The 57,671-nt window shown below is 47.9% G+C and carries 53 protein-coding genes (1 of these 53 only partly in view); 7 read left to right on the forward strand and 46 right to left on the reverse strand.

Annotated elements, in window-relative coordinates; genetic code table 11:
- From ACEN86_RS20430 to ACEN86_RS20475, 10 genes are all read right to left on the reverse strand, one after another.
- A protein-coding gene (locus ACEN86_RS20430; RefSeq protein WP_495632311.1) for a hypothetical protein crosses the window boundary here: on the reverse strand, positions 1–182 show its 5' end (the start). It extends 199 nt beyond the left edge of the window; the window shows 182 of its 381 coding nt (coding positions 1–182); the start codon lies at positions 180–182; its stop codon lies beyond the left edge, outside the window.
- 282 nt (positions 183–464) lie between these two features.
- On the reverse strand, positions 465–1,328 hold the full coding sequence (locus tag ACEN86_RS20435) for an alpha/beta fold hydrolase (RefSeq protein ID WP_495632312.1): 864 nt from the start codon (positions 1,326–1,328) through the stop codon (positions 465–467).
- Between the two features lie 188 nt (positions 1,329–1,516).
- The gene (locus tag ACEN86_RS20440) at positions 1,517–2,506 is read right to left on the reverse strand and encodes a serine hydrolase domain-containing protein (protein ID WP_495632313.1); all 990 of its coding nucleotides are present in this window, start codon (positions 2,504–2,506) and stop codon (positions 1,517–1,519) included.
- Between the two features lie 201 nt (positions 2,507–2,707).
- Positions 2,708–3,034 (reverse strand): heme oxygenase, encoded by a 327-nt coding sequence (locus ACEN86_RS20445; RefSeq protein ID WP_495632314.1) that lies wholly within the window; start codon positions 3,032–3,034, stop codon positions 2,708–2,710.
- Between the two features lie 67 nt (positions 3,035–3,101).
- Positions 3,102–3,797 (reverse strand): ABC transporter ATP-binding protein, encoded by a 696-nt coding sequence (locus ACEN86_RS20450; protein WP_495632315.1) that lies wholly within the window; start codon positions 3,795–3,797, stop codon positions 3,102–3,104.
- Positions 3,797–4,918 carry an ABC transporter permease gene (locus ACEN86_RS20455; protein WP_495632316.1) on the reverse strand — a complete coding sequence of 374 codons (1,122 nt, stop codon included), beginning with the start codon at positions 4,916–4,918 and terminating at the stop codon, positions 3,797–3,799. Before ACEN86_RS20455 ends, ACEN86_RS20450 begins: the two co-directional genes overlap by 1 nt.
- Before the next feature lie 119 nt (positions 4,919–5,037).
- The gene (locus tag ACEN86_RS20460; protein WP_495632317.1) at positions 5,038–5,607 is read right to left on the reverse strand and encodes a TetR/AcrR family transcriptional regulator; all 570 of its coding nucleotides are present in this window, start codon (positions 5,605–5,607) and stop codon (positions 5,038–5,040) included.
- 148 nt (positions 5,608–5,755) lie between these two features.
- On the reverse strand, positions 5,756–6,007 hold the full coding sequence (locus ACEN86_RS20465; RefSeq protein ID WP_495634364.1) for a TetR-like C-terminal domain-containing protein: 252 nt from the start codon (positions 6,005–6,007) through the stop codon (positions 5,756–5,758).
- A complete protein-coding gene (locus ACEN86_RS20470) occupies positions 5,997–7,745 on the reverse strand; it encodes an ABC-F family ATP-binding cassette domain-containing protein (protein WP_495632318.1) in 1,749 nt (582 codons plus the stop codon). Before ACEN86_RS20470 ends, ACEN86_RS20465 begins: the two co-directional genes overlap by 11 nt.
- Before the next feature lie 399 nt (positions 7,746–8,144).
- Positions 8,145–8,573: an Lrp/AsnC family transcriptional regulator gene (locus ACEN86_RS20475; protein ID WP_495632319.1), complete on the reverse strand. Its 429-nt coding sequence runs from the start codon at positions 8,571–8,573 to the stop codon at positions 8,145–8,147.
- A 127-nt stretch (positions 8,574–8,700) separates the two neighbouring features.
- Between ACEN86_RS20475 and ACEN86_RS20480 the strand changes: the two genes are divergently transcribed.
- A complete protein-coding gene (locus ACEN86_RS20480) occupies positions 8,701–9,075 on the forward strand; it encodes a hypothetical protein (RefSeq protein ID WP_495632320.1) in 375 nt (124 codons plus the stop codon).
- Positions 9,072–9,515, forward strand: a complete 444-nt coding sequence (locus ACEN86_RS20485) for a GNAT family N-acetyltransferase (RefSeq protein WP_495632321.1) — start codon at positions 9,072–9,074, stop codon at positions 9,513–9,515. Before ACEN86_RS20480 ends, ACEN86_RS20485 begins: the two co-directional genes overlap by 4 nt.
- A 398-nt stretch (positions 9,516–9,913) precedes the next feature.
- Here ACEN86_RS20485 and ACEN86_RS20490 read toward each other — a convergent pair whose 3' ends face one another.
- Positions 9,914–10,582 carry a TetR/AcrR family transcriptional regulator gene (locus tag ACEN86_RS20490; protein ID WP_495632322.1) on the reverse strand — a complete coding sequence of 223 codons (669 nt, stop codon included), beginning with the start codon at positions 10,580–10,582 and terminating at the stop codon, positions 9,914–9,916.
- Between ACEN86_RS20490 and ACEN86_RS20495 the strand changes: the two genes are divergently transcribed.
- Positions 10,545–11,525 (forward strand): SDR family NAD(P)-dependent oxidoreductase, encoded by a 981-nt coding sequence (locus ACEN86_RS20495; protein ID WP_495632323.1) that lies wholly within the window; start codon positions 10,545–10,547, stop codon positions 11,523–11,525. The two genes, ACEN86_RS20490 and ACEN86_RS20495, sit on opposite strands and share 38 nt — an antisense overlap.
- Positions 11,526–11,648: 123 nt before the next feature.
- Here the strand turns inward: ACEN86_RS20495 and ACEN86_RS20500 are convergent, their stop codons facing one another.
- Both ACEN86_RS20500 and ACEN86_RS20505 read right to left on the reverse strand, forming a co-directional pair.
- A complete protein-coding gene (locus tag ACEN86_RS20500; protein ID WP_495632324.1) occupies positions 11,649–11,945 on the reverse strand; it encodes a hypothetical protein in 297 nt (98 codons plus the stop codon).
- Positions 11,946–12,040: 95 nt separating this feature from the next.
- Entirely contained in the window at positions 12,041–13,015 is a 975-nt protein-coding gene (locus ACEN86_RS20505) for a helix-turn-helix transcriptional regulator (protein WP_495632325.1), read from the reverse strand.
- Between the two features lie 209 nt (positions 13,016–13,224).
- Between ACEN86_RS20505 and ACEN86_RS20510 the strand changes: the two genes are divergently transcribed.
- Positions 13,225–14,019 carry an alpha/beta hydrolase gene (locus ACEN86_RS20510; RefSeq protein WP_495632326.1) on the forward strand — a complete coding sequence of 265 codons (795 nt, stop codon included), beginning with the start codon at positions 13,225–13,227 and terminating at the stop codon, positions 14,017–14,019.
- 152 nt (positions 14,020–14,171) lie between these two features.
- Here ACEN86_RS20510 and ACEN86_RS20515 read toward each other — a convergent pair whose 3' ends face one another.
- Entirely contained in the window at positions 14,172–14,717 is a 546-nt protein-coding gene (locus tag ACEN86_RS20515) for a TetR/AcrR family transcriptional regulator (protein WP_495632327.1), read from the reverse strand.
- Between the two features lie 148 nt (positions 14,718–14,865).
- On the opposite strand from ACEN86_RS20515, the gene ACEN86_RS20520 reads away from it, so the two are divergent.
- The gene (locus ACEN86_RS20520) at positions 14,866–15,753 is read left to right on the forward strand and encodes an NAD(P)H-binding protein (protein ID WP_495632328.1); all 888 of its coding nucleotides are present in this window, start codon (positions 14,866–14,868) and stop codon (positions 15,751–15,753) included.
- A gap of 210 nt (positions 15,754–15,963) precedes the next feature.
- Here the strand turns inward: ACEN86_RS20520 and ACEN86_RS20525 are convergent, their stop codons facing one another.
- Positions 15,964–16,377 (reverse strand): hypothetical protein, encoded by a 414-nt coding sequence (locus ACEN86_RS20525; RefSeq protein WP_495632329.1) that lies wholly within the window; start codon positions 16,375–16,377, stop codon positions 15,964–15,966.
- Positions 16,378–17,165: 788 nt separating this feature from the next.
- Between ACEN86_RS20525 and ACEN86_RS20530 the strand changes: the two genes are divergently transcribed.
- The gene (locus ACEN86_RS20530) at positions 17,166–19,004 is read left to right on the forward strand and encodes a helix-turn-helix transcriptional regulator (RefSeq protein ID WP_495632330.1); all 1,839 of its coding nucleotides are present in this window, start codon (positions 17,166–17,168) and stop codon (positions 19,002–19,004) included.
- Between the two features lie 210 nt (positions 19,005–19,214).
- On the opposite strand, the gene ACEN86_RS20535 is transcribed toward ACEN86_RS20530, so the two are convergent.
- From ACEN86_RS20535 to ACEN86_RS20585, 11 genes are all read right to left on the reverse strand, one after another.
- Entirely contained in the window at positions 19,215–20,840 is a 1,626-nt protein-coding gene (locus ACEN86_RS20535) for a S8 family peptidase (RefSeq protein ID WP_495632331.1), read from the reverse strand.
- Between the two features lie 135 nt (positions 20,841–20,975).
- Positions 20,976–21,776 carry a hypothetical protein gene (locus tag ACEN86_RS20540; RefSeq protein ID WP_495632332.1) on the reverse strand — a complete coding sequence of 267 codons (801 nt, stop codon included), beginning with the start codon at positions 21,774–21,776 and terminating at the stop codon, positions 20,976–20,978.
- A gap of 7 nt (positions 21,777–21,783) precedes the next feature.
- Positions 21,784–22,806 carry an AAA family ATPase gene (locus tag ACEN86_RS20545; RefSeq protein ID WP_495632333.1) on the reverse strand — a complete coding sequence of 341 codons (1,023 nt, stop codon included), beginning with the start codon at positions 22,804–22,806 and terminating at the stop codon, positions 21,784–21,786.
- A gap of 139 nt (positions 22,807–22,945) precedes the next feature.
- Positions 22,946–23,425, reverse strand: coding sequence for a 23S rRNA (pseudouridine(1915)-N(3))-methyltransferase RlmH (gene rlmH, locus ACEN86_RS20550; protein WP_495632334.1), 480 nt, complete (start codon positions 23,423–23,425; stop codon positions 22,946–22,948).
- A gap of 601 nt (positions 23,426–24,026) precedes the next feature.
- Positions 24,027–25,910: a GGDEF domain-containing protein gene (locus tag ACEN86_RS20555; RefSeq protein WP_495632335.1), complete on the reverse strand. Its 1,884-nt coding sequence runs from the start codon at positions 25,908–25,910 to the stop codon at positions 24,027–24,029.
- Between the two features lie 236 nt (positions 25,911–26,146).
- The gene (locus tag ACEN86_RS20560) at positions 26,147–26,314 is read right to left on the reverse strand and encodes a CxxH/CxxC protein (RefSeq protein ID WP_068621573.1); all 168 of its coding nucleotides are present in this window, start codon (positions 26,312–26,314) and stop codon (positions 26,147–26,149) included.
- Between the two features lie 143 nt (positions 26,315–26,457).
- Positions 26,458–28,164 carry a glycerol-3-phosphate dehydrogenase/oxidase gene (locus ACEN86_RS20565; RefSeq protein WP_495632336.1) on the reverse strand — a complete coding sequence of 569 codons (1,707 nt, stop codon included), beginning with the start codon at positions 28,162–28,164 and terminating at the stop codon, positions 26,458–26,460.
- Positions 28,165–28,332: 168 nt separating this feature from the next.
- A complete protein-coding gene (gene glpK / locus ACEN86_RS20570; protein WP_495632337.1) occupies positions 28,333–29,823 on the reverse strand; it encodes a glycerol kinase GlpK in 1,491 nt (496 codons plus the stop codon).
- 245 nt (positions 29,824–30,068) lie between these two features.
- A complete protein-coding gene (locus ACEN86_RS20575) occupies positions 30,069–30,893 on the reverse strand; it encodes an MIP/aquaporin family protein (RefSeq protein WP_495632338.1) in 825 nt (274 codons plus the stop codon).
- A gap of 223 nt (positions 30,894–31,116) precedes the next feature.
- Entirely contained in the window at positions 31,117–31,677 is a 561-nt protein-coding gene (locus ACEN86_RS20580) for a glycerol-3-phosphate responsive antiterminator (RefSeq protein WP_495632339.1), read from the reverse strand.
- 281 nt (positions 31,678–31,958) lie between these two features.
- The gene (locus tag ACEN86_RS20585; protein WP_495632340.1) at positions 31,959–33,212 is read right to left on the reverse strand and encodes a S1C family serine protease; all 1,254 of its coding nucleotides are present in this window, start codon (positions 33,210–33,212) and stop codon (positions 31,959–31,961) included.
- 595 nt (positions 33,213–33,807) lie between these two features.
- On the opposite strand from ACEN86_RS20585, the gene ACEN86_RS20590 reads away from it, so the two are divergent.
- Entirely contained in the window at positions 33,808–34,014 is a 207-nt protein-coding gene (locus ACEN86_RS20590) for a hypothetical protein (protein ID WP_495632341.1), read from the forward strand.
- Here the strand turns inward: ACEN86_RS20590 and ACEN86_RS20595 are convergent.
- The 20 genes from ACEN86_RS20595 to ACEN86_RS20690 form a co-directional block, all read right to left on the reverse strand.
- Entirely contained in the window at positions 33,983–34,789 is an 807-nt protein-coding gene (locus ACEN86_RS20595) for an MBL fold metallo-hydrolase (RefSeq protein WP_495632342.1), read from the reverse strand. The two genes, ACEN86_RS20590 and ACEN86_RS20595, sit on opposite strands and share 32 nt — an antisense overlap.
- An 8-nt stretch (positions 34,790–34,797) precedes the next feature.
- Entirely contained in the window at positions 34,798–35,538 is a 741-nt protein-coding gene (yycI, locus tag ACEN86_RS20600; protein ID WP_495632343.1) for a two-component system regulatory protein YycI, read from the reverse strand.
- 23 nt (positions 35,539–35,561) lie between these two features.
- Positions 35,562–36,878, reverse strand: coding sequence for a YycH family regulatory protein (locus ACEN86_RS20605; RefSeq protein ID WP_495632344.1), 1,317 nt, complete (start codon positions 36,876–36,878; stop codon positions 35,562–35,564).
- A complete protein-coding gene (gene walK / locus ACEN86_RS20610; RefSeq protein ID WP_495632345.1) occupies positions 36,875–38,713 on the reverse strand; it encodes a cell wall metabolism sensor histidine kinase WalK in 1,839 nt (612 codons plus the stop codon). The genes ACEN86_RS20605 and walK overlap by 4 nt, the downstream gene beginning before the upstream one ends.
- A gap of 1 nt (position 38,714) precedes the next feature.
- Positions 38,715–39,440, reverse strand: coding sequence for a response regulator YycF (gene yycF, locus ACEN86_RS20615; RefSeq protein WP_495632346.1), 726 nt, complete (start codon positions 39,438–39,440; stop codon positions 38,715–38,717).
- A 440-nt stretch (positions 39,441–39,880) separates the two neighbouring features.
- Positions 39,881–41,323, reverse strand: a complete 1,443-nt coding sequence (locus tag ACEN86_RS20620) for a peptidoglycan DD-metalloendopeptidase family protein (protein WP_495632347.1) — start codon at positions 41,321–41,323, stop codon at positions 39,881–39,883.
- 206 nt (positions 41,324–41,529) lie between these two features.
- A complete protein-coding gene (locus ACEN86_RS20625; protein WP_495632348.1) occupies positions 41,530–42,264 on the reverse strand; it encodes a hypothetical protein in 735 nt (244 codons plus the stop codon).
- Positions 42,265–42,485: 221 nt separating this feature from the next.
- Positions 42,486–43,772 (reverse strand): adenylosuccinate synthase, encoded by a 1,287-nt coding sequence (locus tag ACEN86_RS20630; RefSeq protein ID WP_495632349.1) that lies wholly within the window; start codon positions 43,770–43,772, stop codon positions 42,486–42,488.
- 283 nt (positions 43,773–44,055) lie between these two features.
- On the reverse strand, positions 44,056–45,417 hold the full coding sequence (dnaB, locus tag ACEN86_RS20635; protein ID WP_495634365.1) for a replicative DNA helicase: 1,362 nt from the start codon (positions 45,415–45,417) through the stop codon (positions 44,056–44,058).
- Positions 45,418–45,424: 7 nt separating this feature from the next.
- Positions 45,425–45,868, reverse strand: a complete 444-nt coding sequence (rplI, locus tag ACEN86_RS20640; RefSeq protein WP_495632350.1) for a 50S ribosomal protein L9 — start codon at positions 45,866–45,868, stop codon at positions 45,425–45,427.
- On the reverse strand, positions 45,865–47,847 hold the full coding sequence (locus ACEN86_RS20645; protein ID WP_495632351.1) for a DHH family phosphoesterase: 1,983 nt from the start codon (positions 47,845–47,847) through the stop codon (positions 45,865–45,867). The genes rplI and ACEN86_RS20645 overlap by 4 nt, the downstream gene beginning before the upstream one ends.
- Positions 47,848–47,858: 11 nt before the next feature.
- Positions 47,859–48,776, reverse strand: coding sequence for a DUF2232 domain-containing protein (locus tag ACEN86_RS20650; protein WP_495632352.1), 918 nt, complete (start codon positions 48,774–48,776; stop codon positions 47,859–47,861).
- Between the two features lie 5 nt (positions 48,777–48,781).
- Positions 48,782–49,084: a MazG-like family protein gene (locus tag ACEN86_RS20655; RefSeq protein ID WP_433944805.1), complete on the reverse strand. Its 303-nt coding sequence runs from the start codon at positions 49,082–49,084 to the stop codon at positions 48,782–48,784.
- Positions 49,085–49,195: 111 nt separating this feature from the next.
- Positions 49,196–49,624, reverse strand: coding sequence for a CBS domain-containing protein (locus ACEN86_RS20660; protein ID WP_495632353.1), 429 nt, complete (start codon positions 49,622–49,624; stop codon positions 49,196–49,198).
- Positions 49,625–49,835: 211 nt separating this feature from the next.
- Entirely contained in the window at positions 49,836–50,855 is a 1,020-nt protein-coding gene (locus ACEN86_RS20665; protein ID WP_495632354.1) for an LCP family protein, read from the reverse strand.
- Between the two features lie 538 nt (positions 50,856–51,393).
- Positions 51,394–52,419 (reverse strand): ABC transporter ATP-binding protein, encoded by a 1,026-nt coding sequence (locus tag ACEN86_RS20670; protein ID WP_495632355.1) that lies wholly within the window; start codon positions 52,417–52,419, stop codon positions 51,394–51,396.
- The gene (locus ACEN86_RS20675) at positions 52,416–53,432 is read right to left on the reverse strand and encodes an ABC transporter ATP-binding protein (RefSeq protein WP_495632356.1); all 1,017 of its coding nucleotides are present in this window, start codon (positions 53,430–53,432) and stop codon (positions 52,416–52,418) included. The genes ACEN86_RS20670 and ACEN86_RS20675 overlap by 4 nt, the downstream gene beginning before the upstream one ends.
- Positions 53,408–54,397, reverse strand: a complete 990-nt coding sequence (locus tag ACEN86_RS20680) for an ABC transporter permease (RefSeq protein ID WP_495632357.1) — start codon at positions 54,395–54,397, stop codon at positions 53,408–53,410. Before ACEN86_RS20680 ends, ACEN86_RS20675 begins: the two co-directional genes overlap by 25 nt.
- Positions 54,394–55,362: an ABC transporter permease gene (locus ACEN86_RS20685; RefSeq protein WP_495632358.1), complete on the reverse strand. Its 969-nt coding sequence runs from the start codon at positions 55,360–55,362 to the stop codon at positions 54,394–54,396. Before ACEN86_RS20685 ends, ACEN86_RS20680 begins: the two co-directional genes overlap by 4 nt.
- 103 nt (positions 55,363–55,465) lie before the next feature.
- Positions 55,466–57,178 (reverse strand): ABC transporter substrate-binding protein, encoded by a 1,713-nt coding sequence (locus ACEN86_RS20690; RefSeq protein ID WP_495632359.1) that lies wholly within the window; start codon positions 57,176–57,178, stop codon positions 55,466–55,468.
- Between the last annotated feature and the right edge of the window lie 493 nt (positions 57,179–57,671).

The following is a 57,671-nucleotide window of genomic DNA, read 5'->3' on the forward strand; positions in this document are numbered from 1 at the left end:
ACAAGCTTTTTGCCATTATTTAGACTAACTTTCTTCTCTTCCGTACCTGTAAACAACCTGTATGAAGCCTCAATCCTAGTGCCCGTGTTGGAACCCACAAACATTAGCTTCTTGTCGCAAGCAACCAGCAACATTCCAATCATCAACACCAATACTCCCAGAAAGATTCCTTTCTTCTTCATCTGTTTAACACCCCTTAAAATTGGATTGGCTTACGGCAGTGAGGACATTGTATCGGCTTACTCCCCATTGCAGTTTCCGAAAGAGAGTCATGCTGTCTTCGAACGAACAAATATAGGAGAATTCCGATGTAATTCGGAATATAAATGACGGATAGATTAACATTGTTCGAATTTTCACAAATGAAATTAAGAAAGAATGGCTTTTGTTTACTCCATATTTTGCGTCATTTGTGATACGGCTCTCCGCCCCGTCTGTAACGACAAGTTCTAGTGTTGTGGAATTCATTTCTGTAGAAAATGATTCGTTAATTCGTTTACAATTTTCGCATGTTCCATAGTCAGTGCATGGCTTGCACCAGCGATTAAATGGGATTCAAGATTGGGAATCAAGCTTTTCGCGTTTGCTATCGCCTTATTAGCTGGATATATTACCTCCTTGTCTCCTATAAGGAGCAACGTTGGAGTGTTGAAACCATGAAATTCCTCTTTAGAAAATACGGAGGGCATTACCTGTAGAAGCGGTTTCGCATGACGATAACCCGCGATGATTTGAGAGCGAAATACAGGGTCTAATGGCTCTCCTTTTCCTGAAAACCATCTAAAGGCATTATCGATTGACTTCTCCGAATGAAACAATAATGCAGGATACATCTTTGTAAAGAACTTATAACTTATTTTATGGAAAGACCCGGCTGGGGCATACAGCATCAGTTTTGACACGCGGTCCGGGTGGGCAAGTGAAAAACTTAATGACAAGAGTCCCCCCATCGAATGACCTGCCATATCTACTTTGTTGAACTGCAGAGCGTTCAAAACTTCAAGGATCCACTGCTGCGCGGACTTCCTAGTTTTTATACTAACCACAGGTTTGCTTTTTCCGAAGTCACCCATGACATCCATAGCGTAAATGCACCGTTCTTGAACCAACTGCTTCACATTGGGGAACCACATCGTACTGCTCATTGTCATTCCATGCAGAAGAAACAATGGCTTCTTCTTCGTATCGCCGAAGCGTAATATATGCGTTTCTCCAAACGTAGTCGGGATATAATGTGATGTATAGTCCATTTCAAACTTTTCTAAACTTTTCTCGTAACAAAAGGAGTATTCTTTCTCGGCTAATTTGTTTTTGAAGATAGACTTCATTACAATGCCTCCCCATTCCCAATTCATGGAATTATACCATAAAAACTTGCCATTACTTATGATACGGTTCACCACAATGTGTCTAGCACAAAGTACAGTATGATCACAAGGTTACATATCAATATAAACAATAACCTACCCTGTTGACGGAAGTGGGTTTTTGAACAGAGCTTCCTAAGCGTCCGAACTCATTGGGACAAGATACATTTCAGTACTAAATTCCCGAACATTTGAATGTCTTCGATATAATCATATCCTGGTGGATTAGGTTCAAGTTGGTTTAACATTCTGACTGCTACTACGTTATACTCGGGAATAACTAATACAGCATTTCCATAGAAACCAAGTGATTGATATGAACCCTCTGGGAGATCATTTCCTAACTCAGATGAAGGTCGGCTCTTGTCTTTTACCCACCAAAAGAACCCATTTCGAGGTAAAGTTTCGTCGAGTTGGCTTGGAGTGACTACTGTAACAGCTTGTTCAAATATCCGACTAGGTAGTATTTGTTGCCCTTTATATTTCCCCTTATTTAGATGCAAGTTTCCCCAAATGGCTAAATCTCGCGTACTTACAAATAAATTTGCCTCGCTGCCGTGATTGCTTATGTAATCTTCATCAACCCACACCAATCTATCATTTCTCTCTTTTATCCAGTCTGTATTCATAAATCCATAAGGTACAAACACTCGATCTTTCAACACTTGTGCAAGAGACTGGTCAAATACCTTTTCTGTGATTCTAACAAGCAAATTAACTCCAGCATTATTGTATTTCCAGTCTGTTCCTGACGGGAATAGTCTTACGTTTGGATCTTGTATGCCGTGTGTATGTGTCAAAAGATGCCGTATTGTTGTATTACTTAATACGTCTTCGTTCAGATCGTCTAAATAATCAACTACATAATCATTAATACTTCTAATTTTCCCCTCATAGAGCGCAAGGCTAATAGCAAGACCAAGATATGTTTTGCGAGTTGATGCCACATTGAATTGCGAATCTTCATCAATCAATCGACTATTAAGAGATTTATCATGATTTCCAGAATAAAACTCATTTACTATTTGATTATTTTGCATGACTAAAACTGATGATGCCGATGCAGAAATTTGATTCCTAATATTCTCAATAAAATGATTAAGTTCACCAAAAGCGTTATGTGATCTAATTAAAGTCATGGTATCCGCCCTCTGTTAAAGGAATTTCCAAACAAATATTCGACAGTTTTATTATGTTAACCTGCCTGTTAGCTTATTTTGCATGCTATTTCTACGCAAAAGTACCCACAGCCCAAACACCTTTTATCAAAGTGTCCAGTCTATGGGTACCGGTTTACACAGTACTTGGATTTAGTATATAACCTGTCTGCCGTATGGGGCCTATCGGCTTCTTACTGATTCCACTTCATAAGTGATGATCTCACTTCCGAGAATTGGAGATTCTTTCTTTTCTGCCTTTGATCCTGGTTCTGGACGCTGGTGCGCCGATTTAAAGGCATCGCTATTCCTCCAAGCAGTAAAGGAATCCATGCTCTCCCAATACATATTTACATTTAACTCATCGTACTCAGTTAAGTTCTGTGTCAACAATACTTCTACTTTTACAAAGCCTTCGAAAGTGTCTAGCGGGCCTGGTGCTGTAAAACTCGGTGCCATTACCGCTCCCATTCCTTTTTGCACTTTAATTCTGTTCGTGACGACGATCATCCTTACCCTCTCCCTAACTATTCAAAATTTTAATTACTCACAAAATTAAGAGGATTCCAATGACACCTTAATGGGTCGACTCCAGCTCCGTTAAAAATAACTTGCCATCTTCCATCCGATATACCTTGTCGCAATAGGTAAGCAGCCGTTCATCGTGTGTGACCATAATTGCCGCTTTGCGGCGTGTTCTCACCTCATGGGCAATCAAGGAGACAACTTCATGAGCGCGCTTGGTATCCAGGCTTGCTGTAGGCTCATCCGCCAATATGACATTGGGATCGTTAATTAGCGAGCGGGCAATAGCGGTACGCTGCTTCTCTCCCCCGGACAGCTCCTCCGGGTAGCTCTTCAGCTTACTGCCTAGACCAAGCTCTTCAAGTAATTTTATAGCCATAGCTTTATCTGCTGCACTAACCTTTCCCGACATCCGCTTCACGAGAAGCAATTGATCAATAACGTTCAGGTATGGAACCAAATTCGAGGCCTGCATGATAAAACCAATCTCATGCAATCGGATATCGGATAGCTCATTGCCTGACAGCTTCGATATGTCCTTCCCATTTAGTATGACCTCTCCTTCGGATGCCTTAAGCAGTGCACCTGCAATAGATAGAAAGGTGCTTTTGCCCGAACCGGACGGACCTACCACTGCGACGAACTCACCTGGCTCCACTTTTATGGACACTCGGTCTAATGCCGCAATGCGATTCAATCCTTCGTTATAATATTTGGAAGCTGCTGTTATTTGCAACCCTTCAGTCATTATTCAACCCTCCCAAGTGCCTTAAGCGGATCAATTCTCGAAATCGTACGAACGGATACCAACGAACTAAGCAGTGAAATCACCAGCAATACAATGGAATACGTGAACACCATCTTCGTATCCAGCATGAACGGCATGCCTTTGGGCATGATTGCCGCTGCCCCATATGTCAATAAGATGCCAACGATAATGCTTGAAAGCGACAAGACGAACACCTGTGAGACTACAGCTTTACCTAAGAATCCATTCTTGGCTCCGATCGCTTTCATAATCCCGAACTGGTTGGACTTCTGCATCGTGAATACATAGAAAAACACGCCAATAATGAATGCCGAGATCGCAAGCAGGAACGCAAGCATCATCATGATGGTGCCATTCTCTTCTTTGTAACCAGGCATTCCTTGTACAGCTGCCGCACGAGTAACCGTATCGGTCCCCGAAAGCTGTTCATTTATAGTATTCGGGTCAATATCTTTACCTTGAAGCATGATCGCATTGACGGGACTCTTGACTCCCTTGTCCGAGCCAGGTGCGGCAAACGCGAGCTTTCGCCACTCTTCAATAGGTGTAAATACAGCTGCTACGTGGTTATACGTCTGATTCTTGACAAAGCCGGCAATCGTCAACGATTCCGTTGAACCATCCAATTGGAAGGTGTCCCCCAGCTTAAATCCTTCGTCTTTCATCGTCTCATTGACGATAACCTTCGTCATTTGGTCGGATGTCAGCCCCGTCCCTTCCATAATCGCCGGCTCAAGAAAACTCCCCGGGTCAATTCCAATAATCGCTATATCTACTTTATCCTCATTCAACTTGCTATTCCCTTTAATTGCCGATGCCATGGTGGTTCCCATAGGTGAAACAGCCCTTACATTCGGCATCTCTACTAATTTAGCTGACAAATCATTAGACAATAAAGACTTACTCATTGAGGCCTTTGATCCTTGTTGGAAAACCACATAATCAGCCTTCATCGTCTTAACCGTTGAAGCCGCAAGCGTAGATAGCCCATTCCCCAATCCTGATAATATAAACACCAACCAAGAAATAAGCACAAAAATGATCGCAATCATCAAAAACCTTGTCTTGCTGTGTCTCAATTCCTTCAATGCCAAAAACATATGCTGCTCCTCTCCTCTACACAAATAAATGACACGCGTGTCAAATTAATCACCTATCGTCCGCCTCATATTTCATTATAGGTTTTAACTGACACGAGTGTCAAATATATTTGCACTCCTTATCGGCTTCCTGCCCCTCCTAGCCACATCTGGAACAATAGCTTACTCCACTGAGGTGTAGGAATATTCATCATATTGGGCGTATCGATCAGGTTAAAAAATACACCTATAATTGCAGGAAGGGGGATGCTTGTATTCAAATGTCCCTCTTCCTGAGCACGAGCAAACAATCGCTCTAGCTGACTTTTTAAAGTCACATGCGCCTGCTCCACAAATTCAAGGTCATCGGTCGCAGCCGCAGAATTGGCTTTATTTATTTTATGTGCATATCCAAGCAATTGATGGAAGCTAGCTTCCTCCAGATATACATCTAGCAGACTTTGAAGGGCATTCATGCAATCCGTTTCATCAATAGCCGACGCCTTTTGTAATATATTCTCCATGGATCGTTTCATACAGGCCGCTACGATCTCTTCTTTGTTGGCATAATACTGGTAAATCGTGCTTCTTGCTCCAACCAGGCTCTTGGATAACAACTTAAGTTGAAACCCCTCATAACCGTATTCGAGAAGCACTCTCTTGGTTTGGTCAAGCAACTCTGATTTTGTAAAAGCCTGCTTTCTTCCCATGTTAATCACCGTCCCTATTAACTAGCCGTAGTCTACATTGTAACAAAAATTTCGCCCCATTTGTGATGCGGTTCTGTGTAACGGGGCTGTCGGCGGAATGGCGGACTTGGGGCCACAGTTGTTTGTGGTAGGGTTCCCCTCACAGTCCTTATTCCGTTTCATTTGGAGACGTTAACGGATTTTTGAGGGCAGGGAGCAGGACGCCGTCGATTAGTGAAGTGTAGAAGTGCTTGTCGAAGGTTTTGCCCTGTACGAGTCCGCGATAAGAAGCCATTGAAGTAATAACCTGGCAAGCCATCTCAATGTCCGCATGGGTGGAGATTTCACCGCGGCCTATGGCCCGCTGCATGAGCTCACGATTCCCGAAACGTCTAAGCCTGTGTCGCAGGCTAGAGCGCAGACAGCTGCTTGATCAATCCTTCCAGCTCGTCGACCAATCCTTTTGCAAGTTCGAAATCCGTATCTTTTAAGGCCGATTCGATTTGCATTTCGACTGACTTTTTCTTTTGCTCAGTTTCTAAGTAGTCTTTATCGAAATGACTGGCGTAGATCATCTGTCTGAATTTTCGCATACTCATTTTTCGAATGGTCTTATTGTCAACGATCAGCACATAATCCATCCCGTTAACGACGGAATAGAAATCGTGCGACACCATAACGATCGCACCTTTATAGTCGATGATGGCTTTTTCTAGCGCGATCTGTGTATAGATGTCCAAATGGCTCGTCGGTTCGTCAAGCAGCAGCAGGTTGGCTTGACTGGCCGCGACTTTTGCCAATTGCAGCATGTTTTTTTCTCCGCCGGACAACGATTCTATTTTTTGCTCAAGGATCTCTCCTTCGAAGCCGTAGTTCGCCAGATACGCTCTGACCTCGTCATAAGTCTTGAATCCGGCGTCGATGAATTCATGCAGGATCGTATTCGAATCTTGCAGCGTTTCGCCTTGAAGCTGAGATAAGTAAGCCACTTTCGCATCCCTATGCACTTCGATCGACTCATGATTGTTTCGGAAGATGTCCCGCAGTAAAGTCGTTTTCCCCGTGCCGTTCGGACCGATGATAGCGACTTTATCCATGGATTTGATCTCGAAGTTTACGTTTTGGAGCAGCAGCTCGTCGAAGGCCACGCTATAATTATCGACTTTTACGACAACAGCATCTTCCATTTCATGCTCAATCCCGAAGCTGATATCCGGCTGCTTGATCTCGACGAACGGCGCTTTGATTCTGCGCGCTTCCAGTCTTTCTTGGAACTTCACTCTGGCTTTTAACGCTCGGCCTCTGGATGCTTCTGAATTATAAGTCGCGATCGCTCTGAGGTTGTCGATGATGTGATCGTATCGCTCGATCTCTTCTGCTTCTGCGACGGCAATCTCCTGCAGCTCGATTTTGGTCTGAAGCAGCGAGAAATGATATTCGATATAGCTTCCGTCAAACTCTTGAATTTCCGTATTTTCCAGGTGAATGATTTTGTTGAAGCAATGGTTTAGAAGATAGCGGTTGTGCGTAACAACCAGCAGCATGCCTTTGTGGGAGTTGATTAATTTTTTGAGCGCGTTCAGATTTTCGAAGTCCAAAAATACATCGGGCTCGTCCATGATCATCAAGTCCGGATTGGTCAGCATTTCCTTCATGACTTGAATGAGTTTGAATTCCCCGCCGCTTAAGGAGGTTACGCTAACGTCTTTTAACTTCGCGAGATTGGCCAGATTCAGCTTCTTATGAATGCGGCTCTCGAAATCGTCCCCGCCCATCGATTCCAACGCGTCCAGAGCGAGTTGATATTTCTCCATCAGCGAATCCATATCCGATGTCGTCGCCATTTCGGCATAAATCACGCCCAGCTTCTCTTGGATCTTGGTAAATTCTTCACTAATATATTCAAAAACGGTCATTTCTTTCTCCGGATCCACCTGCGAGAACTGACTGACGTACCCGATTCGGCAGTTCGGATCGATCTCCAGCTTGCCGTCGAATAAATGCTTTTCCGGGTCCATCAGGATCTCGATCAGGGTGCTTTTCCCGCTGCCGCTTGTTCCGATAAAGGCGCAGTGCTGCCCTTCTTCGAGTGTGAACGAAATGTCGGTATACAGTTCTTTTTGCGGGAACGAGAAGGATAAGTGTTCAACTTTGATCATTTGTGTTACCTTTCTTGGTAGCTGAAATGGGGTTAATTAGAGGTACTGCAGAACATGAATACGGAGTCTGCCGCACCTCAGATTAACACTGATTACGGCCAAATTCAATGCCTAGACCAGGACCCGCTTACGAAGATATTCGCTCAGCTAGCACTTACTCATCTTAGGTTTTCCGTCGTTATTTGGCCGCCCAACTTGTCCGCATGAAGCCAAAGTTCAAGAACTACGCGTCCTTTGTGCTTGTTGATGCCATTTGAGAAAGTATGCTTATCCAATTGGAGAATGATCTCCTTCGCTTTTTATCATATGCTCTTCTCTATAGTTAGTGCTTACTTATGATACGGTTCCCGCGCTGTCTGTAACCGCAAGCCTCGCACAAGCCTCTACTCTGTGCAAAGGCTACTTGATCTGCTCGATCGATAGACTCAGCTTATAGTTCCCATACTTTAGTATCTCCTCTAATAGCTTGTTCAACTCCGTACCGTTGCTGATCCGAACACGCAGCCAATAACAGCCTTCTCCGCCTACGCGATGCACCTCCGCCACTGGTTCGGTCGACCGGACGAAGTTTCGAAAGGCTTGATGTGCTTGATTCGAGTTCATGAAGACAATAAGAAAGGCATGAACATTTAATCCGATCTTCTCAGGATTCCAACGCAGCGTATAACCATCAATAACGCCGCTGTCTTCCAGCTTTCGCACCCGCGCGCCAACGGCCTGCCCTGTAAGATGGACGATCTCTCCGATCTCCTTGTAGGTAAGGAGCGCATTATTTAGCAGAACTTCCAGAATCCTCAGATCTATATCGTCAATAGCTTGGTTGGCCATTTGGCATCCACTTCCTTTCACAACGTAAGCAAACCCGCCTGAAATCGTTCATCAAGCTATGTAGTGAGTCCTGAGACTACTGCTAAAATTAATATTATCACAGCTCAATTTTTCGGGAGGAATTCAGATGAACATTCAACTCATTCGACATGCAACTTTATGGATTAAATATACGGGGGTGACCTTCCGAAAAGTAACCATTCAGCGGACGATCGGTCAACATGGGACAGGCGAAGTCGGTCAGAAAATGGGGCATGTGTCCGGGCCCGATATGACAATCGTCAATGCAGGCGGGGCGAGGTTTGCCGGCGGTGGCGTGATAACGATGAATGAAAATAATGTAATCGAGCTAATCCGATACGCGCCATACACCCAGGTCGTTGCCGTTCATATGGATTCCATCAACCATTGCCATGTCACAAGGGCCGCGCTACGGACGAAGCTCTCCGGGAAACAGTTGCTCGATCGTGTCTACATCCCGAAGGATGGTGATTGGTTATGAACCGGACGAAAACAGATACCTCCAATTTGATGTTATCGACGGATAGGAGCTTGCTCGACCTACCCTTTGCCTACCACTATCTACATGAGCATATGTACTGGGCGAAAAATCTAACGTTTGACGCTTTCGAGAGAGCCGTCGCCCATTCAGCAATCGTGGTCGGTGCGTACGATTCCTCGGTGAATGGACAACTGGTTGGATTCGCTCGGGTCGTCTCGGACTGCGCAACTTTCGCCTACCTGACCGATGTCTTCGTGATATCTAAGTTTCGTGGACAAGGCTTGTCCAAGAGGATGATGGAGATCATTGTAAATCATCCGGATCTGCAAGGACTGAGACGATTCTTACTTGTGACCGAAGATGCGCAGGAGCTGTACGCCAAGTTCGGATTTGAACTACTGAAGGACACAGCAAACTGGATGCAAATATACAAAGGATAACCTTACACGGATAAGCAAAGTATGCGCCGCAAGGAATTCTCTCTAAAAACTTGCCGTTACTTGTGGTAAGGTTGAATTTGATATTTGCTCGCAAAATCATTGATTTTCATATCTGCCTCCTTCCATCAAAATCATAACATTGGAGTAAAGTCCAGGGTCAACTATTTATTCGGCGGCAGGAGTCTCTTTGGAGTCTAATGATTTCCCTTTCCATCTCCGCAAAAACCGCGCTAGACTGTGAATCTGCAGATTAGCAATGAACAAAAAGCTCCGAATCGACTTGATGGGAATCCACATTTGTCGATTGGGAGCTTTTCTTATTGAATTCTTTTTCCCGTTATTAAGGACAGGGGCGCCGAGCTGCGGCATTTCTTTCTGCAAGCAAAAGGCCGCCTTCCCTATTCCGTTTCATTTGGAGATGTTAACGGATTTTTGAGGGCAGGGAGTAGGACGCCGTCGATTAGTGAAGTGTAGAAGTGCTTGTCGAATGTTTTGCGCTGTACGAGTCCGCGATAAGAAGCCATTGAAGTAATAACCTGGCAAGCCATCTCAATGTCCGCATGGGTGGAGATTTCACCGCGGCCGACAGCCCGGTGCATGAGCTTACGATTCACCACAGCCCACGGTTCGAAAATTATTCCGTTAATGGATTCCGAATTCTGCGAAAAAAAGGAGCCGAGGCCTGCCAGTACTCGAAGTTTGCGTTCACCTTCTTCGAGCGATTGCGGCTTCAATAGCGCAAGCAGATCATTGCGCAAGGTTCCCGTATCGGGCAAGTGGTCAAGCTCTAGATGATTTCGATTCATCCAAGTCAAGGCATCTCGGACTAACTCTGCCTTGGAGGACCAGCGGCGATACATTGTCGCCTTCCCGGCCTTCGCTCTAGCTGCGACCATGTCCATGGTCATTCCATCAAAACCGGCTTCAGCCAGGATGTCGATTGTCGCTTCCAGAATTTTAGCATCACGCGTGTGATCTCGTTTACGGCCTAATGTTTTTGCTGGTTTTTCCGCTACTTCGTCAGCTAATTTGGATCCGACTGTCTCTTCATTATTATTCTTATCCATAAAATTTAACCCTCTTTTTCGATACTTTATAGTTCCGGAACTTGACAGTTCCGTATTTGGATGCTTTAATCTAAGTATCCCACACAGAACAGGGAATTTAAAGGAGGAGTATACCATGGACAAAAAAGTTTGGTTCATCACGGGAGCCTCTCGCGGTCTAGGACGCATATGGGCAGAAGCCGCACTCACGCGTGGCGATAAAGTTGCAGCTACCGCCCGCAAATTGGAGGACGTTGCCGATTTGAAGGAACGTTTCGGAGATCTCGTTCTTCCCATGGCGCTCGACGTAACGGATGCTGAGCAGGTTCGCCAGGTCGTTCAGCAGGCTCATTCCCATTTCGGCAAGCTGGACGTCGTCCTCAACAATGCCGGTTATACTTTGATGGGAATGATCGAAGAGGCAAGCGAAGACGATGTCCGGGCGCTGTTCGACGCGAACTACTTCGGTTATCTTCGCGTCATCCAAGCCGCCTTGCCACTCCTGAGGAATCAGGGCAGCGGGCATTTGATCGGCGTATCAAGCGCCCTTGGGATCGAGGCCAGACCGCTCATCGGCTTCTATTGCTCCTCCAAATGGGCGGTCGAAGGACTCCACGAGAGCCTGGCACAAGAGGTCAAGGACTTCGGGATTAAGGTGACGCTGCTCGAACCCGGCGCCTATGCGACCGAGTTTGGCGCTTCAGGTAAGCGAGTACCGGAAATGGACGTCTATGCCGATGTACGGAAGCAGTTGTTCGCGCGTCTATCAAGCGAAAAACGCGGCAACCCTCAAGCGACGGCAGAAGCCGTTCTCAAGATCGTGGACGCAGCGCAGCCCCCACTACGATTTGCGCTCGGCTCGGAAGTCTTGCCTACGGCACGCGGCGTCTATGCTGACCGTCTAGCTACCTGGGAAGCCTGGGAGACGGTCTCGAATGCAGCGCAAGGCAGCTCTGTGCAATAAGCCGTTGCAATATATATCAGATAACCAACCGGCTTTCTATTTTAGCAAAGGAACCTCTCGACTTATTCGAAGAGGTTCCTTGTTATAACCATAAATTTCGCATTACTTTTTTAAGACTTACACCTAGACAATGGTCACTGTTGCAATATCCCTTCCTGCCCAGAGATTAAATCTATAGCCTGTTTCGAGCAATTGCCAAGGTGCTTCATCAACTATAAAAGCAACATCAGCATAGGTATCCCACGTACCATCAATATGTCTAGTTATCCTAACTAGTACAGTCCATGTATCACCATAAAATATCTTATCCTTGATTTCACCATAGTTCACAACAATATCACGCATCCACTCGTTCACTGGAAACCTACTGGGGTCCTTTTTCCAACTTACAAGGGCTTTAATATACCTTCTGTTGTCCACGATAATCCACCTTCTAATAACTCGTTGAAATGTTCTACATGCTGGCAACCATCCAGCCAAAAGAAGCGCCAGGACACTGAATCAAAATCGAGAGACTAGGAGCTTGAGACATTGTACTCCTTAAGAGTACGAACCAACCGCTTTTTGATAGCTTCTCTCAGCTCTTCCGGTTGGAGCACGACCGCCTCAGCACCGAATGAAAAGAAATATTCGGAGAAAAACGGTATCTCTGACCTGGAAATACCGGCTTCTAATATCCCCGTTCCATCATGGGAAACATCAACCTTTCCCCAGGGGAAAATCCAACTTCTATCCCGAAATAATTGAATACCCTTTGCCGTTAGCTTCACTTTAACATCAACACTTTCTTGTTTGCCGTAGAAATGTAGTCCCCAGTTCGTTAAATTCACCTCCGAAATATCCACTGAAGGTGATATGGCCCCGGCATCCGCCCAAGCGGCTGACCCTATCCGATCTACCCGAAACAATCGGAAGCCTTTTCGCAAATCGCAGTAAGCCGGGCAAAACCAATATCCCTCATGGGCATATATCCCGATGGGTTGAATCGTTCTCTGTTGGGTCTCATCCGCCCGCGTTCCATAATGGATTGTCACGGGCAACCTTTTAATGGACGCTTGGAGCAATATCTCAAGGTGGTCCGCTCGTTCTTGACGTGTATGTGTAAAAAAGTCAACTCGGTGTCGCATCTCATCGATCTGGCTTTTCACATCGTCCGATAAATATCTGAGAAATTTGCGAAGTGCAGATTCTGCAGATGCCTCGAAGGGCAATGAACTGAAGTGTCGGAGAGCATGGGAAGCAAAGAATATGGAGAATGCCTCATTCTCGGTAAATGAAATAGGTAGAAGGGTCCGCTCCGTAAGAACATGGTATCCACCTCCTGCACCAACTTGAGAATATAAAGGTACCCCCATACCACTTAGCTCTTGCAAATCACGTAGCATGGTTCGGGTAGATACACCAAATTCTTCAGCAAGCTCTTTGACGGTGAATTTACGTTTACGATTTACGGCCATCATCAACTCAATTAAGCGTCTCGATTTTCCCATAAAATAATCCACCGCCCAAAATAATAGTGACAAGTTTTGTCGCATTTAGATTATACACTACGAATAGGCAGGACCGCAGGAAATAACGAACAAGAAAAGGAGTCGATTTTATGAGTAAAGAACAGCGTAGGATGGTGGATGCATTGATCCGGCGACCCCAACCCACCCAGCCTCAAAGCGTCGAACAAATGCGCAGAAGTTTCGCTGCTATGATGGCGACTATGAAAGTACCTATGGGCATACGGATCACACAGACTACTCTGGGGGGTCGCCCCTGTGTGGTCGTTGACCCGGAAAAGAATGCGCATCCTGGGATCATTCTCTATATCCATGGAGGATCGTATATTATGGGTTCACCCGACACTGCCATGTCACTAACCGCAAATCTAGTCAGCAGAACCAACATTCGGTCTGTCTCACTCGATTGCCGTTTGGCTCCGGAACACCCATTTCCTACAGCTCTTGAAGATGCTCTAGCAGCCTATCGTGAACTATTGGACGAGGGAGTAGAGGCGAATTCTATTGTATTCGCCGGCGACTCGGCCGGTGGCGGTATCGCTGTTTCGACTTGCCTAATGGCACGGGATGCAGATCTGCCAATGCCTGCAGCGGTAGTGACATTCTCGGCGGGTTTGGATAAGACGCACTCCGGTGCAAGTATGGATAGCAAAACCGGGCTCGATCCGTTCTTCACCCGTGAGAGCTTTGAATACACGGATGCGATGTACCTCGCGGGACAAGATGCGCGCCATGAACTCGTGAGCCCGGCAAGATTCGCTGACCTTACCGGATTTCCACCATTGCTGCTACAAGTCGGAACCAACGAGGTACTCCTTGACGACTCTACCCAGTTAGCCGAACGTGCTTGGGCAGCGGGCGTGGATGTAATTCTTGACGTTACCGCTGACGTGCCGCATGTTTTTCAGGCGTTCTCTGGTATTCTCGATGAAGCCGACCAAGCCCTAGACCGTGCTTCACTCTTTATCACACAGCATCTCAGATGAGGCCCTGTACTTATCCAACATTTCGCCGTACTTGTGACACGGTTCTCAGCACTGTCTGTAACGGCAAGTTTTTTGTCTCTCTTATTCCTCGGGGTCATCGAGCTGGTGTTCTTGTCACCCGACTTTCGGCGCTGGAATAATCAAGAACTCTGTCAGTACTGACAGAGTTCTTGATACACCTCATAAACTGCGAGCACCTGCTCTACAAAGCCTTTCTCGGCACTTTCAATCCATTTGTTAAAAGCCATGTGAAAAATTTCAACCGCAAATCGTGCGGCAAGCTCTGACAGCTCACTATCATATTTGACAGACAAAACGTTTGTGACAGACTCAATCAGCGCCTGGCTTTTCAGCAGCTCACGCTCCTGCAAATCAGGGTTACTTTGAATAATTTGATTCCGTGCCAGCACCCTCTCCCGCTCGCCATCAAAAAAACTAAAAACCGAGGCAAAGCCATCAACCGCAAGCTTCAGCGGCTTTTGCTCGACGTCAAAATGGCCCGTGATATAAGCCGCGACCCGCTCCCCCATCTCATTTCTTGTGTCAAAAAGCACGTCAGACTTGTCCTTGAATTGCCGGAAAAAGGTTCTCTCCGTCACACCTACAAGGCTTGCAATCTCTTGCACCGTCGTATTTTCATAGCCTTTTTCCATAAATAATTTTGTGGCCGCCGCCTGCAGTTTCTCTTTACTATTCATTTTACCATTCCTATATTTGTAATTTTATACAGTTTCGCAAAAAGGTCAGTAACTGACATTTTTTCTTGACAACAGTATCCAGCAAGCGCATAATGATCTCAAATGTCAGTCACTGACATTACTTTATCAAAAAGAAGGAGAGAACACAATGAAAATCACAGTTCTCGGCTCACTCGGCAATATCAATCGTGACTACCTTCCACGCCTCATCGCAGACGGTCACGATGTCACCGTCATCACAAGCTCCAAAGATCGGATCGCCGACATCGAAGCGCTTGGCGCCAAGGCTGCTGTCGGCTCAAACCGTGACGTTGACTTCCTCACCAAGGCTTTCACAGGCAGCGACGTCGTTTACCTCATGATTTCTGGCATCAATTTTGCCACTGGCACGGATATGTGGCAGACCGCCATCGAGCTTTCTGAAAATTACAAGGCCGCCGTTCTAAACTCAGGCGTGAAAAACGTCATCAACCTCAGCTCCGTCGGCGCTGACAACCCCAACGCCGGCATCCTTTATAGCTATCATTTTGCAGAAGACGCGCTCAACTCGCTCGAAGGCGTGAACGTTGTTCATATACGCCCTGTCGGCTTTTACAGCAATCTTTTTGCCGACATGCAAAGCCTCAAAGCCCAGCAAACCCTCTTCAGTCCAATCTCAGCCGACGTCCCGCAAGGGTGGGTCAGCCCCGTTGATATCGCGGACGTCGCTTACGCTCTGATTTCTCACACCCCAGCGGGAAAAAGCACGAAATTCGTAGTAAGCGATTGGGCCACAAGCAACGACTGGCTAAGTGCTCTTGCTGAGAATGATGTCGAAGCCAAATTCCAGCAAATTCCCGTCGAAGCTTTCTCTGAAAATATGAAGAACATCGGCTTCCATGAAAACACCGCCAACGGCTTCGCCCAATTGTACCGCGCGGGTGAAAACGCCGACGAGTTCTACGCCAGCCTCCGTGCCACCGACTACCACCTCGGCAAGATCAAGATTGGAGACTTTGCAAAGGTTTTTGCAGATGTATATAAAAAGTCAGTTTAAACCGTTTTGGAGACGGATTAAGTAAGAAAACGCGCCATAGCGCGTTTTTTCTTTCGTTAACAGCTAATTTTTATTTTGGGTACACAAAAACTTGCCCTACCTGCTTTCGTCCTGAACGTCGCGACGCTTCTTGCAATAGATGAAAAAACCCGGCCTTTGTCGGACGGGTTGATTCATTTCGTATATTTGGGGATGTTACGTTCCAAATGATTAGTTCGTCACTCCTAAAGAAGCAGCATAGCCACCATACAACACTTCTATATGGTAAGTCTGACCATTCGCCATGGTTACCTTAATCGTATTTGTGCATTGTCCAACATCCATTTGCGATCTCGGAGGGTTGCTATGTGCGGTTTGTGTAGCAATCAACTGGCCCTGCATGTCATAGATGTTAATCGTCGACCATGAGTAAGGGCTGTTTATCCGAGTCCCTACAGTATTTACCGTATAAGAATAGGTACCCGCGGCAGGTGCGGTAAACTGAAAATCGTGTTGGGAAGAATTAACTTGTACACTTGAGCCGAGGGTAACAATCGGATACGTAGTACTTGCAAAAACGTTTGTAACGGAACTCAACATGGCGAAGCATAATACCATCATAAGCACTAAAGTTTTTCTTTTCATATCAATGACCTCCTTATTAATGAAAAAAGTTGACCTTTGTCATGCACGCCAATACGGTTATTCGGTTCTTGTTTTTTCTTGCGATTTCCGTAACGAGCCGGTCTACGATGATAAATTTCCAAACGATGCCTGTCCCCAAAGGAACTTGATCCTCATTGTCGCCTCCTTCCTAGAAAGGGTCCGATGCAATTGTTATTATAATGTATTCCTTCAGCAGAATCTTAACAATTCGTGCGCTTTTGCTTAACGATTTGTGCTATGTTCTTTGATCTTCGTGCCTAATTATTTCACCCATGCCCTACAACATGAGAAGCCCACTTAGAAAAGACCTGTAAGTTGCTTAATGAAGATATTATTGATACCTCTCTCCGAAAAACGAAGAAAGAAGCCATCGAAGAGGACGCCCGGCATCCTCAAGCTAAAAGGGCTTATGGCTTGGTGGGGATAACGACTTTACTCTTCTTAAGAAGTCCGGGCATCCATCTAAGCCCCTATACCTTAAATTGGCCTAGAAGCATGCAAAGAGCCCGGCTGTGAACGACCATTCCCAAGGCGAAATATCCGCCCTACTTATGATATGGTTCACCGTAACATTTGTAGGGCGAAATTTTTAGATATTCTCAACTTAGATCCAACTCTAAATAATATCCATAATTTTCTTGACAAACCCTTAAACAAAATTTAACCTTGAAAAAAAAGACCATTCAAATAGATTGTGATTAATGTTTTTATAGCTTGTGAATATAATTCACAAGCGTGATGGAGCTACATAGAAAGGACTGAAAATCATGTTGTTGGTTGGTTTAAGAGAAATCGCTGATATATGTGGAGTATCCTCATCATCAGTAGCAAATTGGAGAGTAAGAGAGCCTAGCTTTCCAAAGCCTGTGCAGGAAATAAAAGCAGGACCTATCTTTGACTTATATGAAATAGAACAGTGGATGCTTCGAAAAGGCAAAGATACAAGTAAAATTATATCTCTTAAAAAAAAGGGTGGAACTGAAAATATGCTAACAAAAAAAGTTTGTATAGTAGGTAGAGCAAGGGTGGGAAAGTCACGGCTTATTTCAAGATTCCTGAAATACACAAGTTTAGCACGTAGACAATTGGAGTCAAGCGGTAAGGATTTTACAAAGCTTAACTTCAAGTTCTATCTCACAAAAGGACTGGAAAGGAAAAGCTTTATGCGTTATTTAGCAACTGATTCTACATTAAACGGTATTGAAGTACCATTTGATGATGAACATGAGGATGAAATAAAGAGCTTTTTAAGACGTATTGAAAAAGAAAATTATTATTCACAAAAAGCAGATGGAGAGTTGGCAGGTAAACCACGACAGTTAAGTCTTTTAACAGATAGTATCGAAATCGTAACTGAAGCGAGTTCATTAGCAAGAGAAATAATGGGCGATACTATTGATTGTCTAATTATTACAGATACCCCTGGTGTTTCAGGTGATGTGCCACTTAATGTTGCTAGTGATGCCGATGTATATCTATTGATGATGAGAGATGATAATGATAAAGAATTTCGCTTATCCATTGAAAAGATTATACCAAAGATAGCTGGTTCCAACGTATTGTTTATATATCGTAATGGTAACACTTATACAACATTAGAAGGTTATAATGAAGTATTAAGACAGGTAAAGGACGCAGTTGAAGATTTTACGGATGACTTATCAAAGTTGGTAGGTGATTCGGTACTTAATACGTCATTAGAAGTACTAAACCCTTCAGGAAAAGTAATACCTATGGGAGCATTTGATATAGTAACACTGAATTATGTAGAAGAATGTTTTAATAAAGATTTAATCGATAAGCTAAATATTATATTTTCCACAAAGAAAGGCGCTAATGAGGAACAGGTAATTATTGAATCACTTATTGAGTGTAGTAAACCAAACGTAGAAGTTAATTATACAACTGGTGATGTAATTGCTTATTATGATAAAGTTATTAAACAATTCACTTTACCAAACTTAGGTCCTTCTTGGAAAATTAACTTTAGGAAAGAAGGACATGACAGGGTAAAAACCAAGGATAATTACAGAATAGAAAATTATGCAGAATCAAATTGTAATTATGTGTTAGATAATCTGTATAATTTATATAAGGGTATGAAATACGATAGTTCTTATAAAGTACCAAAGATAACACAAGAAGCTGTCATCAAGTTAGTATATCTTAGATTAACAGAGTCCATTAAGTTTGATTGCGGGATATTCGCAGGTGGACATCCATTCGAAGATAGTGCTTGCAAGACAATGTTTGTAGAAGAAGCTATATTTGCAGATGAGTTGCTAAGTAGGGGTAACACACCTGCTTTGACCGTTTCTGATTATTGCTATGTAATGCGTGCAAATGGTGTATCATCCGCAACCTGGAATTGGGTTTACAAGAAAACACCATATAGCGGGGAATACGATTATTGTAATAACAAGTTAGATATCATAACGCATTGTGGTCTAAATAACTTGCAGTCAAATAATACACAGCAGTTGATATATAACACATATACAATGGGATTATTTAAGTTAGGGCAGTATAATCTTTATAGTTTTTTACTAAGTAATGTTAGTGCAAATGACGTACCTAATAAGCATACTGCCATGTCTTGGTTGTAAATATTTTACCTTCCATTTGAACATAGTTTTGTTGGCTTCTTAGCATAAAGTCTCCGAGTAGTTCAGCAGTCTACGAGCCCAACTGTACCAACGTTCTTCCCTGCTCTTAGAAAGCAGTTAATACGAAATTGTACTAATAACTTGCCTCTGAAAATAATATTAAATGTAAATACAGGGTACCTTGTTAGGTACCCTGTTAAAGAGATGTTTTTAGATAATCGTAACTTCAGTTTCTGTTTCAACTTTCGCTTCTACCTCTGCCCTAATCTGCTCATAAATTTCGATATCACGATTTATTGCTTCAAAACTAATTACTAATGAGTAAAAGGCCTTTATGCTAGGATCTTTGTTCCATCCAGGGTGTCCAATAACAGCGATATTAAACCCACTGGTTAACTCATGAGATTTAATAACCGCCCAATCCTTTTGAAGTGTACTAGAGTTTCTTGAAATACCGCCTATTCCTGTGTTAGCACGATTACCGATAGTCCAAGGAATATTAGATTCATCGTCCCTATCCTGATGATTTCTTCCGTGAAGAACACGATTTGTAAATGACGTCGAACTTTCACCAATATTACTACTTTTCCAGTCTAGCCATGTCGCTAGGTAACCCCTCAATTTCTTCCTCGTTCTTCTCGGTTTTGCTACATAGGATAACGTTATTTCTATTAAAATATCATACTCTTCTCCGGCAGTTCTTATTGACTCTGGGATAGGAACCTCATAAACATGGGCTTCTTTTGAAATAATTTCTATTTGACCTGATGTTGTTAAAGTTGCTCTATAAGGGCCATTTTTCGTTGCTCTATCTACATTTGGCACTCCATATCCCACGTGTCTTAAGACATTAACTTTTTCACTTTGTGGGACAGTTGAAGCCCAATCAGGCCATCTAGCAGATTGCGCTAATAAAGCTCTATATAACAGGGTCGGCTCGTCAGGTAACGTTTTTTGTATGCTCGCTAATACGTGTGTCACCTTAGGTGTAGCAAAAGAAGTACCAATATTATCTTTTGCAAATGCAGGTGGAGATGAGCGAATTAGCTCAGGGCAAACTTCCGGTGGGTTAGTAAAGCTTCTTGGCGTACCGTTATCAATGACATACGTTCCACCGTACTCTACTACATCAGGTTTCAATGTATCCCAAATACCTAGCCCTGTTGCAGAAAAAGCCGATGGCCACCCATCTCCTCCAAGTGTTCTCCTATCAACCTCCGTAATCTCCATATGACTAATCGAACCAACAGTTATCGCCTGTAAACTTTGAGCAGGACTTGGTATTCTACACGATCGCTCTAACAAATAATCAGGATAGCTCCTACCCGCATCAAGATGTTGCCTTATTCCATATCTAAATGGTCCATTGAAATCAGTCGAGATATTTCCTGCAGCCTGTACAAATAAGATATCATTTTGATACGATAGATTGTCCATCTCCGCAGGCCAAGAAGACATATGTTTGAGTCTGATTGGCGAAAATCCAGTAATTGAATGATTAAAAATACGTGTATTTGTCTCTCCTAAATATTTTTCAACTATTTCACGTAGTAGTTTTGGAGGGAATAATCTGCTAGGCATTGAGTTCCTCTCGTTTAATACTCTAGCATTTTGAATCCAAAACTCAGCCGATATTACACCAGCCTTAGGAATTTCACTTGGATACAAAACAGCGCCCGCCACTCTAGTTCCATGTCCACCACCATTTACCTTATCTGATATATCAGTCTCATTTGGTAAGAAGCACTGAGACATATTTGTCTCCACCGCAGGATTCAATAGTCTATGTCCTTCTTGTATTCCACTGTCAATAATACAAATCCTTGGGGCGTTCACTTCAGGCGGAAGTACTTCAACCTCATTTATATCATTATAATCTAATTCATCTTGATCTCTTAAAAATCCTATTTCGTCTGGTTCAACTACCTCAAAAACATATGGGAAGTTTAGAGAGATGTCCTTTAAGCCTTTTCAATTTATCTCAACTCTAGCTGTAAAGCTATCAGAAAGCGACGTTACTGCGTCACCTTCTTCAAAAATGCTAATAATGTTACCACCGTAAGCGTTAATAAAGGTTTCTAACTGTTCTTCTCTCTCTATTTTAAGTTCATCTAGTTGTATATATAGTTCTTGAACCTTTCTTTCCCAACGAGAGAGTCTTACTTGGAATCTTTCTTCACTTTCACCATCATTTTGTTCGACCCGATCAGGAATAACAAAACTACCCAAACACTCAATGCCGATATCTACAGTATAGATCTCGTTATCTCTAATTTGGGGCCACTCTAGATAAATTTTTTCAGAAAGTATTCTTTGTAGGCGAGCATCAATATTTTCGTCACCGTGCATTTGATGAATTTGTGCGGCACTTCCTGATCTCGGTAAATTTTGAGTGAATCTATTAACTTTTTCAAAGAAATTTACCATATCTATGTCTTCAGTAGCTATTACAATAAATCCATCCTCTTGCTCTGACACCACTTCAAAACCAAAAGAACGTAGAAAATCAGTATCTACGTTCGGATCTATTTCTAATAATATTGGAATAGCTCTAGGTAGATCAGGAAGACCTTGTTCATACCTAAGATTAACTTTTTGTCTCCAGTCATAATTAATACTCGTCGCTTTATTACTAAGATTTCCACCGTGTCCTGCTCTGTTGTTTCTATTAGCTAATGTAGTTTGTGAAGTATGCCCGCCCCCGGTAAGATATGCTCGGTCTCTGATGATTAAGGGTAAAGGTAAGTGATTATAGTTACCTTGTTGAACCATGTAATTATTACCCCATATTCTCGTAATTTTTTGTCTGACTGATAATATTCATTAAATTCTTGTGTGAAACAATATCACATCCGCTTAAAATAGCCTCTTTAGCGGAATTTTCCGAAATTTTCACGATTTCTGCTGCTGAATATCCTTTAAGCCGATCGACAATTTCTAGCCACTCGATGTCATTGGATAAACTAAGTAATGAAAGTGTAACTTTAATAAGTTTTTCGATCTGTTCATTTCCTGGCTTGCGAATTTCAAATGCATCGTCAAACCGACGAAATAATGCTTTATCTAGCGCACCTTGTAAATTTGTTGTAGCTATAATTATCCCATTACCGTTATATTCATCTAAAAGTTGCAACAATGTATTTACTATTCGAGGGATTTCTCCCACATCTTGACCACCATCTCTGGACCTTGCAATAAAGTCGCATTCATCTAACAATAGGACACAAGGATTACTTGCTGTACTTTCAAAGAGGTTTCTTAAATTTACTGCTGATTCACCCAAGTATGAAGATAATATTGAATCAAATCTTACTTTTAACAAGGGTAAGCCCGTGTTCCATGCAATTCTTTGGGCACCTAAGGTTTTACCGCAACCTGGGGAACCATAAAGAAGTATTTTTTTTCTATGTTTTAAACCATACCTCGCCAGCCTCTCCCTGGCTGTAAACTCTTTTTCAATAACTGCAAATCGATCCTCGATGTCTGCTGGCAAAACCATGTGGTGTTCAAGATGATTTCTTTCGATTAATGTAGCTAAGGGTTGGTTATACCGTCTATCCGTTGGTAAACTTATTAAAGTCCTTTTATCTCCTAAGTTAGTCTGTTTGTTCCGAGGTACCATTTCTATTGATCTTTGGGATACCGACACTTTATTATTTATTATTTTGTCTAATTGTTGAGCGAGAACTTCATGCCCCTTTTTTTTCTCATCTTCAATAATAATATATGCTAGCTTTTCCAAACTATCGCTTCCGTTTTCGTTGATTGCTTTGAAAAGCCTTTTCATTAATGAGGCATTCACAATATTATCGCCCCTTTCTACTTCTTAACTCCGTCGGGTTAGCTTACATCATTAGAATTCCCGATTATTTACATTATAGTCGAATCAGTTTTCTCAGTGTGTATTATTTTAAAATTTCCTTGCAACATCAGCTTTCGCCCTACTTATGGTACGGCTCCCCCCGATTTATCTTCACTGCCCGATAAATCTGCTCCACCAGCACCAGCCGCATCAGCTGATGCGGCAGGGTCATGCGCCCGAAGCTGAGCTTCGTCTGGGCGCGCTTCAGCACCTCGTCCGACAATCCGTTCGAGCCGCCGATCACAAAGGCGACATTGCTCGTCCCATAGGTGCCGAGCTTGTCCAGATGGGCAGCAAGGTCCTCGCTGGACCAGAGCTGCCCGCCGATGGCGAGGGCCACGACATGGGTGTCCGGCTTAATGTGCGCTAGGATTCCCGCGCCTTCGCGCTCCTGCACCTGGCGCATCTCCGCGTCACTCATGTTCTCGGGCGCTTTCTCATCCGGCACTTCGTGCACGGACAAGCGCAGGTAAGGCGCAAGGCGCTTACTGTACTCGGCAATGCCCTGCACCAGGTATTTCTCCTTCAACTTTCCCACACACACGATCTGTATATTCATTGCGAAGCCGCTCCTTAATTGCACTTAGTATGATGATAATTCTAACACTGCCGCAACCGCAGATAAAGGCGGTGGCTTTACGGTGGGTTCCAGGTAGCGACCAGATAGTACGGCGCTGCCCGGGGGTAAGAACAGAACGACCGCACCGGAGCATCCGGAAGCGGTCGTTCTTTTGTAAGAAAACTATCGAGTGGGGAAGACGCGGCAGACAGATAGCCAAGTCCCTTTCCGTTGGGGATATGCTTGCTTCCAGCATACTCGGCCAAATCCCCTACATCTTTTCCATTGCCCCATTTTTGCCGAAATCCCAACCCTCCCCTGCAAGGTCTGCATACACTGCATTATCAAACAGCCGGAGGTGATCATCTTGAACGATTATGGACATTGCCACAAAAAATCCCATCGTCACCACAAGAAAGTGAAAGTGGTTGTTTTGAAACCTGGTCAAAAAGCCCTTGTCGTATGTAAACACAAAAAAGAGCGTCACAGAAGATATTGGTAGGCATTTTTAGGTTGGGAAGCGAAGGCCCCTCATGGGGTCTTCGCTTTTACTATTTTCATAGAGGTCAAGCTCTTCAAGGTTCCATACCTGAAGTCCAGGTTAACTCACCTGAGAATAAGCAACCCCCGCAGCCTGGTTCCGGCCGCTGCTCTTGGCTGTGTAGAGCTGCTTGTCCGCCGCTTCTACCAGAGTTCGTGCATCCTTCCCCGGGCCAGGCACCATGCAGGCTGCACCAGCACTGATGGTAACACAGTCCAATACCTCGGATCCGCTGTGGGGAAGCTGCCGTTCCCGGATCCCCTCGCACAAGGCCTCGGCGGTCTCCATGACCAGGGTAAGCTCATAGCCAGGGAGAATCACCGCGAATTCTTCGCCGCCATAACGGGTTAGTACCGCCGCAATCTCCCTTTGCTCCAGCGATGCTTTCAGCGTCTGGGCCACTTTCCGAAGGCATTCGTCACCCTGCAGATGCCCGTAGGTATCATTGTATTTTTTGAAGAAATCTACATCAATGAGCATAACCGATAACGGCAGTCCCTCAGCCTGGCATCGCTCAAGCTGCTTCTTAAGCTGATCATCGAAATACCTCCGGTTATATACCCCCGTCAGACCGTCGATCACGGACCACTCTCTCAGCTGAAGATTAAGCTCTTCCAGCTTCCTGTTGCTCTCGGCCAGCTCACGTGTGCGATCCCGCACTTTCGTATCCAGGCTGTCATTCACGAGGGCCAGTTCTCCTGCGAGCTGCTCCGTCTTGTTGAAGGCGAGCGATAGCTTCTTGGAGAGAACGAGCGAGAAGCAGAACGTGAACGCCGCAACGCCTACAGCATTGGAGCTAAGCTCGGCCACACTAAGAATGGACCCAAAAACATCGAACAACACGGCCAAAGCGAACACAATGTACCCCGCCAAGGCATATATAGCGCCTTCCCGTTTATGCATAGCCGCCCGTACTATGGCGTACAAGGCATAGATTGCGGCCAACACCGCCAGGATCTGATAATACAGCAGGATCTGATAATAGACATCTGCCGGAGTCAAGATGGTGAATAGGGTGTACAGAGCTGCTGCAGCGGTGACAACCTTGATGAATACAGTTGAGACTTCAGCTGGGAACAGCTTCTTAAGGAATATGGCGATTAACGGAACTCCAATATAGAAGCAGATATATTCGATCCTTGAGGCCAGCTGCCAAGAGAAGTCCGGGAATACCTTCATCAGGAATATCTCGTCTACCGTAAGACTGCGCAGAGCCACATCGAAGCAGAACACGCCAAAATACAGCAGCGACGTATCCTTCCGCCGGAGAACCCCAAGCCCGATATGATAGGCACCCGCCATGATGACGATTCCCAGCAGGATGGCGGTAAAAATCGTCTTTCGATCATGGCTCGCCGCAATCTCAGTTGCAGAACCATAGCGGATCGGTTCCCACATGCCCCCGGCGTAGTTGTCATAATTGGAGATCTGAAGAAGGATCTGAACCTGATCTGACTTGGGCTGGAAATAAACCTCCTGGGTTATCTTCTGCGGTACACTGCTCCCGGGGTCTCTCCCCACTTTGCCGCTGACGGCAATCAGGCGGCCATCCACCCACAGCTTATAGTTCGAGTACATAACGGGTATAAGAAGCCCCTTCGTGTCCTCAGGGTGGCTTACCTTCAGTGTTAACCGAAAGGTAGCGTAACCCTTCCTCGGAAGCTGCTTGCCGTTCAGGGTAAAGTTGTTCCAATTGTTCGGCATCTCCATGTATCCGGTCTGCCGCTGTGCATTCGCTGCAAAATCAGCGGGTGCCAGCAGCTGGTGCCAATATAATTCATAGGCTCCTCGTAACTCGGAGAGCCGGTTCTCTCGATCTCCTGCCGTGACATCGAGCACTCCTGGTCCGCTTTGAACAGGCACTGCCGATTCACCAATCCGCAGACTACAGCCTGTGGCCAACAGCGTACTGATTAGCATGATTAATCCTAGTCTTATTATCATAGGCCGATCTCCCTTGGTACAAGCCATGTGTTAAATTTAAGTAAACCTCTTCTGATATTATCGTCTTTAGCAGCGGCCTATTGAAGATGAACAGCAGGATTCATTCCCGCCCAGCATGAAAAGGACCCATATCCCCAAGGATACAGGCTCCATTATAGAAATAGTGTACAACAAAAAGGACGCCCGAAGCGCCCTTTACAGCCAATATCTTATCCGTGCCCTTCACGGCCGGTTCATTATACTACCAGAAATACAGCCGCCTGGTCGCACTGCGAGCACTTCACTGGCGGATCCCAATCCGAGAACTCCGTCTCCTTCAAATCGACGATATCAGGGGCATCCTCGAATTCGTCCACGAACATATCAATCGCCAGTTCAACATGATCTTTGCATACTACGTACATAAGCTAAAGCGCATCCTTTCTATGCTGCAATCTCCATTTGGTCTGTCAGGGGTCAATTCCCTCTACTTAAGTTCTACCATACTCCCGGGCAAAAGAAAACCGCATCCGCATGAAGTGAGCCTATCTTTAGCTTATTGCACAATTTAACTGATCTCTTGCTGCTCCTTGCCCCGCGGCAGACCCCCAGCATCCTCCGGCACTACGGCATCGTGTAAGTACGTCTCCAGCTCCTCCGCATACCGGCTTCTCTGTTCCGGTGACCAGCCGAGATGTTCAGCCATGTAATCCATAACGGGGGCCTTCCACTTCCGAACCCAATCGATATGGAAAAAGAGGGCTCCCGTCCGCCGGATGAAGAAGTCCGCAGGTGTAACGGTCATTTCCTCCTCCAGCGCGTAGCGGAGAGGAATGAGCACCTCCAAAGGCAGTGAACCAACGGGGGAACCTTTCGCCCCTTCGGAATCCACAAATGCAAACAGGCGGTCCACATTCGAGCCATAGTGGGATGCCCAGTTCTCGGCAAGCTCCCTTGGGAGTTCGCGTCTTATGCCCTCCTCTGTCTTCTTCGAGACGAATGCCTTGAAGTGTTCAGAGCCTCCAACCTGCCCGCCCGAAATGGGCATCTGCTTGGTGGGACAAGCCGGGAATGCAGCATGCCCTTCGGCCTGGAGCTGGGCTGCTGCCTTATCCACCACCGTCTCGGCCATCTTCCGGTAGCCGGTGAGCTTGCCCCCGGCAATCGTAATCAGGCCGGAAGCCGACTGCCAAATTTCGTCCTTGCGCGAAATTTCCGACGGGTCCTTGCCCTCTTCATAGATCAGAGGACGAACCCCGGCCCAGCTGGATTCAATGTCCTCCGCCTTGATCTTCACCTCAGGGAACATATAGTTGATGGCATCGATCACATACTGCCGGTCCGCCAGGGTCATCCGCGGATGGCTGATATCCGCCTTGTATACGGTATCCGTGGTCCCCACGTAAGTCTTCCCGTCCCGCGGAATGGCGAACACCATTCTTTTATCCGGCGTGTCGAAATAGATGGCCTGGCGCAGCGGGAACCGCTTCTGATCAATGACGAGGTGAATTCCCTTGGTCAGCTGCAGCGTCTTGCCCTGCTTAGATTGATCCAGTTCGCGCAGCGTGTCCACCCATGGGCCTGCCGCATTCACGATTTTGCGGGCCCGTACCTCGTATGCTCTGCCGCTGAGCAGATCGGTCACTTTTACGCCCGCTACGGTTCCGCCGTCATAGATAAATTCCGTTACTTTCGTATAGTTCACCGCCTTGGCTCCCCGCGCCACCGCTTCCTTCAGCACCTCGATCGTCAGCCGGGCATCGTCCGTGCGGTACTCCACATAATAACCGCCGCCTTGAAGGTGGGTTCGCTTCAGCAGGGGTTCCTTGTTCAGCGTCTCAGCCACCGAGAGCATCCTGCGTCGTTCGCTGCGCTTCACCCCGGCCAGGAAGTCGTACACACGCAGGCCGACAGAGGTCGTGAATTTCCCAAAGGTCCCGCCCTTATGGAAAGGCAGCAGCATCCATTCCGGTGTGGTTACATGCGGCCCGTTCTCGTAGACGATGGCTCTCTCTTTACCTACCTCAGCTACAACACCAACCTCCAGCTGCTTCAGGTATCTAAGCCCCCCGTGCACAAGCTTGGTCGAGCGGCTGGAAGTCCCCGCAGCGAAGTCCTGCATCTCCACCAGCCCCGTCTTCATCCCGCGGGCCGCCGCATCAAGCGCAATTCCCGATCCGGTAATTCCCCCGCCCACCACAAGCACATCGAGAGTGGTATTCACCATGTCCTCTAGAATCTGTTCTCTTCCCTTGCCCGAAAATGCGGTCTTCATGCTCCTGCTCCTCCTCTGTATAGACGCAAAAGAGACCACAAGTACACCGCAGCCGCTCGGTTAGAACGACTAGAGTGTCATGTGGTCTCTCCTGATCTCCTGACAAATTATTAACTTGTAGTTATAGTACCATAATAATTATTACAATCCAAGCAGAAATCTTCCCGGTTATTTGAACGCCATGGCGGCGTGAACGGCTTTTTTCCATCCATCATAGAGCTTATTCTTCCGCTCTTCATCCATCTTCGGCTCGAATACACGCTCGACGCTCCATTTCTCGCAGATCTCGTCTTGATCCTTCCAATATCCGATCGCAAGTCCGGCCAGATAAGCTGCGCCGAGCGCCGTTGTCTCATTGATGACAGGCCGCTCAACCGGCAGCCCCAGAATATCACTCTGGAAGTCCATTAGGAAATTGTTCTTCACCGCGCCGCCGTCCACCCGCAGGGTCTTGACCGGAATGCCGGAGTCCTGTTCCATCACGTTCAGGATATCCTTGGTCTGATAAGCCAGAGATTCCAGCGTGGCACGAATAAAATGTTCCTTCGTCGTTCCGCGGGTAAGTCCGAACATCGCTCCCCGGACCTCGCTGTCCCAGTAGGGGCTTCCCAGCCCTACAAAAGCAGGAACCAAATATACGCCATCCGTCGATTCTACCCGCGCCGCGTACTGCTCGCTGTCCTTGGCATCCCGGAACATGCGCAGGCCGTCGCGGAGCCACTGAATAGCCGAGCCCCCCACAAAGATACTTCCCTCCAGCGCATACTCCACCTTGCCATTAATGCCCCACGCGATGGTTGTGATGAGTCCATGCTTCGAGACAACAGGCTCCGTCCCCGTATTCATCAGCATGAAGCAGCCGGTTCCGTAGGTGGATTTGACCATGCCCTGCTCATAGCATGCCTGGCCGAACAGGGCCGCCTGCTGGTCTCCCGCCGCTCCTGCAATCGGCACCTGCTGGCCGAAGAAGTGATAATCGACCGTATGCCCATACACCTCTGAGGAAGGGCGGACTTCGGGCAGCATCGCTTTTGGAACGTTCAGAATCTCCAGCAGTTCGTCATCCCACTTGAGTTCATGAATGTTATACATCAGCGTCCGGGAAGCATTGGAGTAGTCGGTTACATGAACTGCCCCGCCGGACAGCTTCCAGATCAGCCAGGTATCGATTGTACCGAACAGAAGCTCGCCGCGCTCGGCCCGCTCACGTGACCCCTCCACGTGGTCCAGAATCCATTTCACTTTGGTGCCGGAGAAGTAGGCATCGATCAGCAGCCCTGTTTTCTCCCGGAATAGATCGTCTAACCCCGCCGCCTTCAGCTCATCGCAAATACCCGCCGTCTGTCTGGACTGCCATACCACAGCGTTATAGATGGGCACTCCGGTCTCCTTATCCCATACTACCGCGGTCTCCCGCTGGTTCGTAATCCCGATGCCCTCGATCTGATTCGGCTTCACACCGGATTCAGCCAGGCAGGAGGCAATAACCGCCAGGATGGAGCTCCAGATTTCATTGGCGTTCTGCTCCACCCAGCCGGGACGCGGGAAATACTGCGGAAATTCCCTTTGCGCCGAATAGACGATCTCGCCCTGCTTGTTGAACAGGATAGCGCGGGAGCTGGTCGTACCTTGGTCCAAAGACATAATGTATTTTTCCATATATGAATTCCTCCAGTAATTTAAGTGATTGGATTTAACTTGCGGGTCTGGTCATGCACTGCGGCGGATTGCGGTGACTGCTGGTGACTGCTGGTGACTGCTGGTGAGTGCAGTACATTCATGCATGCCGATAAATGCTGATGGTAGCGTTGACCGCTGGGAGTGCTAATTTTGGACAATGACTGCTGTTCATCGTAATTAACTGCTGCTCTTGGCCATGACCGATGCTCATCCCCGGTGATCATTCAGGCAGCCGCCTTCTTGTTCCGGGCCGGTGAAGAAGCTTTGGGTCCAGCTAAATAAGCAATTATTAATATAATAAGGTTTGCGGCCAGAACATACCAGAACGCCTGCAGCCATACCCCTTGGAACACCGCTTTGTAGAACAGGCCAGCCAGACCTCCCCCAAGCAGTGGACCTACAATCGGAATCCAGGCATAACCCCAGTTCGACGAACCCTTTCCCGCAATGGGAAGAAGCATATGTGCAATTCGCGGACCGAGGTCACGAGCCGGATTAATCGCATATCCCGTTGTCCCGCCCAGCGACAATCCGATCGACACGACCAGAAATCCAACTAGGAGCGGATTCAGGCCATCGGTGAATTTGTTGGCTCCCATGGAGAGCAGCGCAAGCACGAAGATGAAGGTTCCGATGATCTCACTCAGCACGTTGGAGAAAGCATGGGGAATGGCGCCCCCGGTAGCGAATACGCCCAGCTTGGTGCCGGGGTCCTCCGTCTCTTTCCAATGCGGCAGATAATGCAGGTAGACGATCACTGCACCCAGAACAGCCCCAATCAGCTGGGCGAGCATATAACCAGGCACCTCACTCCACGGGAAGTCCCCCTTCAGTGCCAAGGCCAGTGTAACCGCTGGGTTGAGATGGGCTCCACTGATCTGACCTACGGCATAGACCGCTACGGCTACCGCAAGTCCCCATCCCATGGTAATGACCATCCAGCCTGAGTCAGCCGCAAAGCTCTTCTTCAGTGATACTCCTGCACATACCCCGGCGCCTAACACAATCAAGATCATGGTTCCTAACAATTCGGCTAAAAATGGCGTCACGCAATTCCCCTCCTCGTTATGGGCGGCAAACAAAAAGAGACCCCCATCAATACTCCCTCTTCATAGAAAGAAATTGATGTGGGTCTCCGGATCTCCGCCACAGTTATGAACTTAGTTCAACAATAGATCATAATGTAAGCGGTGTCAACCATTAAATTTCATTGACAATTATTCAGTTATGTAAGAATACTCTGTCCTTCCACACCCAAATGGCGAACTACCTTCATTCCAAGCTATACTGCTTGATTAACGCTTCATTCGAGGTTGTGACCGCGCTTGCCCCGGCTGCGATGGCCCTTTCTACATCGTCCACACTCCGAATCAGGCCCCCGGCCAGAATCGGAATCCCGGTCCGTTCATATACCTCGGTGATGATCTCCGGCATGATCCCGGGCAGCACCTCAATGTAATGCGGCTGCGTCTTTTCCAGCAGAGCATAGCTCTTCTCCAAGGCAAGCGTATCCAGCAGGAACAGGCGCTGAATCGCGACAACTCCCTTTTGCTTCGCCTTCTGAATCACACCCGCCCGCGTGGAGATTAGCCCAAAGGGCTTAATATCCTGGCACAAATACTCGACGGCATAGTCATCCGTCTTGAGCCCTTGAACCAGGTCGGCGTGCAGCAGCATCTTTTTCCCGTGGTCCCGGGCCATAGAATAGATATTCCTCAGCTGAGCCACATGCGTGTCCAGGAAGACGGCATACTCGTATGAACTCTTCAGAATTTTCTCGAAATGCTTCATATGCCGGGCGGCTGGCAGTATCTTTTGTCCATGAAAGGCCATACTATCCCTCTTTCACTATCTTAATTTCAGTCCAGTATAAAGCTGGTGCCTGCCTCCATAATCATGCCTATTTATTTATCATACCGAAATAGAGGCCTGCAAGACTTAATTTACGAGATGGGCGGCAAAAACATGCCTGTAGGGAGGGGGGCTGTACTTGTGTAGTACGGTTATTAAAGTTTCTCTCCGTCCTAGCCTCCACGAAAAAAACACCTCCCCAGGAACCTAAGTTCCTAAAGAGGTGTTCTAAAGTGGTGCTCTACAGCCGAAGCCGATTCTGCTTATTTCTGCGACTCTGTATCCTCAGGCTTGTCGGTCAAGGTTACCGTCAGGGTCATTTCCTTGCCCCCGCGGTACAGAGTCACTTCCATCTCTTCTCCGACCTTCTTCACATCGTACAAATATTTACGCAGGGCCAGCGTCGATTCCACCGGCTTGTGGTCCAGCTCGGTAATCACATCGTTCAGCTTGATGCCCGCTTGCTCTGCAGGACCGTGAGCCTCAAGGACAAGCACTCCCTCTGTAATGTCCGCAGGCAGCTTCAGATCCTTGCGCTGATCCTCGCTAAGCGGAGCATAGGGATTGTTCAGATCCAGGGAATACACCCCCAGATAAGGACGGATTACTTTGCCGTGCTCGATCAGGTTATTGACGGTGTTCATCACATCATCCACAGGAATCGCAAAGCCAATCCCTTCTACGCCCGTATCCGAAATCTTCATCGTATTGATGCCGATCACCTGGCCATTCAGGTTCACCAGAGCACCGCCGCTGTTCCCTTCGTTAATCGCCGCATCGGTCTGAATCACTTCCTGCTCCCAGTCGTACACGCCGTCCTGATTGAGAGACACCGGAATAATCCGGTTCGGATAGCTCACGATGCCCGAGGTGAGGGTATCTCCGAGACCCAGCGGATTCCCGATCGCAATGACGGTCTCCCCAAGACGAAGGCCTTTGGACTCGCCCATCTCGGCTATCGTACTGATTCCGTCCCCATCCATCTCCAGAACAGCCAGATCACTGACCTGATCCTTGCCGACCACAGTCGCTGTTCTCGACTCACCGTCTACCGTCACGATCTCCAGATCCTTCGTGTCCGTAATGACGTGGGCATTCGTGATAATATAGGCTTTATTATCCGCCTTCTTGAAGATAACCCCCGACCCCAGCGCAGCATCCTCATCCGCCTTGGCTTTGGAGGATGAATCTGCCTGATGATTCAGGATACTTACAACCGCCGGCCGCACCTTGGCTGCCGCCTGAACGATTCTTTCATAGGGATCGCTGTCTGTTTTGTGCAGGAGACTCCCGTTCAGTGCTCCACTTTGCATTTTGGAGGGAGGGCTTGCAATGAAGCTGTACAGCAGAACAGCCACAACCGCACTGAGTACGGAACAGATTAATGAAATTTGGAACGTGCTTAGGCTCCTGCGGCTCTTAGACCCTGAGGACCATCTGCTGCTGTCCGTGTTCGTCCTGCGGGTTAGCCTTCTTGATACTTTCGTGGAATAAAAGTCGTCGTCAAACAATCCCATGGGTGATTCTCTCCCTCCGTTGTTACACTCCCGGTACTTTCCTAGTCCTGTTATACGTCTCTCTATATGTGTGATGCATTATTGCTCATACTCTATCCTGATCAGCCGCCTCTTCGCAGCCGCATGGTATTCGTTAATTATGGAGGGGATTTACTTGTCAAAAATAGATATTCGCCTCTTCATGTTATGCCTTTTACGCACCCATGTATGATGGCGGGACTCGCTCATTTTCAACTTTTTGGGTTGATCGAAAGGGAAGGCTCTTGCCGCCCATTCTCTCTGCAATATTTGACGTAATGAGCGCCCGATAAGTTACCCGTCTCATGGGCTGATCACTGACTATTTTTTCTATGGAATGAGGAATGATTTGCCTCACAGCGGATTACACTAGTACAAGCTTCATAGATACATCCATTCTATCAAAATTAAGCGCACTGTAGGAGAAATAAATTACGGTTTTTGCTGGGAGCGCCTGCGTATTGAATTGCAGCCTGTGCTTACAGCTAGCTGTATAGACCTTTTACCCGATTCCTGGATCTTTTACCCTCTGAAAATGCCTTTACCGCAAAAAAAATACGCCCAAGGAGCTGAACCTATGGATCAGTTGTCATCCCCTATGAACGAAGTAAATATCCTGGCCAAGCTGGCCGATCTGAAAGACGAGCACTACCATACCCTGCTTGCCCTCAGCGTTGCTATTGAATTATTGATTGAGAAAGGTATTCTGTCCCGGGAGGAAATCGCCATAAAGGCCGCGGAGCTTGATGCCTTTATGGTTCCCCCACCTTATCCCACGGTGTAGGTTGGTCATAATAGGTCCCGCACAGCTTGAACTCGCTGTCCTTATAGAAGCAGCCCCGGTCTTCCATCGCGCCCCGCACAGAGAGCTTGGCCAGATCGAGCATATTATGCTCGCGGCTGAGATGAGCCAGGTACGTCCGCTTCAGACGGCCGTTCATTAGCTCACTTAGCGCCTCACCCGAGGCCTCGTTGGATAAGTGCCCCATATCGCCCAGAATTCTGCGCTTCGTATTCCAGGGGTACCGGCCCATTCTAAGCATTTCGATATCGTGGTTGGCCTCAAGCACGAGTACATCCGAGTCCACAATCGTCTCTTTCACTTTATCACTGGCGTAGCCAAGGTCAGTCACTACACTCAGCTTATGCTTCCCGTCCTGGAATACATAACCCACCGGCTCCGCCGCATCGTGGGAGATCGCGAAGGATTCTACCCGCAGAGAACCGAAGTCACGGGCCTCCCCCGTTCCAAATATGATCCGCTGATCATCAGCGAGCTTGCCGACACTGCGGCTCATCGCTTCCCAGGTCTTCTCATTGGCATATACGGGAAGATTGTATTTGCGGGCCACGGCACCGAGGCCCTTTATATGATCCGAATGCTCATGAGTAATGAGTATTCCGGTAAGCTGATCTCCTGTCAAATCGCGCATACCCAGCAGCTCATCGATCCGGCGGGCGCTGAATCCCGCGTCAATCATTAGCGTGACTTGACCGTCTGTAATGACGGTAGCATTTCCGGTCGATCCGCTGGACAAGACTGTAAATTGTATCCCCATGGTCCTGATTACTCCTTTATTTTCTCTGCGTCCGGGCTAATCACGTCTCCGCTGCCCAGCACGTAATACTTCTCTCCGCTGCCTAGCGTGAACCGCCAGGCGGGCGCGGCAACCTGGGCGTCTGAATTGAATACCTGCCCATAATACCCAAGCTCAATATCGGTAACAATGGCTTTTGGCGGTAGGAACTTGTCAATTAGAAATCCCAGCGCCTTGGAAGCCGGCAGTACCTGCTGCATCTTCTCCTCATCCATCTGAACCACTTCGATAGCCTCCAGCCGGTACGAGAGCACCTTCTGATTGCTGTAATTCAGCTCCAGATTAATATTGAACAGCGGCCACTCCTCCAGCGCAAGCGGATGAAGGACGAATACACTGTCCCCGCTGCTCTCCTGATCATAACGGTAATTGCCAATGGACGGAATCTGATCCTCAAGGGCACTCACCAAGTCCTTGGAGTTAAAGATCAGGCGGCTGTCCACGGGTTCTGCGAGCTTCACCGGCTCCTTGCTGCCCGGCTTAAGCAGCCGATAGTTGATCTTCGGCAGCGCTGGCGTCTCGGCTGGGATCTGGGCCCTGACCTGGATCTGCTTCTCGTCCATACTTTTCTGCGTACTCTCGGCCAGGGAGGTGAGGTCCAGATTGGCACTCGCCTGATCCTGCTTGTCCATCCACAGCTGGTAGCCGAGGACCAGATTCAGCAGCAGGAATGCGTAGATCAGTACATTTTTGGCTCTGCCCCAATGCATTATTCATCCTCCCTTTCCGGGTACTATGGCAATATTTCGCTGTCCCCACTCGCGAACACCAGCATCCATACCGGCACAAGCTTAAGCCCCTCATCGGTGAGGGACGGCTGATAAGCCGGATACAGCCAGCTGATCGTCCGGTCCTTCGCGGCCGCATCTATTAACGCGGTCAGCTCTTTGCCGCCCGCAAGCTGCTTCTTGACCAGCCTGCTCGTGCCCGGTCCCTTGGTATAGATCAATGAGCGTTCATAGCTGGTCACCGTACCTTGGTGCATATCCAGTCTCATCACGCCATAGTGGAATTCTTCAAGATCCAGGATGGGCAGTGTACGGTAATACTGCTGGAATGTAACGGTATCCTGTCTCCGCTTACTGTCGACGTTGTACCCGGCTTCACCAGATACCTCCATCCGATATGCCCCGCCGCTGGCTGCATCCCAGCCTCCATGCTGGTTCACAAAGTCCACGGCAGACAAGGCATTCTTGCCGAGGCTGTTATCCGTGCCGCCCGAGGCTGCCGGATCGGTATAATTGATCCAATTCTGATTCTGCTTGAATTGAAGACTGCGCTTAATATCCGTATAGATCTCGGACCCGTCCTTCTCTCTGATATTCCGGGTAATACTAGGATCGGAGAACAGGCTCTTCTGCATCTGATCCGTCGTGAATACACCTGTGTCCAGAGTAACCTGAAGCGCCTCCAGCTTCCCGTCAGGGACGTAATAACCGCTGTCCATCAAGGTATAGGAAGGCGTCCATTCCCTGCCGAAGCCGACCTGCTGCCGCACATCCTGCACGGTCAAGTCAGCATTCTTCGCCTCATAGACGGTTCCGCCCTGTGAACTGAAGAAGAAGGCACGCACCTTGTCCTCATTCTTCACATTATATATGAGAATCCGGTTGATCGTCTCATCCTGAAGCATCGGGTCGCTTGAGATCTGCATGACCCTTTGCAGCAGAGCCACCGGCACGCCTTTACCAAAACGGAGCTCTATTCCCTCGTTCTGCTGGCGTATCGTGTTCCAGTTCGTGCCCGAAGCATCATAACGCTGGAATCCATCGAACAGCCGGCCCTGCAGCCGCGTATTAATCAGCTTATAGAAAGTCGTGCCGGGATAAAAGAGGGTATGCTTTCCAGCCCCCATATGCAGGATCATTTCAGCCGGAAAGACCAGCTCCTCCGCCTTCATCTCTGTCCCCATATTCTCGGTTTTGACATAGTCACTCTCTGACTTCACTACGGGGTCATTGCCAGGCAGCCGATAGATCAGGAAGTAACTCTGCACCAGACTGCAGGTGATCAGCAGCACCAGAACTGCGGATTTCACGGTCTCCTTCACCGCTTATGCCCCCCTTTCATCTCAACCGGCAGCGTAAACGTAACTTTAGTGCCCGTGCCAAGCTCGGATTCGAGGGAGATCGTTCCGCCGTGCGCTTTTACAATTTCCCGGGCAATGGATAACCCAAGCCCCGTGCCGCCCATATTACGAGAACGCGCCTTATCCACCCGGTAGAAGCGCTCGAAGATCCGGTCCAGATCCTTCTTCGGAATTCCGATTCCTGTATCCTCAACCGAGATGGCCAGCATTCTATCGTCCGTTAAGTAGGCCCGTATGGTAATGGAGCCCCCCGAAGTATATTTCATCGCATTCGAGATCAGATTATCGAGCACTTGGTCGATCTGGTCGCGGTCGAACCATACCTGGCCGATTCCATCGTCCACTTGAACCCGAATCTCAATACCTTTCTCCTGCATTTGAAAAGAGAACCGGTCCGCCACCTCGTCCAGCATCTCGTTAATCTCCGTCTGCTGCATACGCAGCGGCGATTCCTTGGAATCGAGCCGGGACAAGTGCAGCAGATCCGTGACCAGGCGGATCATCCGCTCGGTCTCATTCTGGATGACGCCGACGAAGCGCGGCGCAAGCTCCTGGTCCTGGAGCGCGCCGTCCTCGAGCGCTTCCGTGTAGCTCTTGATCGTCGTCAGCGGTGTGCGAAGCTCATGCGAGACATTCGCCACAAATTCGCGGCGGGACGCCTCCAGCTTCTCCTGCTCCGTGACGTCCTGCAATACGGCAATCGTGCCGATTATCCCGAATTCCCGCCGGTGAATCGGCGTGAAGGTCACCCGCACGAGGGACGCGCCGCCTTCAGGCGTGGCAATCTCCAGCAGTTCGGTCGGCATGCTGCCTTGGGCGAAGGCCATGCGGCCATCCTGGGACAGGCTCAGCAGACTCTGGATGCTTGTCCCCAGCCTGTCCTCGCCTTCGGTGAACAGCATCGCGCTGGCTCTGCGGTTCATCAGAATGACCGTGCCCACTTCATCGGTCGCAATGACCCCGTCACTCATATTCGTCAGGATCGAAGCGAGCTTCTCCTTCTCTTCCTCGTTCTGGGCCAGTGCATCCCGCAGCCGGCTGGTCATATAGTTGAACGCCTTGCTAAGCTGGCCGATCTCGTCATTGCCGAGCACCGGAACCTTCTGGTAGAGTTGGCCTTCGGCCACAGCGGTCGCCCTGCGGGTCAGCTCCTTGATCGGCGATGTAATCGTATGTGCCAGAATAACGCCAAGGATGGCGGTCAGGCCTAGCGCAAGCAGAATGCCGGAGATGAAGATGCTGTTAATCCGGTCCATGGTCGCATACAGCTCACTCATGGATGCTGCGATATAGATGGCGCCAACGATTTTGCCGTCATTGACGACCGGTCTGGCCACCACTTTCTTGCGCACATTATCATCATCAATAATATATTCTTCGTTATCCTCTATGCCCTGCAGGGCCATGCTGACCACAGTCTGGGTATTCTTGCGCCCTACATAATCCGCATGAGACCATTTGGAGGTCTTGAGCACCTTGCCGCTCGGGTCCAGAACCTGAATCTCTGCCCCGGTCTGGTTGAACAGGTTGTCTACCAGCACACCCAGATTATCCAGCTTGTCTTCCCGCGACTCCGCGGTTCCGGCTGCCCCAAGATTCTGCGCAGCCAGCACGGACAGCAGCTCGGCCCTTGCCTTGAGCTCTTGGGTAAAATTGCTGGTCAGGGAATTTTTCATCGCACTGACGAAATAAACCCCGATCAACTGCATCGCGATCAGGATTAATAAGACGTAGATTATAATAAGTTTGGCTTGGATCGTCCGGAAAAAGGCGGGGAGCTTTAGCTCAAGCTTCATGCTAGAGCCCACCCGTCTTCGAGCTGCGCATCAGGTACCCGAGCCCCCGGCGGGTCAGGATATATTCCGGCTTGCTCGGATCGTCCTCAATCTTCTCCCGCAGGCGGCGAATGGTCACATCCACGGTTCGCACATCTCCGAAATATTCAAATCCCCACACAGCCTGAAGCAGATGCTCCCGGGTCATCACCTTACCGGCGTTACGCGCCATATAATACACAAGCTCATATTCACGGTGAGTCAGATCAAGCGGTCCCCCGCTCTTATATACGGTATACATGTCTGTATCTATGAACAAATCGAACAAATGAAGTCCCTGCTTGCCGCCGTTCTCCGCGTTCCCAGCGGTCTCGCCCGGCTTACTCTGGCGGCGGCGCATCTGTGCCTTCACTCTCGCCAGCAGCTCTCTTGTGCTGAAGGGCTTGGTGACGTAATCATCCGCACCTAGCTCCAACCCAAGCACTTTATCAATTTCGCCATCTTTGGCGGTCAGCATAATGATCGGGGTCTCCAGCTTGGCGCGTACCTCGCGGCACACATCCATGCCATCCTTGCCGGGGAGCATCAGATCCAGCAGGATCAGATCCGGGTGTTCAGACAGCGCAAGATCCACCGCACTGATTCCGTCGAAAGCAAGAATGACCTCGTAACCCTCTTTTTCCAAATTGAACTTTAGAATATCCGCAATGGGCTGTTCATCGTCTACCACTAGAATTTTCCCCTGCATTCTCTCTTGTCACCCCATATTTTCAGGCCTCTCGCCCACGCTTCTTCTATTTTAACATACCTGAACCCCCGCATCCTAAACTGGCATAAAAATAACCTGAAAGGACCATGCCCCCTCCCATTCTCCCATTCAGGCAACCCAAAAAGGGCACTCCGAACACATCTATCTGTGTTCGGAGTGCCCTTGTGCCAGCCTCCTGTATAAGTTGAACTTAAAGAATTACATTAGGCAAGAGTGTGAAATGATTCTGTAGAAGCGAAGCGACCGCCTACAAGCTTTCTGAAAGAAAGCTGCATCGGAAGCATATGCTTTGTCTCCGGATTTCAACCATACCGCTGTGGTTAATCAAGAAATCTGGAGGCGGGCAGCGGCCGAAAGTCCAAGCATTTCCCTGTAGTTACGACCTTACCTCAAATGTAAAACTTTAGCTGCGTCTTATGTCAGCTTAAATATTTGATCGGGTTCTGCAGCGACCCGTTCTTATGAATCTCGAAGTGAAGGTGAATACCGAAGGAATGACCCGTATCGCCCATGATGCCGATCGACTCACCGCGCTCCACCTTATCTCCCCGCTTCACATCAATCCGGCTGAGATGCCCGTACAGCGTCTCATATCCATTGCCATGGCTGATGACAATACAGTTCCCATATCCTGTCTTCACCCCGGCAAAGCTGACTCTGCCGCCGTCTGCCGCCAGAATGCGATAGTCAGCGGAGATCATGTCAATTCCCTTGTGCATCTTATTCCAGCGCTCACCGAAGGTGCTGGTGATGGAATGCGCAGTGACAGGCCATGCGAAGCGGCCGGAGCCTGAAGTGCTGGCCACCTTGGTTCCTTGAAGAATAACCTTCGGCTGTGAAGGGCTTGTGACCTGCTGACTTAAGAACTGCTTCTGAACCACCTGCCCGTTCTCCTTCACAACCCGGAAGGACATAAGCTTCTTGCCGCTTACCCCGGGTGCGACGACCTTGGTCACGCCTTTCCGAAGCTGGTTGGTCTTCCGAACTTCAATCTCCGGACTCGTGACAGCTTCCTTGGCGATGCTCTCCACCGTCTTCACGGTAAGGACAGGCTCGCTGGACGTCTGCCTCAGACTCTCACCGATCTGCAGCGCCTTCTCCTTGATCCCCGGATTCATGCTCATGAGCTCCTTCCGGCTGATTCCGGCCTGCTTTGCAATAGAGCTGAAGGTATCTCCGGGCTTCACCTCATAAGTCACCAGTTCCTGTCTGCCTTGGGTCAGCAGCTTCACCGCTTCTTCCGGAGACAATACCTTTGCCGGGTCGGTCTCGACCTGACTCTGATCGATCTTCTCTACAAAGGCGGCCGACTCCAGCCGCTCTTTGGGCTCAGCCGCTGTTCTCCTGGCCGATGCCCCGGGTGAATATGAAGTATGCACAATCTTGTTTGCAAAAGCAGGTTCATCTTCCGGTATGTACTTGTTCTTCACTTGGTTAAGTACGAAAGCTGCTGAAGCTTTATCTTTTACAATACCGATAACTTTCCCGTCTACCTTCAGTTCTACCCCCATTGCGGTAGGCTTCAGAAGCTTATCCAGCTCCCTGAGAGCCGTATCCTGATCAATATCGGCCTTATAGGCCTTCTCGAACACAGTGGTAACCTGCTCGGTATCAACCTGGATGTTGACATCCGGATATTTAAGCTTGAACTCAGCCTGCTTACGGTTATACAGCTTCGCAAGCTCTTCCTTGTGACGAACCGTGCCTACTTCCTGCCCGTCCTTGTATACACGATAATAAGGTACTGTATTCGCTTCGACGTAATGCTGTCCTGCCCAGAACAGACTTCCAGCTGCCAGCAGGCCTCCAGCCGCAGCGACTATGCTTAAGCGCAATTTAGATTTTGTATTGGAACCTTTCATGCTGTTCTCCTTTTTCACGGTTGTTTAAAAGGTTTCAAAATTTTAACCTTTTTGACACTTAATAACCTTAACATATCCAGTACGAGCATTTCAACTTTACCAAAAAAGCTAAAAACCCGCCTAAAATGCGGGTTTATCCCATATACCTCATATTGGCACGATTAGGATTTTGGTGACATTTTTGTTAATACCCTTGGGTCCATGGGTTATTTCCCCAGAACCTTCATGACTTTGGCGTACTCATTTTTGTCTAAATACTTGGACATGATCTGCTGAATCTGGATCATTTCCGCCTCCGTGAGTCCATCCTCCAAGGAGGCTGTAATCGACTGCATCTCGCTTTGCGGCAGCTTGGCCATCAAGATTTGAAAGATGTCCTCCTTGTCCTTATCCGGCAGTTCCTTTTTCTTTGCGGCCAGATCATCAGGTGTGACCACAATACTATCCTTGGCTCCGGCAGAGGACGACGAGGCTTCTTCAGTCTGGCCTCCCATAACGGGAAGGGCATTGTCAGGGACATCTCTCGTGTCCTTCGTATCTGTGGGATTACTACTTTTGTCTTCATCATTATAACTCGATCCTTTGGAAGTATGATCGGCTCCCTCGGTTCCTTGAGCGCTGCTGGAGCTGCTGAATTCGCTGCTGCTCGTGCCTGGGGATGCACTGCTTGTATTTTCCCCAGCTGCCTTATTTTCATTCGTAACTCCAGACTTTTCGCCGGGGCGGACAGCTGTCTTGTCTGCCTTTGACACTGAACCAACGCCTACGGCGCCTTGTAACAGACCCCCAAAGCCTGAGGGCTGGCCCTCCCATTTTATATTCAGACTCGTTAATAAGGACTGGACATAAGCACTCACAACATAGCCGGTTGTAAGCATAGTTATCCCGCTGACCAATACGGTGCCCAGCACGATCAGGCCGATCCTCGTAACCCATTTCAAATTGGTTCCCTCCTTCTCTCTGACATTCTAGCTCTACTTATATGGATTGAACTAAAGACTGCTTGATCGATTTCTTAGCGTTACAAGCAGTTCCCGAATCAAACGTTCATATCTTTAGTTCATTCCATATAGTAGTCAGTATGGACGGATTCCCTGGCTTTTCTACTTCCTAGCACAAAAAAAGCCCCTTTCCGTAGAAAGAGGCTTGCTGCAAATGAAGCTTATTCGTAAATTGGCAGTACTTGATTCGTCTGATTCCGGTTACGGCCTACAGAGAAGATGGCGATTGGGATCCCTGTCAGCTCGGATACCCGTTTCACGTAGTTGCGAGTAGTCTCTGGAAGGTCCTCCAGCGTCTTCGCACCCGTAATATCCTCGGACCAGCCTGGAAGCTCCTCGTATACCGCTTCGCACTCTGCCAGCATCTTCAGGCTTGCAGGGTAGTGGGTGATCACCTCACCGCGGAATTTGTATCCTGTGCAGATCTTCACTGTCTCAAGACCGGTCAGGACGTCCAGGGAGTTCAGGGACAAGCCGGTCAGGCCGCTTACACGGCGCGCATGGCGGACCACCACGCTATCGAACCAGCCCACACGGCGCGGACGGCCTGTTACGGTTCCATACTCATGACCTGTCTCGCGGATGAGATCCCCAACTTCATCATGAAGCTCTGTAGGGAAAGGACCATCACCGACACGGGTCGTGTAGGACTTGGCTACCCCGATGACCTGCTTGATCTTAGAAGGCCCTACACCGGAACCGATACATACGCCGCCAGCGGATGGGTTGGAAGAAGTAACGAACGGGTAAGTACCTTGGTCGATGTCGAGCATCACGCCTTGCGCACCCTCGAACAGGACCTTGCGATCTTCGTCGATCGCATCGTTAAGCACTACGGACGTATCTGTAACATACGGACGAATAAACTCTGCATATTCCAGGTACTGCTTAAGGATTTCCTCCACATCCAGCGGTTCTGCACCGTACACCTGCTGGATAACGTGGTTCTTCTCTTTTACCAGATGGCGGAGCTTAAGCTCGAACTCTTCCGCATCCAGCAGATCGGCGATACGAATGCCGTTTCTAGCCGCTTTATCCATGTAAGCCGGTCCAATCCCCTTGCGGGTTGTACCGATCTTGTTCGGTCCTTTACGGTCCTCTTCAAGCGCATCCAGCACCATATGGTAAGGAAGGATGACATGCGCACGGTCGCTGATCTTCAGATTCTTCGTGCTGAATCCGTTCTCGTGAATATATGTGATCTCCTGAATCAAGGCTTCCGGATTAATGACCATTCCGTTCCCGATGACACAGACCTTGTCTTCATAAAAAACACCGGATGGAATCAAGCTCAGTTTGTACTTCTTGCCATCAATCAGTATAGTATGACCGGCGTTGTTACCGCCTTGATAACGGGCCACCACATCAGCGCTCTCCGCCAGATAATCCGTGATTTTGCCTTTGCCTTCGTCTCCCCATTGTGTGCCCACAACGACTACTGTTGACATGTACATTCCCCCGCGCGGTGCACTCGCACCTTTATTTTCATTCAGAATAGACGCCTTGTCCGCGTCTATGGATGGTTCATAGCTTAGCTGTCAATCCATATAGCTTCTCGAACGTCTTGAACTTTATACATAATGTATCCATTTACTGCCCTAAAGCAGCAATACAAGTGTACCAGCCTGCTTTTTCAAAGTCAAATCAAAAACGAACAATCCCACACCTCGGTGCAGAATTGTTCGGAAATATGCCTAGTTATATGAAGATGAGTTCGATAGTTCAAATTGCTTATCCGGCAAAAGGATCCGCATGAGCCCGCTCATAGTTCGCGAACTTGTTATAATTCTTCAAGAATACCAGCTCCACGGTGCCTACCGGACCGTTACGCTGCTTGGCAATAATAATCTCGATAATATTCTTCTTCTCGGTCTCCTGATTGTAGTAATCATCCCGGTATAGAAAAGCTACGATATCGGCATCCTGCTCGATGGAACCCGATTCCCGAAGGTCGGACATCATCGGACGCTTGTCCTGACGCTGCTCCACACCCCGGCTGAGCTGGGACAGTGCAATTACGGGCACTTCAAGCTCACGGGCAATCTGCTTCAGCGTACGGGAGATCTCGGATACTTCCTGCTGGCGGTTCTCGCCAGCCTTCCCGCGCCCGTGAATCAGCTGCAGGTAGTCGATCACGATCATGCCAAGGCCTCTCTCTTTCTTGAGGCGGCGGCATTTAGCCCGGATATCCGCCACGGTGATGCCCGGCGTATCATCGATATAGATCTCGGCTTCCGAGAGAGCCGCGATACCCATCGTCAGCTTCGACCAATCGTCATCGCTCTTGAAGTCTCCTGTCCGCATCACACTGGCGTCCAGATTCGCTTCCGCACAGATCATCCGCTGTACCAGCTGAGCCGCGGACATCTCCAGACTGAAGATGGCTACAGTCTCCTTGCTTCGCACGGCGGCATTCTGTGCGATATTCAGGGCAAATGCCGTCTTACCTACAGAAGGACGCGCCGCTACAATGATCAAATCATTTCGCTGGAATCCGGCAGTCATCTTGTCCAGATCCACGAAACCGGACGAGACACCGGTTGTCGTACCCTTGTTCTGATGAAGGACCTCTACGCGCTCGAAGACTTCCATAAGCACATCACGGATAGCAATAAATCCGCTGCCGGATCGTCCGTTGGAGATCTCGAGAATCTTTCGCTCCGCATCGCTCAGCATTCCGCCCACATCGTCCCCGTTCGTGTACCCGTCACTTACGATCTGGGTCGCGGTACGAATGAGCCGGCGAAGCATCGATTTCTCTTCTATAATTCGAGCATAATAATCTACGTTCGCTGCTGTCGGCACGGCATGTGCTAGTCTAGCCAGGTGGCTGACCCCGCCAATTTCCTCGAGCTCGCCTTTATCCTGCAGGCGGGAGGTCAGCGTGATCAGATCAATAGGCTGGTTCGCTTCGCCAAGCTCGATCATGGTCTCATAGATCATTTGATGGGACTTATCGTAGAAATCCTCGGTACGCACCCGTTCCATCGCTGTAATCAGCGCTTCGGACTGGAGCAGAATGGCACCGAGAACCGCCTGTTCCGCCTCTAGGTTCTGAGGAGGAATTCGATCGACAAATAACTCTGTGCCCATGCCCATGTTATTCCTCCGTCACTTGGACCTTGAGCGTTGTTTTCACTTCAGGATGAAGCTTCACCGTAACCTGGGTTACACCGAGTGTACGAATAGGATCGTTCAGTTCGATCTTCCGTTTGTCGATCTTCACGCCAAGCGCCTGCATAGCTTCCGCAATCTGCTTGCTTGTGATCGCTCCGAACAACCGGCCGCCTTCGCCCGATTTGGCCTTCAGTCCCACGGTCATCTCTTCAAGCTTCTTGCCAAGCTCTATAGCTTCTTCCTTCTCCTGCTGTTTACGCTTAAGCTCTGCTGCAGATTGATTCTCAAGTGTCTTCACATTCCCCTGTGTTGCTGGCTTAACAAGACCTTTAGGGAGCAGGAAGTTCTGTGCGTAGCCTTCCGATACTTCCTTCACCTGTCCCTTTTTACCTTGTCCCTTTACATCCTGCAAGAATATTACTTTCATTCAAATAACCCCTCTTCTTTTTCGATTTCATCTAATACTTCAAGCAGCCTTCTCTCGGCTTCAGCCTGTGAGCATTCCAGCTGGGCGGCTGCATTCGTGAGATGTCCCCCGCCGCCAAGCCGCTCCATGACCACCTGCACATTCATGGTACCCAGCGATCTCGCGCTGATCCCAATCATGCCGTCAGGCCGGCTGCTGATAACAAAAGAAGCCAGCACGTTCGTCATATTCAGCAGCGTATCGGCAACCTGGGCGATCAGCAGCTGCGGTATTTTGCGATTCGGCTCGGTTACCGCAAGCGCAATATGCCCATGGATCATGCGGGCATGCTTGATGATCTCTGCCTTCTCGATATACTCCTGAAGATCTTCCTTCAGAATGCGCTGCACCATTACAGTGTCCGCACCCCCGCGCCGCAGGAAGCCCGCCGCTTCAAAGGTCCGTGATCCGGTATGAAGCGCAAAGTGCTTCGTATCAACGGTTATTCCCGCAAGCAGCGCAGTAGCTTCAAGCGGACTGAGCTCAACTTTCTCATGAATATACTGAAGCAGCTCAGTCACCAGCTCGCTGGCGGATGAAGCATAAGGCTCGAGATACACGAGCACCGCTTCGTTAATGAATTCCTCACCCCGGCGGTGATGATCCACAATGACTACCCGGCGGGCTTCCTCCACAAGTCTAGGCTCCATTGTCATCGATGCCTTGTGGGTGTCCACAATAATAAGCAGTGTATTCTCTGTCATAAGCGCCATGGCTTGATCTGGGCTGATGAACCTTCTTCGTAAAGCCTCGTCCTTCTCAATACGTTCCATAATACGTTCAATTGCCGGGTTATCCCCGTCCAGCACAATATGGGACTCGACATTGTACATATCCGCTGCCTTCAGAACTCCGATCGAAGCTCCAATCACATCGAGATCCGGCACCCTATGGCCCATGATGATGACGCGGTCGCTCTCCTGCATTAAATCGCGGAGCGCATGAGCAATGACACGTGCCCGAACCCGGGTGCGCTTCTCTACCGCCGTCGTCTTGCCTCCATAGAAGCTCAGACGCTGGCCCGACTTCACAGCAGCCTGGTCACCCCCCCGGCCAAGGGCCATATCCAGACTGGATTGGGCAAGCTCCCCAAGCTCACTGATACTGCCTGACCCAAAGGCAAGCCCGATACTAAGCGTCATCGGTACCTTCAGATCCGCGGTCATTTCCCGCACCTCATCCAGAATCACGAACCGGCTCTGCTCCAGCTCCTTCAGTGACAGATGATTGAACATCATCAAGTACCGTTCGGAGGACAGACGGCGTAGGTATACCTTATACTGCTTGGCCCAAGCCGTCAGGGAAGAAGCCACTCTTGCAATCAACGCAGCACGCTGCTGGTCGTCCATTCCCTGGGAAGCCTCGTCCAGATTGTCCAGCATGATAATGCCTAGCGCCAGACGCTCGTCCTCATATTTCTCCCGCAGAACAGCAAGCTCGGTCATGTCCTGTACATAGATCATCCGCTCATCGGCTTGTATCGTTAATTCATAGTTACGGTCATTGATAATAACCTCTACCGTAGAACGATTATGGTCGCCCTCCCGCTTGTCTCTGGACAACTGGGGAAGAGGAGGCAGCAGCTCGGTAAGCGGCTGCCCTACCACAGTTCCCCGGCCGAACATGCCGGCCACGAAGCGATTGTGCCACTCCACCGTCTTATCCTCAGCATACAGAATAACACCGAACGGAAGCCGGCTGATGGCTTCGCCCTCCACTCTTTTGATCCGAAAGGTCAGATCCGTAATGTACTGGACCATCTCCTTGCGGAATCTGCGCTCTGCTTGCAGCATTACATAAGCCAAGGCTCCTACCAGACACATACTTACCAGACCCAGAACCCAATTGTAATAGGATACGAAAATGACAAGCAGCAGCATGAGCATGAACGCCCACACGGTCTGATAGCCGTACCAGCGCTTTTGCAATAAATTTGGCATGCCTTCTCACCCTATCGTCTTGATCTAGTAACCATGTCCCGCAGTGGAAATGCAATGTCGAACAAACCGATAATCCAAAGTGGGTGAATAAATATAATCGCTACCGTCAGCAGGATAGGAATGACCATATTCCACTTCTTCACATAAGCCAGATAGAAGAAGAAGCCTGCCGCCTGAATAATAAAGCCGAATTGAAGGAGCGGCATCAGGTTGAAGAGCACGGTTCCGAGGAACCCTTCTCCTGCAGCAGCACCTGCAAATAGCTGAATAATGAGCCCAATGCAGTAATACCAGACCAAGGAACGAGGCAGCCTAAGCTCGCGGAACGGCTTCATTTTGGGGGTGATTTGCCCCAGACTGCTTAAGGTTGGTCTTGAAATAGCATGCGTTACCGCAGCTATAGCCAGCGAAGTCACCGTCATGGTAAAAGGAATCGTTCTTACCAGATCCGACAGCAGCTCTGTCTTCTTCTCCGTCCAATCCAGCCCTGATGCCAGATTACTGCTAGTCATATCCCGCAGCGGAGTCGCAGCAGAGTTAATGACATTCTCAATGGTCTGTGCGAGATTGAAATCGAAGAACACCGTGCTGACCAAGAGCAGTAGAATGAACTCAGTCAGAATCGTCGCAGCTCCTACAAGGAGCGTACGCGCGGCCGACGCACGTGTCTTATACAGATGTCCCATAACAATAGAAGGGATCAAGAAATACAGCGGCACCAATATAAAATAAGGACCTAACAAATACATCAGTAGCAAGAGCACAGGTACAACGTGCAGTATAAAAGAAATCCTCGACAAGGTCGTGTACAAGATCACGCCCGGCACCAGAAGGAACAATACCGTGACCATAGTCAGCGGTGTTACCAGAGATAGCAGGAGCAGAAAATAGACTATGCTCCAGGCAACAGATGTCCAGTGAAATTTCAATAGGTTCACCTCTTACGCATATGTTCTTCCAATGCAGAAATATCTTGATACCAATCTTCAAGCTGATGGCCTTCCTGTTTATGCCTTTTCAGCTTCTCCATAATACTCTCATCCAAATCACGGAATGAGATCCCAAGTCTTCGTCCCAGAATATACCCACTAACAATCAGACTGGCCAGACTATCCGTGATCCGGGTCGTGCTGCCTTCCCATAGAGCTTTGAACAGACGGGACACGTGATCAACCACTTCGGTTTTTAGCCATTCAATGACCTTGGCCCTCTTGGCCACATCCATTTCTTTATGCATGGTAGACCGATCACTCTCTCTCCTAGAAAAAGCTTTATTCTCCATTATAGCATAAAATCATTTCCTGCCACCTTAGCCCGGATGGGCCGGTAAGCGGGCTGCTGCCCGGTCCTATGGTCTCTGTGCCGTCTCACTTCGGGACACAAATTTCTCACAATATTCGATGATCTGACTCCGTCTAACTATACCTATGAAGCGGTTCATATCATCCACAACCGGGACAAAGTTCTGTACCTTCGCCAGATTGATCAGATCCTCCATATCTTCATCGATCGAGACCGGTTTGTTATCCACCCGAAGCGGGATATCTTTGAGCAGGAACTTGGAAGCGTTCTCGAAGGTTATCTTTCCTTTGGAATTCTTCATATACCAGAGCAGGTCCCCTTCCGTTACGGTTCCTACATATACTCCCGTCTTATCAATAATAGGAACGGCCGTATATCGGTGGTATTCCATGCGCTCCAAAGTCTGTCTTAAGGTTGCATCCAGGGTTACCGAGACCACATCACTTTTCGGGAGCAAAAAAAATGCAATATTCATTTCGAAAATAATCCTCCTCTATCCTTTCTCTGCACAGGAGAAAGTATAAGTCCCCCTATTGGTACGTATCAGGACGGACATTGTTCCGCCCAAGGCGAAAAAATCGGCAGCCGGTACTCCGGACTGCCGAATAGATGTCTAACTTGCTCATATACAGAATGGATCCAGTCCAAGAGTCGCTTCTGTATATATTATGGCATCTCATGAACAATCATTCAATTACTTGCTTCTCCGGAAGCAGAAGCTGTGCGTCTGTCGTATCTGGATTTGACCAGCTTTCTATCAGTTTCTCGGCATAGTCTACATCTTTCTGGTCTGCCAGATCATAGAATACATTATTAATGCGGGTTCCCTTACCCATAATCGTATAACTATAGATCTGAGGCGGATTATCTCCGGTCAGCAGCTGCTTCGCAAGATCAATAATATTGTTTGGCAGAATATCTGTCTTGAAATTAGCGCCGGCGATATCCATAAGTTCAGGAATTTTGGACACCTGATCGAGCTGAAGCACTCTTTTTACCATGGCATTTAAGAAAAGTTGGTGTCTCTTAGTCCGGTTAAAGTCACTATCCTCACGATAGCGTACAAAGTTCAAGGCATCCTTGCCGTTATAGATCGGCTGGTTCGCTTTGATCGTAAATTTCTCGTGGTCCTTATCCTTATTCACAATATCCTTGGTAATCGGGAGCTCCACCCCGCCAAGGGCGTCCACGACATCCCGGAGTCCCTTAAAGTTAATCGCGGCGTAATACTCGGCCTGATGTCCAAGGAAAGCTTCCACCGTATCTTTGGACATCTTCTCCCCGCCAAATGCGTAAGCGTGATTGATCTTATCCTTCTTGTTCCGGCCGACAATCTCGGTATACGTGTCTCTCGGAATCGAAATAAGCAGAACCTTGCCTTCTTTAGGACGTATTACAGAGTAGATCATCGTGTCCGAACGAGCAGGCTCATTGTCCCGCTGGTCTACACCCAGCAGCAAGGCTGTGAACGGCTTGGTCTGATATACCACCGGCTTTGGCTGCTCTCCTTGCAGAGGTGCATAAGACTTCTGCAGCTTCTTCTCCACATGATCAGATAAAAACAAATCAAAAGCCATAACTGCCAAAGGTTTCCTATATACATATATACCCGAGCCGAGAAGAACAGCAACAAGGAGAATAATTCCCCAGGTTCTCAGCCGGTTTCTCTTCTTCGGCTTTAATCTTGTCAATGATTGTTCCTTCATAAACCTGCCTCCAATTATATACTGCTTGAAGACGACTAGTCTTCATTTAGATCTATGTCTTACATGTCCGCTGACATCCGCATCCTACCTGGCAGCCATGATTACAGTCGTATTCAAGGAATCCGTCAAAAGTAATTGTTGCTATATCTATACCTGTCTATATCAATCTATTTCTCTATCTCTATAGGGACTTACACCGCTTATACCGAAGCTCAGTTCGTTCCGGCCTCCGCCCTCCCTTAATTTCCAAATACAACTCTATTCTCCATTGTACCTACCAGGAATCGCCAAAACACTACAAAAAGGTTAAAATCGCCTTACCCATCGACCAATATAACCTAAGTAACTAGCATCTATCAACTATTAAACACTGGTAGTACTGCTAAATGGTATACAGTTGTTCACTTTAGCAGCAGCATGAATCCTTCTTGCCCAGCGGGTAATTCTTAAATTCAACTTATGTAGAGCACTTCTAATTGATCACAAAAAAACGGGCAGAGAATCTCTTCTCCACCCGCTACACTGACCTTGATTACAACTATTGAAGATTCTTCAATTCATTGCCTTCAAGCAATGGGAAGTGGCAGGCAACTTGTCTGCCTGGAAGGACTTCTTCCAGCAGCGGTTCGACCTGACTACATTTCTCCTGTGCAAGCGGACAGCGAGTATGGAACCTGCAGCCGGAAGGCGGGTTCGCAGGGGATGGAACATCCCCCTTCAATACAATACGCTCCCGTTTGCGGGTTGGTGATGGCTTGGGAATGGCAGACAACAGCGCTGCTGTGTATGGATGAAGCGGATGAGCGAACAGCTCTTCCGTCTCGGCTACCTCGACCATTTTACCAAGATACATAACCCCTACCCGGTCGGAAATATGACGAACTACATTAAGACCGTGGGCGATGAAGAGGAAAGTAAGGCCCAGTTCCTTCTGCAGCTTCATCAGCAGGTTGATAACCTGGGATTGGACAGACACGTCCAGGGCAGACACAGCTTCATCCGCCACAATGAACTGTGGATTGAGCGCTATTGCCCGGGCAATGCCAATCCGCTGACGCTGACCGCCGGAGAACTCATGCGGGTACCGATTGCGTCGAGTTGGGTCAAGACCAACCAGTTCCAGCAGTTCAACCACACGTTTATCAATTTCTTTGGCAGACATATGGCGGTGAACGCGAAGAGGCTCACCAATAATATCTTTGACCAGGAAACGAGGGTTCAAAGAACCGAATGGATCCTGGAATATAATCTGCATTTCCTCACGAAGCTTACGGAGCTCGGAGTTGTTCAAGGAATGCACATCTACGCCATTGAACAGAACCTCGCCCTCTGTAGCGCTTTGCAGCTTAAGGACAACACGGCCAAAGGTAGACTTACCGCATCCGGATTCACCTACAAGTCCGAACGTCTCCCCTTTACGAATGGAGATCGACACATCGTCTACGGCTTTAACATTTCCGACTACACGGTTGAATAGACCGGCTTTAATCGGAAAATACTTCTTAAGGTGCTTAACCTCAATCAGATTTTCTTGGCTTTCAATTTTGGGTTCCTGCATACTCATTTTGTCTCGCCCCCATTTCTGCCAAGTACCACAGGTGCCTTATCCTCATACAGCCAGCATACGGCAGAATGATCATTGCCTACCTTGAAGTCAAGCGGCTCTTGGGTCTTGCACTTATCCATAACATGCGGACAACGAGGGTGGAAGCGGCAGCCGCCTGGAAGGTTGCCGAGACCTGGAATTGTACCTTTAATGGTATACAGCTCCTTGCCCCGAGTCCCTTCGAAACCTGGGATAGACTGGAGCAGCCCTACCGTGTAAGGATGTGAAGGGTTCGCAAAAATCTCTTCTACCGTTCCCTCCTCCACAATGGCCCCAGCATACATAACCGCAATCCGGTCAGCCATCTCTGCCGCTACACCCATATCATGGGTGATCAGCAGAATGGACATGCCCAGCTCCTGCTTCAGCTTCTGAAGCAAATCCAGAATCTGTGCCTGAACCGTTACGTCCAGAGCCGTAGTAGGCTCATCCGCGATCAGAAGCTCAGGATTGCAGGCCAGAGCTACCGCGATAACGACACGCTGACACATCCCGCCTGACAACTCATGCGGATACTGCTTCGCCCGAATTTCAGGTGCTGGAATACCTACCATCCTAAGAAGGTTAATGGCCTCTTTCCATGCTTCCGAATCACTCTTGTTCTGATGAAGCCTAAGACTCTCTGCAATCTGCTCCCCTACCGAGAATACCGGGTTCAGGGCTGACATAGGGTCTTGGAAGATCATTGCAATTTTGTTGCCGCGGATCTTGCGCATCTGTTCTTGATCTTTAGCGGCAAGATCATCCCCGCGGAATTTGATCTTTCCATCCAGAATTGAACCGCCGGCATAATCGATTAGACGCATAATTGATAAGGACGTGACACTCTTCCCACTACCGGATTCTCCTACGAGGCAGAGTGTCTTTCCTTTTTCTATAGTTATAGAGATATTGTCCGTGGCTTTCACGAACCCCTTCTCTGTCATGAATCCGGTTGTCAGATTCTCTACTTCGAGTAATCTTTCCGCCATTTGTTCAGCCTCCTCCGGGATTGCTTCTTCTTCTGTCTAGGATCCAAAGCATCACGGATGCCGTCACCTACAAAGTTAACAGCCAATACCACGAGCAAGATACATAATCCTGGGTACACGGCCTGCAAAGGATCGATCAGCATGAACTCTTGAGCATTGCTGAGCATCTTACCCCAACTCGTATCTGGTTCTTGTACCCCTAGGCCAAGGAATGACAAGGCAGATTCACTAAGAATAGCTCCACCAACCATCAAGGTTGCATTGACGATAATCGGAAAGCTGGCATTGCGTAGCAAATGTCTGAAAATAATTCCCCAGCTCGACACCCCGATTGCCTTAGCCGCTTCCACATACTGTGTCTCACGCAACTGCAAGAAGGTTCCCCGTACCAGACGGGCTACGCTCATCCAGCTCGTGAACACCAAGATCATAATCATATAACTAACTTTTGAACCGAAAATCGCCAGTACGAGTATGTTCAGGAATAGCAGCGGGATTGAGTTCATCACGTCAACAAAACGCATGAAGATCGTATCGAGCCAGCCGCCAAAGTATCCGGCGAGCGAACCAATCAGGGATCCAATAATAACCGATGCTGCAGCAACAGCGAAGCCTACCAGCAAGGAGATACGTGAACTGTACAGCAGTCTTGAGAAAATGTCCCTCCCCAGCTCGTCTGTTCCCAGCAGATGGTTATCTGTTCCTGCCGGCAAATTTGCGAACATAAGGTCAATATGTGATGGTTCATATGGAGCAAGTAAAGGTGCTAGTATAGCAGCAATAACAAAGATGAGTACTACAACCAATCCTGTCATCGCATATATGTTACGCGAAAATTTCTTCCATACCGTCATCCATGGACCCGGCGGCTTCTTGAGGGGAGCAGTCGGCTGTACATCCTCTCTCTGAGGCTGTACGCTAGGCTGTCCACCCGGTGCAATATCATTATTGAGGTTCGCACTCATGCCGATCTTCCTCCCTTACCCAGCTGAACCCTTGGGTCAACCACAGCATATAATATATCGGCAACAAGGTTACCAATGATCACAACCACCGCCGTGATTAACGTAATTGCCATAAGAACCGAATATTCCCGGGCTACAGCCATGTCTATGAACAGGCGTCCCATCCCCGGCCAGTTAAATACACTTTCTGTCAGAGCTGCGCCGCCGACCAGGATTGGCAGATCCAGACCCAGGACAGTAATAATAGGAATAAGAGCGTTGCGCAAAGCATGCCGGAAGATAACCTTTCTTTCTTTTACCCCTTTTGCACGAGCCGTACGGATATAGTCCTGTTCTAATACTTCCAGCATACTGGAGCGGGCATACTTGGAATAAGCAGCCAGGAAGCCCAAGGTCAGCACGGTGACAGGCAGGATTAGATGCATGAATAGATTACCGATATCCCCCTCTTTTCCCATAGCCCACATATCTGAAAGCGGCAGCCAGTCCAATTTAATTGCGAACAGCTCCTGCAGGAGAATACCGAACCAAAATGTTGGCATGGCAAAGCCTATATAAGAAACAAATGATGCTGTCTGATCCGAAAGTCCGTATTCCTTAGTACTATTGTAAATTCCCCACGGAATTGCGATCAGCATAGACAGAAACCAAGCCACGCCCATGAGTACTACCGTGTTGCCTACCGTAGGCCATAGAATCTGTCCTACTGGAAGATGATTCTTAAATGTATACCCAAGGTCACCTTTCAGAAGTCCGCCTACCCACTTCACGTATTGCACGGGTACCGGTTGATCGAGCCCTAGATTGTGTGCCTGTATCTTTGCTGCTTCCTGCGACAGACCCGGTGCCAAGAAAATTTTAGTAGGTCCACCCGGAGCAGCATGAATCAGGCCAAAAGTAATGAGTGTGATAAGAAACAGAACCAAAATAGACTGCAGAACCCGGCGAATGAAATATTCAGTCATTAACGATCCTCCCAGGATTGCACATTAGTACAATCAATTTAAGCCTGAAAACAAAAAAGGGAGAGGAGAAGATTCTCCTTCCCCCTCGTTTGTGATCTTGCAATTATTGAGTTACCCACCAGTTCTGAATGTGGAAGAAATAACCGTAAGGTAATGATGCTTCTGGTGCGTCTGCTTCAGCATATTTCACGCGTGATCCCAGACCTTCTGGCTGACCATATTGATACAGGAATACATATGGAAGATCAGTAGAGATTTCTTTACCAACTTCTTCGTAAATCTTCTTACGTTCTGCTTGGTCAACTGTTGAATAACCTTCTACCCAAAGCTTATCGAGCTTCTCGTTCTTGTACCAGCCCATGTTTTGACCAGTTGGCGGGAAGTATTTGGAAGAGAAGGTTTGCTCGCCATCTGGGTCCGGGTTGTTCAGGGACCAAGACAAGAGTACTGCTGGGAACTTACCTGGAGTCAAGTTATTATCAGCCCAGGAAGAGAAGTCAATTGCTTTAGGTGTAACTTCGATACCAACTTCTTTCAAGTTCTGCTGAATTACAGCAGCAACCTGTTGACGACGGCTGTTACCTGCGTTGTATTGAAGCTCGAATGAGAATCTGTGACCATCTTTAGTCAAGATGCCGTCGGAGCCTGCAACCCAACCATCTTCAGCAAGGAGTTTCTTAGCTGCAGCAGGATCGTATTTATACTCAGTAACTGCAGATCCTGGATCAGCCCATGTACCTGGAAGGAACGGTGCATTGAGTTTAGTACCGGTACCCTTAAGAATATTATCAATCATACCTTGGCGGTTAAGCGCGGTAGCAATCGCTTGTCTTGTCTTCTGCCCAGTGAATGGTACAAATTTGTCTGGGAAGTTTTCTGGTTTGAAGTTAAAGGCTACATATTCATACAACGGACCTGGGGCAAGAAGAACTGAAATTCCACTTTTCTTCTTCACGGCCTCAATTTGAGTAACAGGGATAGCTTGGATCAGGTCAGTGTCTCCCTTGATCAATGCGGATACCTCTGTGTTCTGATCCGCGTAGATTTTATATACTACTTTGTCGATATGCGGCTTTTGACCCCAATAGTTAGGATCTTTATCAAATGTAAGGTACTGCTTTTGTTTCCACTCTGTCCATTTCCAAGCTCCGTTAGTAACCGTCTTGGCAGGATCCTTACCGTAAGGGTTGTCTTTCAGCTGCTCAGGCTTCACATCTTTAAGAACGTGATAAGGAATCAGTTGGTTGAACAAGCTGTATTGGAATGGTGCAAAAATTTGCTTAAGTGTAATCTTAACCGTTTGATCGTCAACTTTCTCGAGTTTGTCTACCTTATCAAATTGCCCGATACCCGGTGAACCTGCTTTAGGGTCGCGGAAGGTGTTAATTGTAAAGATAACGTCATCCGCTGTTACTGGCTGACCATCGCTCCATTTCGCCTCTTTCTTCAGCTTAACAGTGTAAGTTTTACCATCAGCTGATACTTCAAGAGGAGAAGCTGCAAGAGACCAAGGCTCTGCTGTAAGGTTACCTTTACGATCCAGGTCATACAGATTGGCCATTACAAATCTCGCTGCATCTGAAGAAGCGGAGTCAGCTACGAAAATCGGGTTAATCGATACGATATCAGAGAAGCTGCTGAAAGTCAGTGTTCCACCATCAACCGGTTTATCTGTAGATTTGCTAGCATCTACTGCGGAACCTGTTGGGGCTTTAGTGCTGCCCTCATTTGATTTGTTATTGCTGCATCCTACAAATAGCGCTCCAACCAACGTTAGTGTCGCCAATAGGGCAATCCATTTTTTTGTTTTAACCATAAATGTTCCTCCCATTTCTCAATTTTGAAAGCTTTCCTTACTGCCCTCCGGGTCGAAGCTAACCTCACGTGTTCCTAATTCTGTCTACGATATGAATGAACTGCTTCATCCATAAGCTTACGTGGGCTGTGGGACCCCCCTCATGTTTCAGAATCCTAGAAATGTTTAATTAACTTCTAATATATTGTTGATCAATATATCCTAATAAAAAAAGCAATAATATACATAAGTTTACTCGGAATTATAATTTTACTGGCAATACTTGGCTGTCCCCCACCGGTTTTTTTGTTAACCATGGGTCAATTTTAATGTTAATGCCTTCCATTATGTTTTCCAAATAAAAACAAGTATATTATTAATGCTATGATTCATTATTAGTAAATAATATACATTAAATTTACTAAAATTCCAACTATAATTACAGTTTGTCTTTAATTTTTTTTTAATGTAACGTATAGAAAATACTTTTCACTCTGCTTTTTAGTGTTTTACA

It is taken from the genome of Paenibacillus sp. Paensp111, from assembly GCF_059492195.1.

Bases quoted from the DNA above. Each gene is read 5' to 3' on its own strand.
- ACEN86_RS20435 (WP_495632312.1), bottom strand. From the start codon at position 1,328: ATGAAGTCTATCTTCAAAAACAAATTAGCCGAGAAAGAATACTCCTTT.
- ACEN86_RS20440 (WP_495632313.1), bottom strand. From the start codon at position 2,506: ATGACTTTAATTAGATCACATAACGCTTTTGGTGAACTTAATCATTTT.
- ACEN86_RS20445 (WP_495632314.1), bottom strand. From the start codon at position 3,034: ATGATCGTCGTCACGAACAGAATTAAAGTGCAAAAAGGAATGGGAGCG.
- ACEN86_RS20450 (WP_495632315.1), bottom strand. From the start codon at position 3,797: ATGACTGAAGGGTTGCAAATAACAGCAGCTTCCAAATATTATAACGAA.
- ACEN86_RS20455 (WP_495632316.1), bottom strand. From the start codon at position 4,918: ATGTTTTTGGCATTGAAGGAATTGAGACACAGCAAGACAAGGTTTTTG.
- ACEN86_RS20460 (WP_495632317.1), bottom strand. From the start codon at position 5,607: ATGGGAAGAAAGCAGGCTTTTACAAAATCAGAGTTGCTTGACCAAACC.
- ACEN86_RS20470 (WP_495632318.1), bottom strand. From the start codon at position 7,745: ATGATCAAAGTTGAACACTTATCCTTCTCGTTCCCGCAAAAAGAACTG.
- ACEN86_RS20475 (WP_495632319.1), bottom strand. From the start codon at position 8,573: ATGGCCAACCAAGCTATTGACGATATAGATCTGAGGATTCTGGAAGTT.
- ACEN86_RS20480 (WP_495632320.1), top strand. From the start codon at position 8,701: ATGAACATTCAACTCATTCGACATGCAACTTTATGGATTAAATATACG.
- ACEN86_RS20485 (WP_495632321.1), top strand. From the start codon at position 9,072: ATGAACCGGACGAAAACAGATACCTCCAATTTGATGTTATCGACGGAT.
- ACEN86_RS20490 (WP_495632322.1), bottom strand. From the start codon at position 10,582: ATGGATAAGAATAATAATGAAGAGACAGTCGGATCCAAATTAGCTGAC.
- ACEN86_RS20505 (WP_495632325.1), bottom strand. From the start codon at position 13,015: ATGGGAAAATCGAGACGCTTAATTGAGTTGATGATGGCCGTAAATCGT.
- ACEN86_RS20510 (WP_495632326.1), top strand. From the start codon at position 13,225: ATGATGGCGACTATGAAAGTACCTATGGGCATACGGATCACACAGACT.
- ACEN86_RS20515 (WP_495632327.1), bottom strand. From the start codon at position 14,717: ATGAATAGTAAAGAGAAACTGCAGGCGGCGGCCACAAAATTATTTATG.
- ACEN86_RS20520 (WP_495632328.1), top strand. From the start codon at position 14,866: ATGAAAATCACAGTTCTCGGCTCACTCGGCAATATCAATCGTGACTAC.
- ACEN86_RS20525 (WP_495632329.1), bottom strand. From the start codon at position 16,377: ATGAAAAGAAAAACTTTAGTGCTTATGATGGTATTATGCTTCGCCATG.
- ACEN86_RS20530 (WP_495632330.1), top strand. From the start codon at position 17,166: ATGTTGTTGGTTGGTTTAAGAGAAATCGCTGATATATGTGGAGTATCC.
- ACEN86_RS20540 (WP_495632332.1), bottom strand. From the start codon at position 21,776: ATGGTTCAACAAGGTAACTATAATCACTTACCTTTACCCTTAATCATC.
- rlmH (WP_495632334.1), bottom strand. From the start codon at position 23,425: ATGAATATACAGATCGTGTGTGTGGGAAAGTTGAAGGAGAAATACCTG.
- ACEN86_RS20555 (WP_495632335.1), bottom strand. From the start codon at position 25,910: ATGATAATAAGACTAGGATTAATCATGCTAATCAGTACGCTGTTGGCC.
- ACEN86_RS20560 (WP_068621573.1), bottom strand. From the start codon at position 26,314: ATGTACGTAGTATGCAAAGATCATGTTGAACTGGCGATTGATATGTTC.
- ACEN86_RS20565 (WP_495632336.1), bottom strand. From the start codon at position 28,164: ATGAAGACCGCATTTTCGGGCAAGGGAAGAGAACAGATTCTAGAGGAC.
- glpK (WP_495632337.1), bottom strand. From the start codon at position 29,823: ATGGAAAAATACATTATGTCTTTGGACCAAGGTACGACCAGCTCCCGC.
- ACEN86_RS20580 (WP_495632339.1), bottom strand. From the start codon at position 31,677: ATGGCCTTTCATGGACAAAAGATACTGCCAGCCGCCCGGCATATGAAG.
- ACEN86_RS20585 (WP_495632340.1), bottom strand. From the start codon at position 33,212: ATGGGATTGTTTGACGACGACTTTTATTCCACGAAAGTATCAAGAAGG.
- ACEN86_RS20590 (WP_495632341.1), top strand. From the start codon at position 33,808: ATGGATCAGTTGTCATCCCCTATGAACGAAGTAAATATCCTGGCCAAG.
- ACEN86_RS20595 (WP_495632342.1), bottom strand. From the start codon at position 34,789: ATGGGGATACAATTTACAGTCTTGTCCAGCGGATCGACCGGAAATGCT.
- yycI (WP_495632343.1), bottom strand. From the start codon at position 35,538: ATGCATTGGGGCAGAGCCAAAAATGTACTGATCTACGCATTCCTGCTG.
- walK (WP_495632345.1), bottom strand. From the start codon at position 38,713: ATGAAGCTTGAGCTAAAGCTCCCCGCCTTTTTCCGGACGATCCAAGCC.
- yycF (WP_495632346.1), bottom strand. From the start codon at position 39,440: ATGCAGGGGAAAATTCTAGTGGTAGACGATGAACAGCCCATTGCGGAT.
- ACEN86_RS20620 (WP_495632347.1), bottom strand. From the start codon at position 41,323: ATGAAAGGTTCCAATACAAAATCTAAATTGCGCTTAAGCATAGTCGCT.
- ACEN86_RS20630 (WP_495632349.1), bottom strand. From the start codon at position 43,772: ATGTCAACAGTAGTCGTTGTGGGCACACAATGGGGAGACGAAGGCAAA.
- dnaB (WP_495634365.1), bottom strand. From the start codon at position 45,417: ATGGGCACAGAGTTATTTGTCGATCGAATTCCTCCTCAGAACCTAGAG.
- rplI (WP_495632350.1), bottom strand. From the start codon at position 45,868: ATGAAAGTAATATTCTTGCAGGATGTAAAGGGACAAGGTAAAAAGGGA.
- ACEN86_RS20645 (WP_495632351.1), bottom strand. From the start codon at position 47,847: ATGCCAAATTTATTGCAAAAGCGCTGGTACGGCTATCAGACCGTGTGG.
- ACEN86_RS20655 (WP_433944805.1), bottom strand. From the start codon at position 49,084: ATGCATAAAGAAATGGATGTGGCCAAGAGGGCCAAGGTCATTGAATGG.
- ACEN86_RS20660 (WP_495632353.1), bottom strand. From the start codon at position 49,624: ATGAATATTGCATTTTTTTTGCTCCCGAAAAGTGATGTGGTCTCGGTA.
- ACEN86_RS20665 (WP_495632354.1), bottom strand. From the start codon at position 50,855: ATGAAGGAACAATCATTGACAAGATTAAAGCCGAAGAAGAGAAACCGG.
- ACEN86_RS20670 (WP_495632355.1), bottom strand. From the start codon at position 52,419: ATGAGTATGCAGGAACCCAAAATTGAAAGCCAAGAAAATCTGATTGAG.
- ACEN86_RS20675 (WP_495632356.1), bottom strand. From the start codon at position 53,432: ATGGCGGAAAGATTACTCGAAGTAGAGAATCTGACAACCGGATTCATG.
- ACEN86_RS20680 (WP_495632357.1), bottom strand. From the start codon at position 54,397: ATGAGTGCGAACCTCAATAATGATATTGCACCGGGTGGACAGCCTAGC.
- ACEN86_RS20685 (WP_495632358.1), bottom strand. From the start codon at position 55,362: ATGACTGAATATTTCATTCGCCGGGTTCTGCAGTCTATTTTGGTTCTG.
- ACEN86_RS20690 (WP_495632359.1), bottom strand. From the start codon at position 57,178: ATGGTTAAAACAAAAAAATGGATTGCCCTATTGGCGACACTAACGTTG.